Consider the following 57,671-nt stretch of genomic DNA (forward strand, 5'->3'; position numbering starts at 1 on the left):
ATGAGTTAAGTCAAATAGCATTAAAGGTATTGGACCCCAGTGCTGATATTAGTTTTTATTTCAGCTCTGTGTAATTAGTTTAAGGATAGAGATGATAAAGTCAGTCTGTATTGTAGGTTGTGGTTGGTTTGGCCTGCCATTAGCACAAGCAATGGTAACGCAAGGCATAAGGGTAAACGGTAGTAAGCGCAGTACTGAAAAGGCTGATTCGCTTACTGAGTATGGTATTAACGGCTTTACATTGGACCTATCGTTTGACGAACAGGTAGAAGAAGGTGAACTCGCCTTAGAAGCTGCACTCAATACTGATTGTTTAGTGGTTAATATCCCACCCGGTTTAAGAAACGATCCAGAGGGTTATTTAGTAAAGCTCGCAAGACTAACCAGCTTGATCCGCGATATCAGTTATCAGAAGATCATCTTTATCAGTACCACAGGGGTTTATCCTTCAGTCGAAAAACGAATGACTGAAGATGATGCTCTTGTCCATTCTGAAGTTAGCGATAAGCTGTTACAAGCGGAGGCGATGTTTGCCGGACTCACTAATAGCTGTATTGCTCGCTTTGCCGGTTTAGTCGGACCGAAGCGCCATCCTGGGCGTTTTCTTGCAGGAAAAACCGGTATGTCTCAGCCAGAAGCACCGGTTAACATCGTCCATTTAACTGATTGCATACGTGCCGTGTCTGAATTGATTTTTGAGCCAAGCTCGGAAGGGATCTATAATGTTTGCGCGCCTAAGCATCCTTCACGCCAGGATTTTTATCAACAAGCGAGTTTAGATTTGGACTTAGTCGCACCTCAATTCACTAAGGAGATGAGTGGCGGCAAGATCATTAGTAGTGATAGATTAACGAAAGAGTTAAATTTTGAATATCAGTTCAGTGATCCAATGGATATGCTGGTCGCCTGTTAAGTATTAAGGATAATTATGAAACCGTTAAAAGCATTTCTGGGTAGTGCGTTATTGGTGATATTTACGCTGTTACTACCGCTACAAAGTGCGTATGCCAAGCCATATGTAGAGGGAATCGATTACGTTAAAATCGCCGGGATCCCTGAAACACAAAAACCTGTGATCAGAGAGTTTTTTTCCTATAATTGTGGCCATTGTTATCGACAAGACCCGCTTTTTGAACAGACGGCGCATCTGCTGGAAAACAACATCCAGTTTGAAAGAACTCCAGTCGGTGCGGGACGTACTAGTTGGATACTAAGTCAAGAAGCCTATTATTTAGCGCAGAAATTTAATGTCACTAAGCAGGTTCATGGCAGTATCTTTAGCCGTATTCATGAGAAAGGGGAAGCTTTTAACCGCCCAGATCAACTAAGAGCGTTTTTTGTTAGCCAAGGCTTAGATGCTAAAGAGGTCGACAGCGCGATGAATTCGGCTGATGCAAAGCTTGCCTTGATGAACTATGACACTCAAGCCCAGTTAGCTGAAATTAGTGGTGTGCCGTCATTAGTGGTTAACGGCCAGTATTTGATTAAGGTGCAGCCTCGGTCACCAGAAGCGTTAGCAGCGATGATTAAATATCTTAGTGAGCTTAAAGACTAAGGGTTAAATAGTGATGAGAAGCCCACTTTAAGTGGGCTTTTTTGTATCTTGAATATGAAAATGGCTAATACCTTGGTCTAATTTAGCATTCGAAAGACAAGCGGCTTTACGTGCGCGTAACGCTGTAAGGTATTGTATTTAATTGGTTATTCACTTTGTTGAGTTGAAGTTTCCCTAAGCGTTAGACTAAGGTCGTGATTGTTGTTCGGCCCATGGTTGTTAGATTAAACCCTGACTTAATATAAAAATCAGCACAGGGGAGTCGCTATGAGTTTTGAAAGCAACGAGAAGGCAGAAGGTTATTGGCGTGAAAATTTACGCCTAGTACTCGGATTGTTAGCCGTGTGGGCTACAGTATCATTCGGGTGCGGTATTTTATTAGTAGATGTACTCAATGAGATCCATTTCATGGGGTTTAAGTTGGGATTCTGGTTTGCACAACAGGGTGCTATGTATGTGTTTGTTGCGCTTATTTTTGTCTATGTCGCAAAAGCGAATGCGTTAGACAAAAAATATGATGTGCATGAAGACTAATTACAAAGAACTTATTTAAGGAGCCATGAAATGGACGTACAAACACTAACTTATCTGATTGTAGGGGTTACTTTTGCCCTTTATATCGGTATTGCGATCTATTCGCGAGCCGGTTCGACTAAAGAATTTTATGTTGCTGGTGGCGGTGTTCACCCTGTGATGAACGGTATGGCAACGGCAGCTGACTGGATGTCGGCTGCATCATTTATCTCGCTTGCCGGTATCGTGTCGTTTACCGGTTATGACGGTTCAGTATACTTAATGGGTTGGACGGGGGGTTATGTTCTGCTAGCGCTTTGTATGGCTCCTTACCTACGTAAGTTTGGTAAGTTTACCGTGCCTGACTTTATTGGTGACCGTTATTACTCACAAGCCGCACGTACAGTTGCGGTTGTCTGTGCCATCTTTATCTGTTTCACCTATATCGCCGGACAAATGCGTGGTGTAGGCGTTGTATTCTCAAGGTTCCTAGAGGTTGAAGTAGAAACTGGCGTTTATATCGGTATGGCAGTGGTGTTCTTCTATGCTGTTTTAGGCGGTATGAAGGGTATTACCTACACTCAAGTTGCACAGTATTGCGTACTTATCTTTGCTTTCATGGTGCCTGCAATTTTCATCTCGGTGATGATGACGGGTCATGTTCTTCCTCAAATTGGCTTTGGTGCTGAACTAATCGATGCTGCGGGTAATGGTACTGGAGTTTATCTTCTTGATAAGTTAGATGGTTTGTCAGCTGAACTTGGGTTCTCGCAATACACTGAAGGTTCAAAGAGCATGATTGATGTGTTCTTTATTACCGGTGCTTTGATGTTCGGTACCGCGGGTCTCCCGCACGTTATCGTACGTTTCTTTACCGTACCTAGAGTAAAGGATGCACGTGTATCAGCAGGTTGGGCATTAGTCTTTATTGCTATTATGTACACCACCATCCCAGCATTAGCTGCTTTCTCTCGTGTAAACATGATTGAAACCATCAATGGACCTGAGTCAACGGGTGTTGCCTATGAAACAGCTCCTGAATGGATTAAGAACTGGGAGAAAACAGGTCTAATTGAATGGGATGATAAAAACCAAGACGGCAAGATTTATTACGCTAAAGGTGCTGAAAGTGAAATGAAGATTGACCGTGATATCATGGTGCTTGCGACCCCTGAAATTGCTAATCTTCCAGCTTGGGTTATCGCGCTCGTTGCTGCGGGTGGTTTGGCTGCTGCGCTATCGACATCAGCGGGTCTGCTACTTGTGATCTCGACTTCGGTATCACATGACTTACTGAAGAAAAACTTAATGCCCGATATCTCCGATAAGAAAGAGTTGATGTATGCGCGGATAGCAGCAGCATTGGGTATTGTGATGGCAGGTTACTTTGGTATTAATCCACCAGGGTTTGTTGCTGCGGTTGTTGCGATAGCTTTTGGTCTGGCTGCATCGTCACTGTTCCCTGCAATCATCATGGGGATCTTCTCTAAGACGGTTAACAAGGAGGGCGCAATCTCTGGCATGATAGTTGGTCTATTATTCACCGCGTCTTATATTGTTTACTTCAAGTTTGTTAACCCTAGTGCGAACAGCAGTGATAACTGGTTCCTTGGGATTTCACCTGAAGGTATTGGCATGCTCGGTATGATGGTTAACTTTGCCGTCGCCTTCGGTGTCAGCAAGGTGACATCAGCTGTACCACAAGATGTAGTGGACATGGTTGAATCTATTCGTTTCCCTAAAGGTTCAGGTGGAGCACAAGATCACTAGTTCCGATGACTAAAGTGATTAGAAAGAGCGCATTAAGCGCTCTTTTTTTATGGGTAATTTATTGTCACTGGCCTTTAGTCGAATAGTCCAAGTGATGGTGTAACCGCTATAGTGGTCTTTGAAAATAGAGGATGTGAGCAAGGGAGTCGTTAAATGGATGCAAGTGAATTACAACCCATCGTGCAGTTTTTACAACAAAGCGTACCCTTTGAGTCACTTGATGAGGCCACGTTAGCAACTTGCTGTCGTTCCTTAACCGTAGGTTACTACAGTAAAGCGTCAAGTTTTGTTCCTTTGGACCCGTCACATCCGCAGCTATATATTGTTAGAAGCGGCGCCTTCGAAGTTAGAGACATTAGTGGAGAACTATTAGATAGACTTGGTGAAGGTGACTATTTCGGCTTTCCGTCTTTGTTGTCTGGTGAGCAAGCGAGTAACCGAGTTGCTATTTTGGAAGATGGCTTGGTATACCATTTACCACCTGACATATTTAACTTACTGCGAACTAAAAGCCGTCAGTTTGATCGATTCTTTAATAAGGCGTTTGCCAAGCGTTTAAGGCATCAAGGTCGATTTAAAGCAAGAGAGTTGACAACCACGAGCCGTATAACCACATTAATGTCTCATTCTCCATTAATGATCGATATGAAATCCTCCGTTGCAGATGCTGCAAAATTGATGAGAAAATCACGCGTATCTTCCGTGCTGGTGATTGATAACAGTAAACTTGTTGGTATTTTGACCGACAAAGATTTACGTAACCGTGTCTTGGCTGAAAACCTAGATGGCAAGCTGCCTGTACATCAAGCCATGACAACAACCCCTATCTCAATTGAATCAAACTCCCTGGTATTTGAAGCGATGCTGTTGATGAGTGAGCATAATATTCATCACCTGCCCGTAGTCGACAATGGCGAGACCAAAGGGGTTATTACCAGTACCGACATTTTACGCGGTCAGAGTTCGCAGCCCTTATTGTTAATTGGAGAAATAGAGCGGCAAAAAGATCTTCCTAGTTTGATTCTCGTCAGCAAGCAAATACCACTTCTCCTGCAAAACCTTATCAGCGCTGATGCACGAGCTGAGGAGATAGGACGAGTGTTAACTTCTGTAACCGATGCATTAACAAGGCGCCTCATTGTACTTAATCAGCGGATATTGGGCGAAGCTCCTATGGCATTTTGTTGGCTAGCCTTTGGCTCTCAAGGCCGGCAAGACCAAGCTGCGTGTTCAGACCAAGATAATGGCCTGCTACTTGCGCACGAACCGGATGAGGCTGCGCAAGGCTATTTTGAAGCTTTATCGAAGGCAGTTTGTGCTGGGCTTGATGAGTGTGGTTATGTTTATTGCCCTGGCGATATAATGGCGCAAAACCCAAAATGGAGAATGTCCCTCAATCGTTGGCGCGCTGTATTTGATAAGTGGGTTAATACACCCGATCCAAAAGCCTTGATGCACTGCAGTATATTTTTCGACATGCGAGCAGTGTTTGGGCCACAATCTCTGTTTGATGGTTTGCAAGATGAGGTCCTTAAAAACACCAAAAGCAATGATATTTTCCTCGCGGGTCTGACAGGTAATTCTTTAACGAGCACGCCACCGCTAGGCTTTTTTAGACAATTTGTGTTGGAGCGCGATGGCACCGAGGTAAAAGGAATCGATCTAAAGCATAAAGGTAATGCTTTGATTAATGATATTGCGCGGGTTTATGCATTATCTGCTGGCATTAAAGAGGTTAACACTGCTAAACGAATTAGAGCCTTAATGGATCAAGATATCATAAACCGCAAAGATGCACTAAATCTTGCGGATGCCCATGAGTTCATTGCTCATATGCGGCTATCTAATCAAGGTTATCAATATACTCATGCAAAGCCCGTAACTAACTACCTGATGCCGAAGGACGTATCGTCTTTAGTACGGCATCAATTAAGAGATGCCTTTAAAGTAGTACACGATGGGCAGGTAGGACTGAAACTGAAAATGATGCGGAGTTACTAGATTTTTGAAGAGTATCTACCTTAAGAGTAAGTTGCGATGGCGTACTCTCAAAACGAGTAATAAAAGCATTAAACACTATTACCGTGAAGTATTAAGCAACTTATCAAAACCCTTGTTGCAAATACCGTTAATGGCTATTGATTTAGAAATGACCGGTTTGGACCCTAAATTTGACCAGATTTTGAGTATTGGTTTGGTTCCAATTCACAACGGCATGTTACAACTTGGAAAAGCACAGCACAAATTGGTGAGTATAGACGGTAGCGTTGGCGACAGCGCTGCAATACATGGCATTGTCGATAGACAATTAGCAACAGCAATTTCAGCTAAAGAGGCGATGGATTGGTTCTTAAGTCAAACTCAAGGTCATGTATTAGTCGCACATCATGCGCCTCTAGATATGTGCTTTCTTAAAGCTGAGATCTACCGTAGCTTAGGTGAAAAAATGTCTTTCGTTGCGATTGATACCATGGCGTTAGAGCGAAGTCGCTTACTACGGCAACATGAAGTGCTTAAGGAAGGTTCGTTAAGATTAGATGCGTGTCGGCGCCGATATGATCTGCCTATTTATGCTGCGCATAATGCGACTGTTGATGCCTTAGCATGTGGTGAGTTGCTGTTGGCACAAATGGTGGGAATAGCTGGTAAAGATGATCTGAATTTGTTTGATCTTCTTCGTTAAGAAAAGCCTCAATGGCGTATCTCTGCTCTAGTTCAGCACATTCAAACTAAGAAATGACAGCCCTTTGTTGCACTACCATTTACCACCACTTAACTAACGCTGCTGTGATATTTTGTTGTCGATACGGCTTTAATTTGAAATATTAATAATTTGAACGTAGTTTTGCTTACATATTTAAGCTTCTTCAATTAGTAACTGTTCTATAACTTATTAATATTAAGTGAATTGGATCTATAGGGACTTTTATGCCGTTACCGTTAGTTTGGTTGGGCGCTGCAGCGATTGGTGCCGCTTTGATTGCTGATGAACGAGAAAAGCAAAAAGAGATTGCCAAGAAACGTTTGCATGGCAATGCTGTAGCAGATCATACGACAGGGGCAAGTGCCGAACTGTCACCGAGCCTATGGCATACAGGCGACAAGAAAGTTCAGCTTGAACCCGGTTCGATCATCTGCTGCTTCGTGTTTGGGGTCATTGAGCATACGGGAATTTGGTTAGGGGATGACACCTTAGTGGAGCTACATGGCAGTGGTTTAATTCGCGCAGTTTCCACTCGGCGCTTTCTTGTTGGCAGAAGTGGCAGTCGGGTCTTTCAAGCCTGTAATCATCTTCACCAGCCGTTAGTGGGAGAGCAGATCTTAGCACGAGCAAAACAAGCGATATTCACTTATAGAGAATACGATCTGTTAGACAATAACTGTCATCGATTCGTTTGGCATTGCTTAAGTGGAGAAGAGAAGGCCTTATCGAGTTTTAGTAAACTGAATAATGAGATTGGAATGTACTTTAAAGAGGCTATTTATTGGGATGAAGCGATTGTTTAATACAAAAACACCGACGGGTTAGGTCGGTGTTATTAAGCAATCTTTTAAGGCTAAGCTATTTACAGAAGTGCTTTACCGCTTTGCTAACCAATTCAATACCCGTTTTATCACAAGGTGGTAGCTCAGCATCACTAATATTGATAGGAGTCACTCTGTCACCCCATTTGATTAACGCTGCAGCTGAGGTTAAGCCAGCACCAAATGCACAAGACAGTATTGTTTGATGTGGTTGAATTTTACCTTGCTCAAGAGCATCACAAATAGCAATCGGAATCGTAGCAGCTGAGGTATTGCCATAATTAGCAATATTTTTAAATGCTTTTTCTTTGGGAATCTTCATACGACTAATCAGCGTATCGATAATACGTTCATTAGCCTGATGAGGGATCACCCAATCGATATCTTCCTTATCGATACCACATTTCTCAATGACCTTGGTACTTAACTTGCCCATGCCAGCAATTGCACGTTTGAAAATCTCTTGACCGTTAAATTCGATATAAAAATCGAGTGAAGAGGCTTCAAACCTGTCCATTGCTGTACCAAAGCCAGCTTTAAGAATATCGCGACCAGCAGGGTCATTATTAAGCTCGTAGCCCAAGACACCAATCGCTTCGTCAGTTGCTTCAAGCACGACAGCTCCAGCACCATCACCAAATAAAACCGCTGTTTCACGACGTGACCAATCTAAGAAGAACGATAGTCTTTCAGCACCAATGACAAGGACTTTTTTACATTGGCCGCTTTTGATCTGCGAACTACCTAGGCCTAGCCCATAAAGAAAACCACTGCATGCTGCATTGATATCAAACGCAGCGCAGGTTGCACCCACATTGGCTTGAACCGTTGAAGCGATATTCGGGATCAATGTGTCTGGTGTAGCTGTTGCTAGAATAATCATGTCTAGGTCGCTGCCTTCAATACCTGCGGCAGCAAGTGCTCTTTGAGCGGCAACAGAGGCAAGCTCAGAGGTATTTACATGACTAATATGACGTTGGCTAATACCTGTGCGAGGTTTTATCCATTCATCAGAAGTTTCAATAAATGTTGAAAGGTCATGGTTTGTTAGGGTAGCGGGCGGAACACACTTTCCCCAACCTGTAATCGTAGCGTACTGCATTAGGATATCTCTCAAAAAATAAAAAGGCAGAACCTGAGGTCTGCCTTGTCAATCAGTATTAGTAAAGCTTAACAAGTCTTTTAGCACTCAACAGTGAGCTAGCCCTCTTGTTGAGCAACCAAAATTCTAATTGCTTCTGCAGCATGCAGGATGTGACTGCGTAACAACGCTACCGCATTATCAACGTCACCTTGCCTACAATAGTCTAGCAATTCTCTATGATCTTGTTGTGCTTTAGGAATACCGCTCGCTAAAAAAAGCTGCAAGCGGACGTATCGGTCGCAGTTGGTATTAAGCCCATTGACGACTTCAATTGTATGGGGTTTGTCTGCAGCGCGGTATAGACAAGTATGGAATTGGGAATTTAACCCACTCCAGCTTTCAATTTGGTCTTTATCTTGAAAAGCAACATCAAGCGAGTCCAAAATACTCTCAGCTTCTGCGAGGTCATCTTCAGTCATATTGGGGATAGCTTTTGCCAATAGATCTGTCTCTATTAATGCTCTTAAGTCAAATAGTTCAGTGACTTGGACAGCCGACAAAGTAGTCGCAGTCGCGCCTTTATGAGCTTCAAACTTAACTAACCCTTCAGCTTCTAATTGCAGTAATGCCTCTCGAACTGGGATCCTGCTTACATTCATTTCATCGGCTAAGGCACTTTGGCGTAATGGCATACCCGCAGCGATTTCACCTGAGAGGATTTTCTCCCTTAATACTTCAACAACAACTTGGGTGCGTGTTTTATGAACGATAGGCGTTATTCTGCTCATATATCCTGTTTTTATGTTAGTTATTCAAGATGATTTTCTTAGATTACCGCTTAAATAAGCATAATGAAAGGGAAACAACTTGTTTCCCTGTACATATGTTGAAATATTTAGAATGTAATGATATTTTCTTGCTCTTGCCTTAACTTCTGTGGCATGAGCGCTATTGGCATGTTTTGTATACATAACGGTCGTTCGAAGCGAGACATTGCCTGGGTGCCAACCGATGTCGTACGGCTATCGGTACTGGCCGGATATGGCCCGCCATGGTTCATCGAGTGACATACTTCAACACCTGTAGGCATTTGGTTGAATATTAAACGGCCTACATTGTATGAGACTGATTCAATTAACTGAGTTTGCTCTGCCAACTCAGGGTCTAGTCCATGAATAGATGCCGTTAACTGACCTTCCATCTGCTCAGCTATTAACTCCATCTGTGCTTGGTTATCACAAACAACAACGACCGCGAATGGTCCAAATACTTCTTGTTGAAGCTCATTTAAAGCTAAATAATCTTCAGCGGTGACTTTAATCGCAGCCGGGCGCGTAAAGTGGCTTGCCGGTGATGATTTACCCTGTGAAATCAGCTCCACTGCATCATTATTAATAAGCGCTTCAACTTGTGATTGGTAGGTAGCTGCAATGCCTGCTGTTAGCATGCTAGCCGCTGATTCAAGTGAGATTTTCTCGGCTACTGTGGCAAGGTAGCGATTTAGTGCCTCGCCTTTTATTGCCACCACTACCCCAGGACTTGTACAAAACTGGCCATGGCCCATCAACATAGATTGCACCTGAGTCGTAGCAAGGCTTTCCGCTTGTTGTGTCAGCAGTTCACTAAGTAAGAACTGTGGGTTCGTTGAACCCAGTTCACCATAGAATGGGATCGGTTCAGCTCTTGCCGCGCAAAGATCAGCTAAAATGCGACCCACTTTCAGTGATCCGGTAAAGCCGACTGCTTTAATAGCGCTATGGCTAACTAGTAGCGTAGAAGACTGAGGCTCTGTTGACTGTACCAGGTTAAATACCCCCGCAGGGATTTGAGTTTTTTCACTTGCTCGTGCAATTGCCTTACTTACAAGTTCGCTAGTAGCCGCGTGAGCAGGGTGTCCTTTTACAACAACACTGCAACCTGCTGCAAGTGCTGCAGCGGTATCACCACCGGCTGTTGAAAAAGCCAAAGGAAAGTTTGATGCGCCGAAAACCGCAACGGGTCCAATAGGTAGAGTTCCTAGTCTAGTGTCGGGTTTTGGAAGAGGTTGTCTGTCAGGGTTAGCAAGGTCGATCAGTACATTCTCGATAGGGGTTCTTAATGTACTTGCAAATAACTTTAATTGTCCGCAAGTCCTGCCTGTTTCGCCTTGTAGACGAGCCATTGGCAAACCTGTTTCTACATGAGCTGTTTGTGTAATTGCAGCGATATCAGCTTGGATCTCATCAGCAATTGCATCTAAAAAGTCTGCACGATTTTCATTAGTTGTGCGTCTATATGTAATGAAAGCTTGCTGCGCTGCGTTAACGGCATCATTGATATTTTTTGATGTCGCCGATGCGAATTGCCATTCAGTGGCTTCGTTTTGGACAGGGTTCATACTGTTAAATTGCAGTGGTTCGTCAGTCCAAACACCATCGATTAAATGCTGACCACTAATTGCTACTGTTACTAAATCTGTCATATTCACTCCTGAACTTAGGTACTCAATAAATTAATTGTTGATCACACGACCTGAAAACCGAAAGCATAAGGGTCACTATCATCAATGGTAATGGTGTTGTTGCCAGTCATTCTGGCCCAGCCTTTAATGCTTGGCATAATGCCCTGGTAGTCACCGACTTGCGTTGCTGATTCAATTTTTCCAACAAACTGGCTGCCGATAATGCTCTCGTGGGTATACTCTTCGCCGATTTGCAGATGCCCTTTTGCATATAATTGGGCAAGCCTAGCACTTGTTCCGGTGCCACAGGGCGAACGGTCAATGGCTTTGTCACCATAAAAGACCGCATTTGCACCATCGGAACCTGAAGAGATGGTATCACCAGTCCAAAGCACATGTGTTACGCCACTTACCGTAGGATCATTTGGGTGGATACAAGTAAGTTGTTCTTGCGCAATGGCTCTGACAATGGGGCTCCAGCGAAGAATGTCAGCTGCGCTCCAGTGGCGCAATCCAGGAAAGTTTTCTTGCGGGTCAACAATAACGTAGTAGTTGCCGCCATAGGACACATCTACCTTTAGTGTCCCTAAGCCTGGAATATCTAAAATTTGGTCCCTATGTGCAAGATATGCTGCAACGTTATATATCTTGACCCAATCAACTTTTTCATCAGTTTTTTGATAATCAATTTTTATCTGGCCAGCGGGGACATCGATGATGAGTTTCCCCGGTGTTTTTGCCGTCAATAATCCAGATTCAATTGCTGACGTAACGGTGCCAATAGTGCCGTGCCCACACATGGGCAAGCAGCCACTGGTTTCTATAAATAAAATAGACGCATCAGCGTCGTTAGAGCACGGAGGATAAAGAAAGGCACCAGACATCATGTCGTGGCCGCGAGGCTCAAACATAAGCCCTTTGCGGATCCAATCATACTCGCGAAGAAAGTGTTGTCTTTTCTCGCTCATATTCTTGCCAAGAAGATGGGGGTGACCACTGGTCACAAGCCTTACAGGGTTACCGCCTGTGTGTCCATCAATACAAAAAAACGTGCCTTTCAGCATAAATATAGCTCCACTATTATTGTTAGTGTGCTGAGCCGATATTAATCAAAGGCTCAGCGCTTGGAGATATGACTTAGGTTTAGTCGATGTTGTACTTGTCTAGATTAATACGTGTTTTGAGTGCTAGTGCGATAACTTCTTCTACATAAGCGCGTTCTTCACCTATTAATGGTAAACGTGGCATACGTACATTTTCACTACCACGACCTAAAATTTGCTCCGCAAATTTAATACACTGAACTAGCGTTGGAATGGTATCGAGTCTTAGCAGCGGCATGAACCAACGATAGATTTCACGTGCTTCTTCGATGCGCCCTGCACGTGCAAGTTTGTACAGTGTTACCGATTCCCGTGGGAATACGTTTGTTAGACCAGAGATCCAACCTGTTGCACCAAGCAGTAAACTTTCTAGAGCGATATCGTCCACACCGCATAGAATACTGAATCGCTCACCAAAACGACTTTGCAACTCAGTTAAGCGACGGGTATCAGTGGTCGATTCTTTGATGGCTACAATGTTATCTTCTTCTGCAAGAATTGCAGTCATCTCAAGATTAATGTCTACGCCATAACTCACAGGGTTGTTGTAGATCATGATTGGCAGTTTAGTTGAGCGAGCAACAGTCTGGTAATGTGCAACGACTTCACGATCTGTGCCACGGTAAACCATAGCAGGCAGTAGCATTAGACCATCAACACCAAGTTTCTCTACATCTTGTGCATAAAGAGATGCTAGTTCAGCAGTATTTTCAGTACATCCAGTTAGCACTAAAATACGGCCTTTAACGGTTTCTACGGTATGTTTGATGAACTCACGTTTTTCTTCTGGGCTTAGAGAAGCATTCTCTCCGATTGTGCCTAAAGCAATAATTCCGTCAATTCCATCTCTAATAAGATCTTCGAGCATACGAGCATTTGACTCGTAATTGATCGAACCATCTTCATTAAATTGAGTTGAGATAGCGGGGAAAACACCTTGCCAATTTACATTCATATTAAGCCTCTATTACTACGTTTTACATTTGAAATTATGGTTTGTTATGGGATATTGTATACGTGAAATTACAAATTAAAAGACCCCATTACGCGATTGGGAGTAACTAAATCACCCTTGCATTATTGTATACAATATGCAAAAAGATCAAGAGAAAACCTAAAAATGAGAAAAATTGAGATCAGTCCAGAGCTGGCAAGCACTTATACAGAATTCAAAACGATAGATGCACATACAGAAGGTGAACCTCTGCGTATTATTGTCTCAGGCTACCCTGAAATAAAAGGCAAAACTATTTTAGAAAAACGCAAATATGTTACCGAAAATTGCGATGTATACCGAAAATTGCTGATGCATGAGCCTCGAGGGCATGCAGATATGTATGGCGCGTTGATTACTGAAGCCGTAACACCGAACGCTGATTTTGGTGTGCTTTTTTTGCATAACGAGGGTTACAGCTCTATGTGTGGCCATGGCATTCTTGCTTTAGTTAAAGTGATGTGTACAACGGGTGCGATTGAGTTAAATGATAGCGAAAGAGTGATAAAAATTGATGCGCCAGCGGGGTTAATAACTGCAAAAGCTTACCGTGACCAACAAGGTAAGATTCATGCAAGCTTTAAAAATGTTGATTCATGGGCTGAGTCGTTAGATTGCACTGTGATGGTGGATGGTTTTGGTGACGTGACCTATGATATTAGCTTTGGTGGCGCATACTATGCGTATGTTGATGCAGACGCCCATGGTATTTCATGTGGCCAAGAAAACGTGGCTCAATTAATCGATATAGGCAGGCGTATCAAGCTTGCAGTGATGGCTTCACACCCTTTAGCACATCCTATCGAAGAAGATTTAAGCTTTCTTTACGGCACCATATTTACCTCAAAAAAGGTGACTGATCCTGAAGCGCACTCTCGCCACGTATGTATTTTTGCCGATGGTGAAGTGGATCGCTCACCAACAGGAACCGGTGTTGCTGGCCGAATTGCGCTGCTGTACGCAAAGGGGGAGGTTGCGTTAAATAGTCCATTAATGATTGAGAGTATTGTCGATGGCCGAATGATTGTAAGCGCAACGGCGACAACGCAGTTTCATGACAAACAAGCGGTGATCCCTGAAGTGTCTGGTCGCTCATATATTACTGGGAAACATCAGTTTTTTATTGATCCTGATGATGTGTTCCAAGATGGCTTTATGCTGCGTTAATGGTTACGACTACAATAGAGTAGATAAACGATATGAATAATCAAACACTTAACAGTCCCAGAAAAGTCACTATTATTGGTGCTGGCATTGTTGGTCTAGCAGCGGCTATTGAACTACAACGTGTGGGCTTCAATGTTACCATTCTTGATAAAGAAGGGACGGCCGCAGGTGCCTCAAAAGGCAATGCTGGTCATTTTGCAACCGAACAAGTTTTTCCCCTAGCTGACCCTGCTTTGTTACCTAAACTGCCTGGAATGTTAATGGATCCGATAGGGCCGTTTCGCATTCAACCACAATACTTGCTTAAAGCCCTACCTTGGTTTTTTCGGTTTTTGCATAACATGCTACCGTCTCGTAGAACAAAAAATGGCCAAGCGATTAAACTACTCAATCAAAATGCTATAGCAGCAATGAAATCATTAACTGCATTCTGCGACTGTGAAGATTTGCTAACCCTGAATGGCAGCTTATTAGTATTTGAAAGTACGCCCTTAGCCTTGGTTGAAAAAGAGTATCGGGCCTACGCCGATGCCGACGTGGATGTAAAGTTACTCAATGGCGATGAGGTTAGGGCACTTGAACCGTCATTAAGCAGTAGCATTACCAATGGGCTGTATTTTACTCATGTTGGACATACAGCTGATCCATATCGCTTATGCAAAGCATTAGAGGCTAAATTTAAGGAGTTAGGTGGTAAGCTTATCACCGAAGAACTTGTTCAGATCCACGCTGTCAAAACTAGCTCAAGCATACAACTTGATATGCATTCTGGACGTAGTGAGCAATCAGATGCTGTCGTTATAGCTTCTGGTGCATGGTCAAAACCGTTCGTTAAGCAACTCGGTCATTCAGTGCCGCTAGAAACCGAGCGTGGCTACCACCTTATGATGCCCCAAAAGAGTAATCTCTCTCGTCCCGTGGCTTCTTACAATCGTAAGTTTATAATCACACCCATGTTAGCGGGAACGAGGCTTGCTGGTACCGTTGAGTTTGGCGGCTTGAAAGCACCGCTAGTGGCAGCTAGAGCAGATAGTTTGTTCCCACACGGAAAAGCGCTATTGCCAGATCTATTTGCCGATGCTGTAGCGAGTGATGGTGAACGCTGGATGGGATTTAGACCATCTATGCCTGATAGTTTGCCGGTACTGGGACGAAGTAATAAACAAGCAAATGTATATTTCTCATTTGGTCATCAGCATCTTGGCTTAACGTGGGCGGCAGTGACAGCAAAGCTGCTGGCGGAGGAGATATTAGGAGAGCAAGCAAGTATAGAACTGAGCCCTTATCGTATCGACAGATTTGATTAGAGCTATTAGTACTCAATGAAAAGACCTATTGATAATACCTCAAACAAAGACCAAAAATTTGCTCCTTGTTTGAGGTATGAGTAAAGAATATAAATTTTAAAGTCGTTCTATGAGCAAACCGCATTCATTAAATTACATACTCAGTATTATGTATGTGCCATACAGTGCTCTATCTCTTCAACTGTTCTAGGCACATCGGCTGATAGGTTCTCAAAACCGTTTGCGGTTACCAGAATATCGTCTTCAATGCGGATCCCCATGCCTCGGTATGCTTCAGGTACATCGGTTGCATCTTCTGGAATGTAGATCCCAGGCTCAATCGTAAACACCATTCCTGTCTCTAATGTACGCCATTTGCCATTGTTGTCATGGTAGGGACCAACATCGTGTACATCCATGCCAAGCCAGTGACCAGTTTTGTGCACGGTAAAGCGTTTATAACTTTCAGTTGCCATGATTTGCTCAATCGAGCCGGACAATAATCCAAGTTGTTTGAGACCCTCTGCCATTACCTGCATACAGGTATTATAGAGGCTATTCCACATCGCGCCCGGCCGTACTTTATTTATGGCTTGATCTAATGCACTTAACACCAGTTGGTAAATGGCTTTTTGCTCAGGGGTAAAACGGCCATTGACTGGATAACTACGGGTGATGTCAGAAGCATAGTGCTCCAATTCGCCGCCGGCATCGATAAGTAGCATCTGGCCGTCCTGCAGTTGGCTGCTATTTTCTTCATAATGTAGGCAACAGGCATTATTGCCGCTGGCTACAATATTTGGATAAGCGACATCGTTACAGCCATATTTAGCGATAGTGAAGTCAAACAGTGAAGATAACTGACGCTCATTGATACCAGGATGGCAGGCCTGCATCACCGCAAGGTGTCCAGCGGTCGATGCAGTAACTGCGTTGCGGATTTTAGCTATTTCAGCTTGATTTTTAACTACTCGTCTTGGATGTAACAGCTCGGCAAGCGGTTTGATTGAGGTGAAATATTTTGGAGTGTCAAATGACGAATTGAATCTGTGATGATTTGACCAGTTGACTAATGATGATGAAAATCGGCCTAGCTCATCACTTATGTAGAGTGTTTTAATGTTTTGCAGCAGTGGTAATAAGGTTTGTTCAAACAGCGTATTCGAAAAGGCTCTGTCTGCACCATAATGCTCTACAGCGCCTTCAACCCCTGCACGGGATCCGAAGCTGACTTCTTGAGCTGGATCTTTAGGGCGACTGAACAATAGATACTCACTTACTTCGCGTTTGACCAATATAGCAATAGCGTCTGGCTCATCGAACCCTGTTAAATAGAGGAAGTCATTATCTTGTCTGAAGTGATACTTGATATTTTTACTACGGACTTTTTGCTGATAGCCAGCAAGGATCACTAAACTGTCATCAGGTAGCTGTTTAAGTAGCTCTGCTCGTCTGTGGCGATAGATATTGTCCATATTGTATTTTTCTTTGTATAGGTATGTATATTATATTCATTACACGATATTAGACAGTTTATAGCAAGTTCACGGTGCATTTTTGTTTAATGAATGAAATAATAACGTCATTAATGATTAGAGAGACGGCATTTTGAAACGAGCAGTATTTTTAGACAGAGATGGTGTCATCAATATAGATCATGGCTATGTACATAAGGTCGATGATTTTGAATATGTTGAAGGCGTGTTTGAAGCCTGTGTAGCGCTAAAAGATGCAGGCTTTCTTCTTGCGGTCGTGACTAATCAGTCTGGTATTGCGCGTGGCTTATATACTGAAGATCAGTTTCACACATTAACAGAGTGGATGGATTGGAACTTTGTTGACAAAGGTGTTGAACTGGATGGTATCTACTATTGCCCCCATCATTTCGAAAAAGGGCTTGGTGAGTATAAAGTTGACTGTGACTGCCGTAAACCGAAACCTGGAATGCTAAACACTGCAGCACAGTTCCTAAAGATTGATTTAGGCCAATCTGTGATGGTGGGTGATAAAAGAGATGACATGCTAGCAGCTAAAGCTGCAGGAGTTCCGACTCGTATATTAGTGCGCACTGGGAAATCCGTCACTGATGAAGCTATAGCAGCAGCCACAGTGGTGTTGGATTCAATTGCAGATGTACCCGCTTATTTGGCGGATAATTAATTCGAGAATGCGAGTTAGTATTGAATCGTCAGTCCTTTAAGAGCGTTAAGTTAAAATTAGGCTGCGGAAAGGGGCTTTTAGCCCCTTTTTTGTGCGTATTGCTTGAGAAATATCCGTTTGGTCGTGTTATTCCATTTTTATTAAGAAACCCTCTTGTGCTCTCTCTGGATTTCCCTATAATGCGCATCCACTGACACGGCACAGCAGGCCAACAGCTTAGGTTGTACGGGACTTGCAGCAGTGTTAGAGAGTTAAACTTCTTCGGAGATTTGATTCAGGTGACAAGCGCTTTAAGGGCTTCGGGTAATGATTGATTTCACGAGAGTGATTAAGAAATCATCGCTTGAAAAACTTCTTAAAATAAGCCCTTGACGCCGACACTGGAGAGTGTAGAATACGCCTCCTCAAGCCAACGACCTAGCGTCTTCGGCGACATCTGAAAGATTGATGTCACGCTCTTTAACAATATGACAAGCAAATCTGTGTGGGCACTCACAGGTGTTGAGTTATTCGAAATTGCCTTCTGTTCTTCGGAATGTCGGCAATCAAAAATATTAACTCAATGAACCACTGAGTGACCATAGCAATATGTAAACTTCGAATATCTTCGGGTATTTGAAAAACAGTATAATTCATTGAGCCGCTTTGCTCTTAACGGGGTAAAGCAAAAAACTTTAATTGAAGAGTTTGATCATGGCTCAGATTGAACGCTGGCGGCAGGCCTAACACATGCAAGTCGAGCGGAAACACAAGGGAGCTTGCTCCTGAGGTGTCGAGCGGCGGACGGGTGAGTAATACCTAGGTATCTGCCCAATCGAGGGGGATAACAGTTGGAAACGACTGCTAATACCGCATACGCCCTACGGGGGAAAGGAGGGGACCTTCGGGCCTTCCGCGATTGGATGAACCTAGGCGGGATTAGCTAGTTGGTGAGGTAATGGCTCACCAAGGCGACGATCCCTAGCTGGTCTGAGAGGATGATCAGCCACACTGGAACTGAGACACGGTCCAGACTCCTACGGGAGGCAGCAGTGGGGAATATTGCACAATGGGCGAAAGCCTGATGCAGCCATGCCGCGTGTATGAAGAAGGCCTTCGGGTTGTAAAGTACTTTCAGCGAGGAGGAAAGGTTAGTAGTTAATAACTGCTAGCTGTGACGTTACTCGCAGAAGAAGCACCGGCTAACTTCGTGCCAGCAGCCGCGGTAATACGAGGGGTGCAAGCGTTAATCGGAATTACTGGGCGTAAAGCGTACGCAGGCGGTTTGTTAAGCGAGATGTGAAAGCCCCGGGCTCAACCTGGGAACTGCATTTCGAACTGGCAAACTAGAGTCTTGTAGAGGGGGGTAGAATTTCAGGTGTAGCGGTGAAATGCGTAGAGATCTGAAGGAATACCGGTGGCGAAGGCGGCCCCCTGGACAAAGACTGACGCTCATGTACGAAAGCGTGGGGAGCAAACAGGATTAGATACCCTGGTAGTCCACGCCGTAAACGATGTCTACTCGGAATTTGGTGTCTTGAACACTGGGTTCTCAAGCTAACGCATTAAGTAGACCGCCTGGGGAGTACGGCCGCAAGGTTAAAACTCAAATGAATTGACGGGGGCCCGCACAAGCGGTGGAGCATGTGGTTTAATTCGATGCAACGCGAAGAACCTTACCTACTCTTGACATCCATAGAAGCCGAAAGAGATTTTGGTGTGCCTTCGGGAACTATGAGACAGGTGCTGCATGGCTGTCGTCAGCTCGTGTTGTGAAATGTTGGGTTAAGTCCCGCAACGAGCGCAACCCTTATCCTTATTTGCCAGCACGTAATGGTGGGAACTTTAGGGAGACTGCCGGTGATAAACCGGAGGAAGGTGGGGACGACGTCAAGTCATCATGGCCCTTACGAGTAGGGCTACACACGTGCTACAATGGCCGGTACAGAGGGTTGCAAAGCCGCGAGGTGGAGCTAATCTCACAAAGCCGGTCGTAGTCCGGATCGGAGTCTGCAACTCGACTCCGTGAAGTCGGAATCGCTAGTAATCGTAGATCAGAATGCTACGGTGAATACGTTCCCGGGCCTTGTACACACCGCCCGTCACACCATGGGAGTGGGCTGCACCAGAAGTAGATAGCTTAACCTTCGGGAGGGCGTTTACCACGGTGTGGTTCATGACTGGGGTGAAGTCGTAACAAGGTAGCCCTAGGGGAACCTGGGGCTGGATCACCTCCTTACCTATACGACTAACTCACATCTGAAGTATGCAAATACGTTTGAGTGTTCACACAGATATGCTTGTTATAAAGAAAGAGCAAATAATCGAAAGGTTATTTTTGAGGATTTTGATTCTTAATCAAGGCACTTGAAGAGTCTCGCAGGGAGTGTGCTTTAGCACATGACTGAGAAACGATGATAGTAACGCAGAGAAAGGATTAAAAGACCAAAAAGAATGGGTCTGTAGCTCAGCTGGTTAGAGCGCACCCCTGATAAGGGTGAGGTCGGTGGTTCAAGTCCACTCTGACCCACCAAATCTTCGCTTACTCATCGTTAGGTTAATACTCGTTTAGAACAACACTAAACGTCGCATCAACCTGCCTTGATTAATCTCGATTTGGTGTTACCAATTGATTAATTTGTTTGACTGCATGTAAATGGGGCTATAGCTCAGCTGGGAGAGCGCCTGCCTTGCACGCAGGAGGTCTGCGGTTCGATCCCGCATAGCTCCACCATTTACTTTGCTAATTATCATTTGATGATTTAGTAGACTTACTTTTCTAGCTGATAAGTGAGGCATGCATTGGATAGAGATGCCAAAGATAAACGAAAACTTTATCTTTGGCTTTTTTAAGCCCGTTCTTTAAAAATTTGGAAAGCTGATAGTGTTAATCTGAAAGGGATAGCAGTTACGATTTATCGTATTGTTATTTATAGGATTAGCGCGAAATTAAAAAATTGAGTTCTAAACACTTAAACATTAAGTGTCTTGGCTTGTGACTTAACGGTTACGAGTTAAAAATTCTAATTTTGGCGAAAGTAGAAACCATTAGTTACGATACGACTGTTTTAAGCTTACCCGCTTGAAACAACGATTATTTCTCATAGAGACTTATTTGGGTTGTATGGTTAAGTGACTAAGCGTATATGGTGGATGCCTTGGCAGTCAGAGGCGATGAAGGACGTAGTAACTTGCGAAAAGCGTTGGCGAGCTAGTAACAAGCATTTGAGCTAACGATGTCCGAATGGGGAAACCCACTCACATAAGTGAGTATCACAACATGAATACATAGTGTTGTGAGGCAAACCCGGGGAACTGAAACATCTAAGTACCCGGAGGAAAAGAAATCAACCGAGATTCCCCTAGTAGCGGCGAGCGAACGGGGATTAGCCCTTAAGCGTAGAGGGTGTTAGTGGAATGTGTTGGAAAGCACAGCGGCACAGGGTGATAGCCCCGTACATGAAAACTAACTTTACGTGAAAACGAGTAGGACGGGACACGTGACATCTTGTCTGAACATGGGGGGACCATCCTCCAAGGCTAAATACTCCTGACTGACCGATAGTGAACCAGTACCGTGAGGGAAAGGCGAAAAGAACCCCTGTGAGGGGAGTGAAATAGAACCTGAAACCGTATACGTACAAGCAGTGGGAGCGGTTCTTGAGACCGTGACTGCGTACCTTTTGTATAATGGGTCAGCGACTTACATTTTGTAGCGAGGTTAAGCGAATAGCGGAGCCGTAGGGAAACCGAGTGTTAACTGCGCGTTTAGTTGCAAGGTGTAGACCCGAAACCCGGTGATCTAGCCATGGGCAGGTTGAAGGTTGAGTAACATCAACTGGAGGACCGAACCGACTTATGTTGAAAAATGAGCGGATGACTTGTGGCTGGGGGTGAAAGGCCAATCAAACCGGGAGATATCTGGTTCTCCTCGAAAGCTATTTAGGTAGCGCCTCGTACGAATACCATTGGGGGTAGAGCACTGTTAAGGCTAGGGGGTCATCCCGACTTACCAACCCTTTGCAAACTCCGAATACCAATGAGTACTATACGGGAGACACACGGCGGGTGCTAACGTCCGTCGTGAAAAGGGAAACAACCCAGACCATCAGCTAAGGTCCCAAAGTTATTGCTAAGTGGGAAACGATGTGGGAAGGCTTAGACAGCTAGGATGTTGGCTTAGAAGCAGCCATCATTTAAAGAAAGCGTAATAGCTCACTAGTCGAGTCGGCCTGCGCGGAAGATTTAACGGGGCTAAGCAATACACCGAAGCTATGGGTTTGCTAGTTTACTAGCAAGCGGTAGAGGAGCGTTCTGTAAGCGGTTGAAGGTGAAGGGGTAACCCACACTGGACGTATCAGAAGTGCGAATGCTGACATGAGTAACGATAAAGGGAGTGAAAAACTCCCTCGCCGAAAGACCAAGGGTTCCTGTCCAATGTTAATCAGGGCAGGGTGAGTCGACCCCTAAGGCGAGGCCGAAAGGCGTAGTCGATGGGAAACAGGTTAATATTCCTGTACTTCTGCTAACTGCGATGGAGAGACGGAGAAGGCTAGGCTAGCGCGGCGTTGGTTGTCCGCGTTTAAGGCTGTAGGCAGTATTCTTAGGCAAATCCGGGAATACGCATTAAATTGCAATGCTGAGAGTTGATGACGAGGTCCTAAGGGACTGAAGTAGTTGATGCCATGCTTCCAGGAAAATCTTCTAAGCTTCAGGTTAGTAGGAATCGTACCCCAAACCGACACAGGTGGTTGGGTAGAGAATACCAAGGCGCTTGAGAGAACTCGGCTGAAGGAACTAGGCAAAATGGTACCGTAACTTCGGGAGAAGGTACGCTGCCGACGGTGATGGGACTTGCTCCCTAAGCTGTTGGCAGTCGCAGATACCAGGTGGCTGCAACTGTTTATCAAAAACACAGTACTGTGCAAACTCGCAAGAGGAAGTATACGGTATGACGCCTGCCCGGTGCCGGAAGGTTAATTGATTGGGTTATCTTCGGAGAAGCTCATGATCGAAGCCCCGGTAAACGGCGGCCGTAACTATAACGGTCCTAAGGTAGCGAAATTCCTTGTCGGGTAAGTTCCGACCTGCACGAATGGCGTAATGATGGCCACGCTGTCTCCAGCCGAGACTCAGTGAAGTTGAAATTGCGGTGAAGATGCCGTATACCCGCGGCTAGACGGAAAGACCCCGTGCACCTTTACTATAGCTTGGCACTGAACATTGAACCTACATGTGTAGGATAGGTGGGAGACTTTGAAGCTTTGTCGCTAGATGAAGTGGAGTCAACCTTGAAATACCACCCTTGTAGTTTTGATGTTCTAACCGCGGCCCCTGAATCGGGGTTCGGGACAGTGCCTGGTGGGTAGTTTGACTGGGGCGGTCTCCTCCCAAAGAGTAACGGAGGAGCACGAAGGTTGGCTAAGTACGGTCGGACATCGTACGGTTAGTGCAATGGCATAAGCCAGCTTAACTGCGAGACATACACGTCGAGCAGGTACGAAAGTAGGTCATAGTGATCCGGTGGTTCTGTATGGAAGGGCCATCGCTCAACGGATAAAAGGTACGCCGGGGATAACAGGCTGATACCGCCCAAGAGTTCATATCGACGGCGGTGTTTGGCACCTCGATGTCGGCTCATCACATCCTGGGGCTGAAGTCGGTCCCAAGGGTATGGCTGTTCGCCATTTAAAGTGGTACGCGAGCTGGGTTCAGAACGTCGTGAGACAGTTCGGTCCCTATCTGCCGTGGGCGTTGGATGATTGAAGGAAGCTGCTCCTAGTACGAGAGGACCGGAGTGGACGAACCGCTGGTGTTCGGGTTGTTATGCCAATAGCATTGCCCGGTAGCTACGTTCGGAATCGATAACCGCTGAAAGCATCTAAGCGGGAAGCGAGTCCTAAGATGAGTCATCCCTAGGAATTTAATTCCTCTAAAGAGCCGTTCGAGACTAGGACGTTGATAGGCAGGGTGTGTAAGCGTTGTGAGGCGTTGAGCTAACCTGTACTAATGACTCGTGAGGCTTAACCATACAACCCTGATGGGTTTTGTATGAGACTGATGTTTTTACATCATCAAAGTTAGAATAAGCACTTAATGTAAGTAAAACTCAATGATTTAACTCTTTTTAATTAAAGAGCAGCTTTTCAAATTTAGTTATTTGGCTAATTACGCAGGTAATTGTTTGGCTGACAAAGCCGTGACGAACGAGCCGCGGAATGTACTTTAGTACATGAGCAGTGCAGTGAGGAAACAATACCGTCAGACGGGCAATTAACCAGTAAGAATTTGTCTGGAGACCATAGAGCTGTGGCCCCACCTGATCCCATTCCGAACTCAGAAGTGAAACACAGTATCGCCGATGGTAGTGTGGGGTTTCCCCATGTGAGAGTAGGTCATTTCCAGGCTTTAAATTAAGTGAAAAAGCCACCTTATTAAGGTGGCTTTTTTGCGTTTGGGCGTTTGTAAATTAGAAAAATGCTTTTGAGTATCGATTACCTATCTTTAAAGGTGGCTTATTCACTTAAGTAGGCATAAATACCTACCCCGATGTCACCCCGCCGCCCCCATGTGTTCGCTTCGCGAACGACGAGAATAGGTCATTTCCAGGTGCCTAATTTCTCGAAAGAGAGTATTAAGCCCGTTGCTAACGCAACGGGCTTTTTTACGTCTGCGATTTGTGGTTTTGAGTCGTTATGTGTATTCCTTTACTGATCATACCATCTGTACTGACAGTAGTGTCACCAATAAGCCCTTGTGCCCCTTCGAAGAGGATAAAGATCAGGTCTTTCGCTATCCTATATTAGTTTTGTAAAAGAATGGGGTTCCCGTAGTTACTGCTGTGGACTTTTTTGGTTGTATCCTTAAGTTTGCTGTCTATTATTGCAAAGCAATACCGTAAGCGGTTAGCAGCGTAGGTCAACCCATTGATAGTAAAAATAGTAAGGTAATTTACAGATGGCATGATCGAGATATTCCATGACACTCAAACTCAGTAGCGTCATGGAGCATCTAGGTTAGTTATTTAGCATTAATCTTTAATTTAAATGCTTGTTTGGTTTCTTCATCGGCTTGCTCATACCAAAAATCGAGCATTTTACCCACATTAACCTGGTCTGATATAGCTTTGGAATCCTTCGTCGGGAGTGCCGTAACTGCTTGAGTATTAATAGGCGGGCTAGCCAAAATGACTGGCGCAGCTAATGCGACGATTGCAGCAACCTTATTGCTACTATTATAAATACTGATCTCCTCTTCGTAATCACGACCTAGCTGCAGACCCTCTTTAATCAATAATCCCTGTTGGAAATCCACACTTGTGCCTGATGAATCTTTGACGGTGATCTGAGGGTTACTGTTGAAAGCATCAGCGTCTCTAGTTGAACGTATTCTTGGAAAACCGATAGTCAATTGCTTGTCTTTGGCTGTAAACGTCACAATAATTACGTCAGAGCTAAATTGGGTTTGTGACCCTTGTTGTTGGTAACGGCCTATATACCTCAGGGCTATTTGATTCTCACCATTCTTAAGTGAAGGCTCCTTATTGCCGTCAGCCTCTTTACCATTGATAAGGAGAAGTTCAGAGTTGGATGGAAGTGTGAGTTCTACATTGGCAATTGCGATAGAGTGAACGCAAAGTAATGCAGTGGCCAAGATACACTGGTATATTTTCATAGAAAACCTCTATTTAAATTGATACCTACTTTATAGCAGAACGATTATTTTTTTGCAGGTTCATCTGAAGTAACTGAGCGGTTCAATGCGAATGCTTGGATATTATTAACAGTTTAGCTTTATGATGTTAGTTATAATGTGATTTCATTACGGTTGTGGAGAGAGCGGGTGTTAACGAAAATTCTTGTGACTTTGTTAGTCATAGCGGGTGCCATTTTTTATATTCGTCAATCTAAAGTAAGCCGAACCAAAGAGAAGACTCAAGATATGGGTAAGGGGATGATTATTCGCTTCTCTCTTTATATCACTTTAAGTATTTCAATATTGGCAAGTGCCGGCTATTGGTATTGGGATTGGCAGGATGGTAATAAGGTCGTTAGTGTAACGATTGTGTCGCCAACGAGTAATGACTCCGTTGTTTATCAAGTAAGAAAGAAGCATATTGCTAACAACGAAATAATAACTATAGATGGAATAAGAGTCAGGTTGTCCAATCAAGAGCGAATAACCATCGCAAATGCAGTTCAAGAGTAATATTTGTGGCTTTTCGTTTAGTTAGCGCTTTGCGAGCTCTATTTTTGGGTTAGAATAGCCTCGTTTTTTTACCCCTATTAGTTGATTAATTGTAAGAAGGAGGAGCTATGATAACAGCCTATGCCTACGAGAATCGTAACCTAACGATTAGCGAATTGAGCATCAAGGATACTATCCCTCCCGGCACGACTTGGTTAGATCTTTATAAGCCTGATGATCAGGAACGTGAGTGGCTAAGCCAGTTTTCTGTTGAAGATGTTCCTGAAGAGGAAGATATCAATGAGATCGAAGCTTCAGCACGTTTTTATCAGAATAAAGACGGCTTGCATATTAACTCTTTGTTTCCGCAAAGAGCAGGACAAGACGTTAAGGGTGTAAACGTTTCTTTCAATATCCGCCAAAACTTTCTTTTGACGATTAGAGAAGAAGACGTCGGCTTAATAAGACTACTTAGAAACTACCTACGTCTTGGTAGAATTGAAGCTACGTCACCACAAGCATTACTACTTGAACTCTTCAATCTAAAAGTAGATTACCTATCAGATTTAATTGAAGACGTTTACAGCGTGCTTGATAGCGTGAGTGAGGAAGTTTTTAAGAATGAAGAGCTCGATGATGTCTTTAAGCTTATAACTCGACAAGAAGACTCAAATGGTAAGATTCGATTAAGTTTACTTGATACACAGCGTTCATTACGTTACATGCAAAAGTACTATCGTGGTCAACTCTCAGACGGTGAGATAAAAGATCTTAGAGAGATGCTATTGGATATTGAATCGCTGATGCCACATAGTCAGTTCATCTTTGATAAATTGAATTTCTTACTTGATGCAGCAATGGGCTTTAGTGGACTGCAACAAAACAAGATTATTAAAATATTTTCGGTTGCGGCAGTGGTATTTTTACCGCCAACGGTGATTGCCAGTAGCTATGGTATGAACTTTGCCAACATGCCTGAATTGGATTGGCAGTTGGGTTATCCTATGGCTATTTTGATGATGTTCGGCAGCGCAGCAGGGACCTACTTCTTTTTCAAGCGTAAAGGCTGGCTATAAAACGGTAAGATATAATTAAAATACTGAAACGACTTTGAAACAGTCGTTTCAGTATTTTACGTTATTGAATTTTCCACTAGGCTCCGCTATAGCGTTCGCATTTAGCGAGTTTTTTTTGTGCCTGTTTGTGGGGTGTTGTTTGCAAAATAAAGTACCTTAGCCTTATTTTGATAAAATTCATTGGGATGATTAAGAACATTGTTAAGGCTTGAAAGTTTTTGGTACATCATGCTGCTTACTATTTGGTAGCGTTGGTAGGGTGTTTTGCATAGAGACAATTTCTTTTCGAGGTGGCTCAGCAATGAGATCAACTTTGGCTTACTTGCAGCAGAACTCTCATCAATAACTTCTTTGTTTAACTTTTTTTGCAAAGCATTTAATTTGGTGGGTTCGTTTTTTGCTAGCCAAAGTAACCTGTCAAAACCGGGAAGCTTAGTCATAAAAACTCACTCTAAAACGTTTTCTGATAGATTAAATCTAGTAACAGGAACGAAATAGAGCAAGACGTAGACCGCTATATCATGTTTTTTTAGCTATCGGTACCAAAGTAATAGCTAACTCTTTCTCTCGGGTTGAGATATTTAAAGACCTTTTCTGGCAGGGCGGCGGGGGGTAAACACCTAACAATAGTAATCTCCTCTTGTGCCAGCTCAACGATAGGGGCTTGTTCTTTTGGAACTAATGCATCGTAAACAAGGATCCTAGGTAGCAGGAGCTGACTCATGTTTACAGACATCACCATACCGTATTGGCCAGAGGATAATTCTACAATGCTACCGGGTGGATAGATCCCTAACATCTTTACCATTCTGCCGACAATTTGCGGGTTTAACTGCGTTTTATAATGCTTATAAAGGTAACCTAACGCTGAGAAGGGGGTGCGGGCTTTTCTACTTCTGTCTGAATGGCAGAGGTTATCATAGGTATTTACCGCTGCAACCAACTGGCTTAATTTATCAATTTGCGGTTCTTTCAAGCCTTTTGGAGTGCCTGTTCCATCGAGGTACTCATGATGTTTCAAGATAATTGGCAGTGCTTCAGAAGGGAAATTATCAGCAAGCTTGAGTAAATCAACGCCCATCATTGGGTGTTGATTGACAAAGTTTTGTTCAGCAGACGATAGTGGTGACGTCTTTCTCAATATCTGCGAGGGCACTTTAAGCTTACCTGTGTCATGAAACAGTGCACCAATGCCGACTAATTCTATTTCATTGCGGCTCCAGTTTAGCTCTTTTGCTATTAGCATAGATAAAATGGAGACATTGAGAGAGTGGAAATAGATCCCGTCATCATTTTTAGCATCGGTCATCAAGTGCAAAACTAACTTATCTGAGGTTAATAACTGCTCGCAGATATTATGGATAAGCTCTTTTGCATCATTCACAGCATTTAAAGGGCGATTTCGCAATTTTCCCATCAGACTGCGGATCATCGCTATAGAACGATCGAAGTGTTGTTCTGTCTTCTGCAGCTGGCGCCTGAGGCTTTTATGGGCTTCTATGCTTTCTGCTTTTTGCTGACTAAGATCCTCAGATAATTGATCTAAATTGCTATCAACAATTGGCTGATCTTTCGTTCTGGCATCTTCAAGTGTCAGCACGGCAGTATCACTACGATCCAGTATGACAAAGACATGCTCAATCCCCAGGTTCTTGATTAACTCAATCTGGGCTTGTTGTCTTATTTTAAAACTACTGAAGAGAAAAGGGTGATCTTTCCATGAAATAGGTAGTCGAATGAAATTACCTACCTGCAGTTGCTTTACTGCTACTTTACAACTATTTGGCATATGTATTTGTGTGAGTCTTCCTTAATTTGCTATTTTAACGGAACTTATATTATTTACAATTGCTTAACGCATATGTTTACAATTATGCGAAGGCAAGCAGGTTGAGAGTATCTAATGGATTTTATTGAAATATACCCGAATGCACTTCCCGACGATCTTTGTGATCAGCTCGTACATGCCTTTGAGCAACACCCTGGCGTGTTAGCGGGGAGCACTGGTGGCGGCGTAGACACTGAAAAAAAACTGAGCCGTGATTTGATGTTGGATTCTTATGATGATTTAGCATCACTTAAAAATACTTTACTGCAATATACCTTATCCCGTACTGCAGAGTACTTTAATAAGTACTCTATGGCGCTAATGGGAGCTGTATCGGTTGGGGTGTCAAATAACGAAGGTGAAACCGTAACGTTAACCCCTGACAACTATGCCGCATTAGGGGAGCCAAGAGCGGAAGCCTTAGTTAAATATCTATATCGTAGTGGCACCATTAATATACAAAAATACGACAAGAATAGAGGCGGTTACCCCCATTGGCACTCGGAACAATTTCCACAGCTCAATCATAATGAAGCCTTACACCGAGTGATGTTGTATATGTTTTACTTGAATGATGTCGAGGACGGCGGGGAGACTGAGTTTTATTATCAAGACAAGGTCGTTAAACCTAGAAAAGGCACCATGGTGATTGCACCAGCAGGTTTTACTCATTCCCATAGAGGCAACACGCCCAAGAGTAGCGACAAATATATCGCGACCTCTTGGATAATGTTTAATAGAGCGGAGCAGTTGTACGCACGTTAGATAGGGATCGATATTCTAAAACATGCGCCTTCTAATGCGGATGTCTCAATGCTGAGACGTCCGCCATAGCTAATGACGATCTCATTACATACGGCCAGCCCAATACCTTGGCCGGCTTTTTGGGTATCAGCGCGAACACCACGTTGAATAATATTTTGTCTAATACTCTCCTCTACGCCTGGGCCGTCATCTTCTACCAAAAGCTCAAACTCACCCGCATCATTGTAATAGGACGAGACCCTTACAGTGGTAATACATAGCTTAAATGCATTTTCCATTAAGTTGCCACACAGCTCCATTAAGTCGCCTTTGTCACCGGGGAAAACATGTTCTTGCTCGATAACAGCTTCAAACTGTACTTGTTTGTCGCGGTATACCTTAAATAACATTTGAGCTAGCTGGTCAACGAGTGGCAGTATTTGAGTTTGTTCCTGTTTCAAGCCTTTACGGCCTAACATTGCCCGCTTTAATTGGTATTTGACCAATTGATCCATCTGGCTTACTTGCTCCATTATTTTTTCGCTGGTTTCTTCTTTATTTAATCTGGCATCATCAGTAATTGCGTGTACGGCAGCTAAGCGTGTTTTTAAACTATGCGCTAAGTCGTTCATTGCATTTTGGTAACGCTGCTGTTGTGCACTTGATTGTACTAACAGTTGGTTGAGGGCTTGTGTTACACCTTCTAGCTCAACAGGATAGCCTTCTGAAAGGGTCTTAGATTTACCACTATTAACCGATTGAAGTTCATTTCGTAACTGCACTAATGGCCGCATTCCCCAGTATGCTGCACTAATGAGTAATACTAATGCCAATGCCAGCACAAATCCGAGTCGTATATAGGTGCGTCGACTGAACTTACTGTATTCCTCTTCTAACTTCTCGGCATCTTTTAGTACCAGCAAATTGTATTCACTGCCAGCGATATCCAGTGAGAGTAAATACACAAAGTAGCCGCGAGTATCGGCTAAGGAGAGGTAATAGGGGGGAGTGCTATTGCGGATCTCGTTAAAACGCTCGCAAGTATCGAATAACCCGCGATCAACAGCTAAAGAGGATGTCCAAACTTGGTTAAAGCTACTATCACAACTGGCAATAATATAACGTTGTGAAGCGTTATTTTCCGCAAGCCATTCATCACTCGTATCGGGTAGCAGGTCATGCTCTCTAAGCTCGGCGGCAACTTTTGGGATTTCAGCAATGAGCTGAGAGGTTTCTTCATTGTAACTATTTTGGGCGTGAAGGATATTAACCATCCACGCCAAACCAAAGCCCACGAGGGCGATGATTGATAGGGAGGTAAGAAACATCCGCGTCAGCAGACGTTTCTTGGGTATAAAGCTCAACTGCATGGCAGATTAAATTTATACCCTTGACCACGAATCGTCGCGATAGGGTTTTCAATTCCATCTTTAGTGAGTTTTTTGCGTAATCGACTTACCATGACCTCAATAGTATTTGGGTCGCCTTCTTTGTCACCATAGATAACATCGAGCAGGCGCTGTTTAGCAACAACTTCATGGCAGTGTCGCATTAAGTATTCAAGGATAAGGTATTCAAAGGCGGTGACTTCCATTGGCACTTCGTTGAGAGTGACTTGTTTGGCTGCCAAATCTATCTCAAGAGCGCCGCTGGTGATCTTGGGTTTTACAAAACCAGCACTGCGCCTGACCAAAGCATCAAGTCGAGCCACGAGCTCCTCTTTCTGGAACGGTTTAACCAGGTAGTCATCTGCACCGGCATTTAGACCTTCCACTTTATCTTGCCAGTTAACACGGGCAGTCAAAATTAAAATGGGAGCTTTAACTCCATTATCGCGCATACTTTGAATTAGGCTAATACCATCTTGGTCAGGTAAGCCCAGATCGACAATAGCGACATCAATTGGATAATTCGTCGCTTGGTAAAATCCCTCTTTCGCTGTTAATGCAACCTGAAGCTGGTTTCCTAGCTCAGTTAGCTGCACCTTAAGGTGGTGAGATAAAATAGGATCATCTTCAACAACCAATATTCTCATAGTCAAATATCCTTGAATGCGATAAAGATTAGTTTACGCAGATTTATACATACTGCCAACTAAGTGTTTCTAATTACGTAGGAGTTTACGCTTCGATTACTTAACCTTGGCTGAATTGCGTATAGGTCTGGGTTAACAAGGCGCTTAATTGGATGTTTTAACATCAGTTTGAACAGTGGTATCGCTTAATCGGTAATTATCTAGTGCTTTATAGTGTTTATTCTGGGTTTGTTGGCGGAATTTAGTTAAAATCTGGTAAATTTTTTGTCGGATAAAGTTCATTATGTTTGTAATCAAGCCACTTCTTAGCATGTTGGTACTGCTGTTCACACCGAGTCTTTTGGCGGCTACTTTTACTTTTACCGCGATTCCAGACGAGGATGAAAGCCAACTTCGAACGCGTTTCGATAAAGTCGCTGCTTACTTGGAAGAAAGGCTAGGTGTCGACGTTAAATATGTACCGGTTAAGTCATATTCGGCAGCGGTAACAGCATTTAGAAATAACCAAGTGCAACTTGCATGGTTTGGTGGCCTTTCGGGTGTACAAGCAAGGCGTTTAGTGCCAGGTTCTGACGCAATAGCACAAGGGTATGAAGATCAATTCTTTAAAAGCTATTTTATTGCCCACCATTCAACTGAGATTATTGCCAGTGATAACTTCCCTAACCTCAACGGTTACACCTTTACGTTTGGCTCAAAAGACTCTACATCTGGCCGCTTAATGCCACAGTTTTTTATCGAACGTAATTTAGGTAAACGGCCAGAAGATATATTTAAGCGTATTGGATTCTCAGGCGATCACAGTCGAACAATAGCGCAAGTTCAAGCGGGCGTTTACCAAGTTGGCGCAGTGAATTATAAAGTATGGGAGTCGGCTGTTGCGGCTGGTAAAGTTGACTTGAACAAAGTTGGCGTTATTTGGGCAAGCCCTACATATCCTGATTACCAATGGACGGTAAGAGCTGGTGTTGATGAGATTTTTGGTGAAGGTTTTAAGGCACAAGTGGAAGCAGTGTTGTTGGGTATGAATGATGCCGAACTGCTTAAGAGCTTTCCACGGAAATCATTTGTGGCAGCTGGTAATCAAGATTATCAACCGATAGAGAATGTGGCTAAAACTATAGGGTTGATCGATTAATCAATGCTAAATATCAGCGACTTATCTTTAAGCTTTGGTGATAAAAAAGCACTGGATTCAATTAGTTTTTCTATTGCTTCAGGCGAGAAAATAGCAGTTATTGGCAGTTCAGGTTCTGGCAAATCTACGCTGATCCGTCATATCTATGATCAGCTGCAAGGGAGCGCTGCCTATTGCTCCCAACAGCAGGGCTTAGTCGAGAGCTTAAGTGTATTTCATAATATCTATATGGGTGCTCTGGGCAGAAACTCTGCGGTATATAATCTTTTAAATCTAGCGTTTCCCTGTAAAAAGCCAGCTCTAGAAGTGACTGCAATTGCTAACTCACTAGAGCTCGACTGCCCAATATCTCAGGCTGTATCTCAGTTATCAGGTGGACAGCGTCAACGAACAGCCGTTGGTCGTGCGATATATCAAGATATGCCAATGTTTATTGGCGATGAGCCTTTTTCTGCTTTAGATCCAGTTATGGGTAAGCGGCTGATAAATTTAGTATTACAGCAGCACCAAACCGTCATAATGGTATTGCATGATATGGATATGGCATTGGAGCATTTTGATAGAGTCATTGGCTTGCGTGATGGGAAAAAATGCATAGATACAAAGGCATCAGCGTTAAGTGCCGAATTGTTGCAAGCGTTCTATGAAGACTCAATTCATTTTACTCCTGTCTCTATAGAGTCCGCAGAAATTGCCTGATCTTGTCAATATGAATTCAACTCCACGGCAGGCATTTTTTGGTTATTGGCAGAAAGTCACGCTGATTTTGCTTTGCGTCACGATGACATGCTTTTACTGGGCAGATACAGAAATTATTGCATTGGAACCGTGGAGCGAGTTGCAACGGATTGGTCTAGGATTTCTCTCTCCGAATTTTTTAGCGACAGAATATTTATTGGAAGCGGTGTGGCAAACCGTCAGCTTTGCTTTATTGGGGGTGGCTGCGGGATTGTTATTCGGTGCACCGGTGGCACTCTTTTATAATAGGCCTGCAGTTGCGGCAGCTTGTGCCTTTATTCGCTCTATTCACGAACTGTTTTGGGCACTACTGTTTCTGCAAGTGTTCGGTTTATCCCCTTTAACGGGTGTGCTTGCTATTGCCTTACCCTATGGCGCGACATTTGCTCGAGTCTTTAGTGATATTTTACAGCAAGCCCCGATCTACACCTTGCAAAATATACCGGCTAATACCGATAAAGTCAGTCGCTATATTTATGGCCGCTTTGCCCACGTGATGAATGAAATCAAAGCTTATGTGCGCTACCGTTTTGAGTGTGCCTTAAGAAGTAGTGCGATACTTGGCTTTGTAGGGATGCCTACACTCGGATTCTATTTAGAGTCGGCTTTTAGACAAGGGCATTATCATCAAGGCGCAGCGCTACTCATCTTGTTTATTATCATGATCGGAAGCATCCCTTTCTGGTGTCGATCAAAATTGTTACCTCTGTATTTTATTGCCGCGCTATGGTTGTTACCAGAGATAACAACCATTGATGGCTCACTTGTTTGGCGGTTTTTAAGTGACGATATTTTTCCGCCGATGTTTCAAAGCCATAGCATGGAGCTGTTACTCGATGACAGGTGGCGGTTATTTGCAAAATGGTTTTATGACATCGTCACAGAGCAAGCACTGCCAGGCATTTTGGCGACGGTATTGCTCGCCGTTGCGGCTTTAGGTTTTAGCTACCTGCTAGCGTTACTGATGACCACATTAAGTTTTAGGCCGTTAACGGGTACGATTATCGCTCGAATAAACAATTTTGTCTTACTGATTTTAAGATCGGTGCCTGAGTACATATTTGCCTATATCTTTATGCTGTTGTTGGGACCTTCGATGTTACCCGCAATCATAGCGTTAGCTATTCATAATGGTGCTCTAGTCGCCTATTTAACCGGTAGACAAAGCACTACAACCTCGTTTAGCTGCCATTTTAATGGCAAAATTGATGGCTATGCCTATGACATATTGCCGAGAATATACCCCAATATGATGGCGTTACTGTTTTATCGGTTTGAAGTTATTCTACGAGAAACGGCTATTTTGGGGATGTTAGGCGTTGCTACGTTAGGCTTTTATATCGATAGCAACTTTTCTGAGATACGTTTTAATGGCGCGCTAGTGCTGATAGGAGCGACTGCTTTACTTAATATATTAATCGATATAGCGAGTCGTAGGTTGCTAGTAAAAGGCTCGTTGTCACATAAGCCTTGTTAAATCACCGTATATTATCAATGTATATACGGTGAAATTGGATAGTGAGCGAATGTTAGCAAGTGCTCGAGATAGAGTTAGCTAAATAATCTACGTTGGCTTCTTTTATCAATAATGCCATTGCCACACCAGGCTGCAAATAACGTAAACATGACAACACTTGACATAATGATGCTCAAGCGATACCAAGGTGCTTCAGCAAGAATGCGTGTCTGTACATATTCAAACCCGCTCACACCCCAAACTAGAAAAGCAGATACGATAAGGGCTAACTGTAAAAGTCGAGTCATCCACGTTGATCGAATAAAGAGTAATGCTGGTGCTAAAGCATAGGCTATGCAGGCTTCATTTTGACCAAAACGAAGGAAATGTGCGCCGAGTAATAAATACGCAAGACTGATAAATAGAATACGCCACCACATAGAGTTTTACCTTATTGACCATAAATAGCGAACAAGGATACGGTAAAATCAAACCAGTATTCTATAGGTGGCTTCACAAATATAAGACTAATGCTCGTTGGCATCGATATCTATGGGCGGTTATGTGCGCCACGGCACAACTCCGCTTTTGTTGATGGCAGACATTTGTACGTTTTCCAGATCATTCAGCTGCTCTTTCTACCAGTTAATCAATGCTCTTTGAGATTATCTAGCGCTGCTTTAAGCTTTTGCTTATCCTCTTCACTGAGCTTTGCGTGATTAATTAAGCTAAGAATATGTTCTGCACTTGCTTCATCTTCATCAGCAAAGATAACAAAATCACCATATTCTTCACGCTCGCCAAAGCGCCTGACTTCAAGCTCGGTGATCTGTTCAGCAATAATCTCTATATCATCAGCAAGAGATTCGATATGAATTTCAAACTCACCTTCATTTTGTTCAAATAGCTTTTCAAGTTCGAGGGCTTTCGCCTCAAGCTCTCCAGATTTCATCTCGATTTTCATCACATGAGCTTCTATTTGCGCTTCTTTGCCATCAAGTTCTTTATACAGTTTCTCCAACTTAATTTTAATAGCCTTGTCATGCTTAGCATCAATCACAAACATATTGTTTTTCGGGTGCAGTTGCATACGCGACAGCATACGAGTCAGTAGCACTTGAGTCTCTTTGGGTAACTCGGTTAATTTAGCGCTAATCACACCCTTATCTTGCAATTCTTGGTCGGTAAATGCGAAGTCATGTTGCTTACCGTCAGTTTTAACGGTTATATGGGTAATGTCATTCTCATCGGTTTCTATTTGGGTGGTAAATTCTTTTTCCTTACTGTCGACGACTTCAATTTGCGTCGGTGCAGCAAATAAGCTGGTTGGTAATGCTAAACCGCAGGTTAATAGTGCGCATACTAATGTGTTATTTTTCATAATATCTTCTCTGTTGTCATCAGGCATTGATCTATTTTGAGCTAACGCAGCCACTGAGTAACACATTCGCTCATTCTCAGTAGGTATTGCGAGGATCGTGCCAACTCACAGAAGTACATTTATAGTGGGGTACTGGGTGGGAATAAACGGTTAACTCATTAAAGAACAACAAAGTAACCCTATTTGAGCATATGGTTTCCTCAAATGAGGATATTGTATGTAAACCTGCTAGGGTTAAATCATCTGTCGAGGTCAATACCGACCTTGCAGAGCAAGTTGCGTGACGGTAGCTGATGTTTGAAAGCTGGTATTAAACTTGTATAGCTAGTGAAACTAATAAAAAAATGCAATCTCAAGTATCTTGGGCTACATAAAAGAGTCGATTATGTCTATTAAACGTTATGTTTTTCTGTTGTTCGGAGCACTCATTCTTATGTTGGCTATAAGCCAGCTTTTTGTGGCTCAGTATTTTAAAACTCAACTTCAACAAGAGTTAGAGCAAAGTTCAAAATCATTGTCTAAAAGTTTAGTGAGTGTAGTTATCCAAAGGGCGTCCGATATCGAGAGTTGGGAGTTTGCGCTACCAGAAGAAAGCGAATTTCTGACAGATATCGAAGAGAATGAAGAGTTTGTATTAGAACTCGATGAAGACATTGCCGATCTAGAACAAGAGATAGATAACCTTGCCCAGTCGTTAGTAGAAATTAACGCGGATAAAGGCGCGTCAAAGCTGGAAGGTGATGACTACCAACAGCATCAAATGGCGTTACAAGAGAAAGTTCAAGCGCTACTAGAGAAAGAGCGCCGTCATATGGAAGGTGAGCGAGAGAATTTACAGCAACTCAAACAAAAGGCGGCTAAAGAGTATCAGTTGAGAGTGGAGGAGAGTCTTGAAAACTTTGAGATCCATACTGATGATTGGTTGAAGGCCGGTCGAGTTTTGATCGTAGATGGCGATGAAGAAGACGGTATGCTCATACGCGAAGAGCGAAGCATAGAGTTGCCGAGTCAAGGCGCGAATCACCTGCTTGAGCGCTTTAGCGAGTCAGTACTATTTGTGATATTGCTGACGAGTATCATGGCACTTATCCTCGCGTATTGGCTAAGCCATCATGTTACCGAGCCTTTAAGTGAATTAGCTCAGGGTCATCAAAAGTTGAGTGAGGGTAAATTTGGTACTCAGTTAAAAGAGCAAGGCGTTAAAGAGCTTAAACAGATCATGAATGGCTTTAACCGCATGAGCTTAGCATTGGAAAACTGGAATAAAAAAGAGCAACAGATGTCTCAGCAGCAACACCTTGCAGATCTCGGTCAAATTACCCGAGGTATCGCCCACAGCTTAAGAAACCCACTGCATACACTTGGATTGTTGTCAGAGCAAAGTATCTATACCGACTCCCAAAGCGAGCGTGAAGCGATAAACCAAAAGATGCAAAAGAAGATTGCTTTAATGGATAAGAGCATTCAATCGTTACTGACGCTTTCAAGTCATGAGGTATTAAGAGACAAGCAGGTGCCACTCAATGCCATTGTACAAGACATTCTGCTAGAGCTATCTATCTCTGGCCTTAAACCTGAAGTGATTTTTGATGCAAATAACCCAATAGCAGTTTACGGCGCAGAATCGGAGTTAAGAAGTATAGTGCATGCGGTACTGATCAATGCCGTTGAAGCTGGTGGTAAACAGATTCAGATAGAACTGAACCAATCTGAGAAGGAAACATCTGTAGTGATAACAGATTGGGGAAAAGGAATAGATTCAGCGATTAAAAGCCAAATGTTTAAACCGCATATCACGACAAAATCAGAAGGGTCAGGCATGGGGATTTACATCGCAAAACGCCTTATTGAGAGTCACTACAATGGCGACATCTACTATCAAGACAATCCGGAAGGGGGCACCATAGCAACCATTATCTTTGTCGAAGAACAGCCAGATCAAAAGGAAAATAATTGATGAGTCAGCAACCTTTACATATTCTAGTAGTAGAAGATGAGCCGGATCAGCGCTCGCTCATTTGCCAAATGATGACAGCAAACAACTACGTTGTTAGTGAAGCTGACAGTGTTGAACAGGCCATTGTATTGCTCAAAAAGAGTGTACCGGATCTGATATTTTCAGATTGGAAGCTTGGACAGTTAACGGGTATGGATCTGCTAACGTTTGTGAGACGCGAACATGCAGACTTAGGGTTTATTATCGCCACAGCCTACGGAACCATCACTCATGCTGTGGACGCTATGCAAGCTGGCGCAGATGATTACCTTTCCAAACCTTATCAACGTCAATCATTGTTCATGGCGATTGAGAAAGTGGCTAAGTCATTAAAGCTAAAACAACACAATAGACGCTTAGCATCGGAGCTTTCACAGCAACAGGAGTTGGTGGGCATAGTCGGTAAAGCGCCTTGCATGCAAAAGGTATATACGCGAGTGCAACGAGTTAGCGCTACAGATGCCACAGTGTTAATTGGGGGGGAAAGCGGTACAGGTAAAGAGCTTGCCGCAAGAGCCTTGTATCAACTATCGCAAAGACACCATAAACCTTTTGTCGCAATCAATTGCGGTGCTATACCGGAAAGTTTAGCGGAATCTGAGTTATTTGGAGCTGAGAGAGGGGCCTTTACGGGAGCCACAAGTCAAAAAATCGGTAAACTCGAAGCTGCCAATGGCGGCACTATCTTCTTAGATGAAATTGGTGATTTACCCTTGTTACAACAAACCAAATTACTTCGTTTTTTACAAGAAGGGGTTATCTCTCGGCTAGGACAAAATGGTGAGATCAAGCTTGATGTCAGAGTCATCGCGGCAACTCATAGGGACTTACGCACCGAAGTGGCCGAAGGGCGTTTTAGAGAAGATCTTTTCTACCGCTTAAATGTGGTTCCGATTGAGATGCCGCCACTGCGCGAGCGTAAAGAGGATATCGGTCGACTAATTGAACATTTCTTGAAAATTCATGGGGGTCAATACGGTCTTGAAGCCGCGAATTTAAGTGCAGTAACGGTAAAAGCCTTGTTAGATTATCCATGGCCAGGCAATGTCCGCGAGCTGTCAAATCGTATCGAACGTTTTGTATTACTCGGTGATGAAGATGAGTTAGTCGAAGAGCTAAGTCGTCAACCTCAACCCCTCAACACCAACCAGTTTTTGCTGCCTGAAACTGGCATAGAGTGGGAGATTTTTGAGAAAGACTGTTTAGAACAAGCGATGAGTAGACATCAAGGCAACCGTACAAAAGCCGCTAAGTTTTTAGGGCTGAGTTACAAAGCATTTTTATATCGATTAGATAAGCACCAACTAGTGTAGCAGGTGCTGCTAAAAGCTCATATGCTTTACTCTATGCAGTTGATTTATAGGGTGAAGATGTCATTTGTGGTAATCAATGCAAGCAACGAAGAGGGGAAATGTCAGTTGTGCTGGAGCAATAAAATACCTAGTTTAAAGGCGATTAACTTCCCGCTGAACCCTACACCTTCAGGTATGATGGCCATATACCCATTCATAACCATCTCCTGTTAGCTGCTTTCTTACATCGCCTGACAGCTATTTTATCCAGAGTGAGTCAGGCTATATTCTAAAAAATATAAGCTCTGCAGCCCTAGTCTTCTCTTATATCGATAGTTAACATCTTTTTAAATATTACCCAGTAATCGCAACATAACTGCGTTAATTTTGATCTCGCTCAAGTCAAACCTTTAAACATATAATTATTATGCACCTTAAGTTCTTGTGGTGCGGCATTTTGTCGCACCCCAATTATTGTCTATTTAAGGAGCTAATTGGTGCCAAAGTCATTTTCATACACCAATGTTTTCTTTGGTTTTTTATTAGGCATACTGCTTAATTTAAACTTCATTTCGCCTAGTTTTGCACTATTTGTCAGTCCTCCAAAGGAACCTGAACCTATCATCGAGGCTATTTTTCCCCAAGCGACTCATATATCAGATAAAAAAGGTGAGTTACCACTTTGGACCATCTTTAAGGATCAGCAGATCTTAGGTTATGCCTTCGAAACTAACGATATCGCGAGAATTCCTGCTTACTCGGGAGAGCCGATTAATATCTTGGTCGCCATCGATCCTCTCGGCCAATATTTAGCGGCTAAGGTGTTAGAGCATCATGAACCTATTATTCTGGCAGGGATCCCGGAAAGTAAGTTATGGAAATTTACCGAACAGTACACTGGACTGTCGGTGAGAGACCGACTCAAAGTTGGCGGTAATGAGAGTCAGGGGTATGTGGGTATCGATGGTTTATCGGGGGCTACAGTCACCGTGATGGTGATGAATGTCGCGATTACCAAAGCTGCTACCAAAGCCGCACAGTCTTTAGGGATCATCGACAAGCAATCTGCGGTCATCCAGCCCCCTTCAACCATCAAAGCCGATGTTTTCGAGCATGCTAGCTGGTTAACACTTACTGGCGATGGTTCTATTCGTCGGCTCTATCTCGATAGAGCCAGCGTCGATAAGGCGTTTGAAGGTACAGCGGCCGAGCATGTTGATGAAGCTAATCCAGAGCAGAAAAATGACAGATTTGCGGAACTTTATTTCACTTTAGTGGATATTCCCACCATAGGTAAAAACTTGCTTGGTGAAGCTGATTACCTGTGGCTGACCGAATCACTCGAGCCAGGAGAGCATTTGTTGGGCTTATTTGGTAATGGCTACTCTTTCAAGGGGTCTGGCTATGTGCGTGGAGGGATCTTCGACCGAATTCAGCTACATCAAAACGAAAATTCAATTGCCTTCAGAGACTTAGATCATGAGCGTATTACCGATCTTTATATTCAGGGAGTGCCTAGGTTTACCGAGATGTCGATCTTTAAAATCAGGGCTCAGCATGAGTTCGACCCAGGAGCTGACTGGCAACTTGAGTTGTTAGTCAGGCGGCAAACCGGTCCGGTCGATAGCCTGTTTACCAGTTTCAAGGGGAGCTATGACATGTTAGATAAATATGTTGATACTCCGCCGGCTATTGTCCCCGAACCTGAGATGGCGCTGACTCAGCAGGTGTGGCTCGAAAGACAGGTCGAAGTTATCGCCTTGCTAGTATTGTTGTTGGTGCTGTTACTCATCTTATTCTTTCAGGACATATTGGTACGCCATCCTACCTTTATGCATCGTCTTCGCCACGGCTTCTTAGTGGTGACAGTCGTTCTGATTGGTTGGAGCTGGGGCGGTCAGTTGTCAGTTGTGAATGTGTTCACCTTCCTGCAGGCTCTGATGGGTGAGTTCTCCTGGGATCTGTTCTTGCTTGATCCGATTATATTCATCCTATGGTCAGCTGCAGCGGTAACCATTTTACTGTGGGGGCGAGCCGTTTACTGTGGCTGGCTCTGTCCATTCGGCGCACTGCAAGAGCTGGCGAACGTATTTGGTCGATATATAAAGCTACCTCAGTTTGAGCTGCCCTTCGCGGTTCATGAAAGACTCTGGGCAATCAAATACCTCATTTTACTCGTGCTGTTCGGAGTGTCACTCGACTCTTTAGCGCTCGCCGAGCAATTTGCTGAAGTCGAACCCTTTAAAACCACTTTTTTGCTTAAATTTGACCGTCAGTGGCCATTCGTGGCTTGGGCTGTTTTTCTGATCCTTATCAGTTTGTTTAATCGCAAGACCTTCTGCCGTTACCTGTGCCCGTTGGGGGCTGCTCTGTCGGTGAGTAACAGCATTCGTCTGTTCGATTGGCTCAAGCGACGTCCTGAGTGCGGTAGCCCGTGTAAGACCTGCGCTAAAGAGTGCGAAATTCAAGCCATTCAACCCGATGGTGTTATTAATATGCGTGAGTGTCATTACTGTTTAGATTGCCAGATCACCTATTTTAATGATGAGAAGTGCCCACCGTTGAAAAAAATAGCGCGTAAGAAGCGCCAAAGTCGTGAACAAGAGATAGCCGTGGTAGTGACCGAATAACAGTAAAATCTATATTAAAACAGAGTGTTGTAAATATTAAGATAATAGCAAATCAACAAGATATGGAGAAGTGACTATGCAGGATAAAAGCAGTGATTCTAGCTCAGTTCAGACAGCAGAACTTGAGTTGCAAAGTATTGAAAGACGAAAGTTTATCAGTAAAACCGCAATGCTTGGCGCTGGCGCCGTCGCGGCCCCAATGACGGCTGCAATGTTTGCCTCTATGGCTAAAGCACAGGCGGCAGAAGCGTCGAACAGTCCTTTTGTTCACCCCGGGGATCTGGACGAGTACTATGGTTTTTGGAGTGGTGGTCATTCCGGTGAGGTTCGTATCATGGGGATCCCATCTATGCGCGAGCTGATGCGCATTCCAGTGTTTAATATCGACAGCGCGACAGGTTGGGGGCTGACCAATGAAAGTAAGCGCATTAAAGGGGAAAGTGCTCACTTACTCGCTGGAGATTCACACCACCCACATATGAGTATGACGGACGGTCGCTATGACGGAAAATATGTCTTTATCAACGACAAGGCTAATTCAAGGGTAGCTCGGATCCGTTGCGATGTGATGAAAACAGATAAGATGATCACAGTACCCAATGTTCAGGCGATTCATGGTTTAAGGGTGCAAAAGGTCCCCTTTACCAAGTATGTGATCTGTAATGGTGAATTTGAGATCCCGATGGACAATAACGGCAAAGAAACATTAGAAGATGTCTCTACCTATCGCTCATTGTTTAATGTTATCGATGCCGAGAAGATGGAAGTGACCTTTCAGGTGATGGTCGATGGTAACTTAGATAATACCGATGCCGACTATGATGGTAAGTATTTCGCGTCTACTTGTTATAACTCAGAGATGGGGATGAATCTGGGCGAAATGATGACAGCCGAGCGAGATCATGTGGTGGTCTTTAATCTGGCACGTTGTGAAGCTGCGCTAAAGGCTGGAAAATTTAAAACCTATAATGGTAACAAGGTGCCAGTTCTTGACGGTCGTAAAGGCTCAGAACTAACCCGCTATATTCCTGTGCCTAAGTCTCCGCATGGTATGAACACATCGCCAAACGGCAAGTATTTTGTGGCTAACGGTAAGTTATCGCCGACGGTGTCAATTATAGCTATCGCCAAGTTAGATGCGCTGTTTAGCGATAAGATTGAGCCTCGTGACACCATAGTCGCTGAGCCTGAATTGGGACTCGGTCCACTGCATACAGCATTTGATAATAAGGGTAACGCGTATACCACGCTCTTCCTCGACAGCCAGATAGCTAAGTGGAATGTTGAAGATGCCATCAAGGCCTATAACGGCGAAAAAGTTAACTACCTGCGTCAGAAGCTGGATGTTCATTATCAACCGGGCCATAACCATACCTCACAAGGAGAGACACGTGATGCGGATGGAAAATGGCTGGTGTCACTGTGTAAATTTTCAAAAGACCGCTTCTTGCCTGTTGGGCCATTGCGTCCGGAAAATGATCAGCTAATCGATATCTCTGGCGATGAGATGAAGCTAGTTCACGATGGGCCCACTTTCGCCGAGCCTCATGATTGCATGATGGTGCATCGCAGTAAGATTAAGCCTAAAAAACTCTGGACCCGTGACGATCCTATTTTTGCCGAAACTGTTGCAATGGCGAAAAGAGACGGGGTGACGTTGGAGCAGGACAATAAAGTCATTCGTAACGGCAAAAAGGTCACTGTCTATATGACCTCCATTGCACCGGCTTTTGGTATGTATGAGTTTAAGGTGAAACTAGGCGATGAGGTCACTGTGGTCGTGACTAACTTAGACAGAGTCGAAGACGTGACCCATGGATTCTGTATGACAAATCATGGAGTACAGATGGAAATTGGTCCTCAGGCGACTTCATCTATCACCTTCGTGGCGGATAAGCCCGGTGTGCAGTGGTACTACTGTAACTGGTTCTGTCATGCCCTTCATATGGAGATGCGTGGTCGCATGTTAGTAGAAGCTTAGTGTAAACCGACAGGCCCTGATATATCGGGGCCTGAATAAGCACTTATACCGATTGGTATTACTATTTTACTTATCGTTCGGAGAAGAGGAATACAAGTATCGAAATGTTAAAGCCACTATTAATTTTCTTTATCCTGATGTTCCACTGCGCTGGCAATGCTACGCAGATACGCGTCACGCCAGAGGATGATCTTCAAGTCATGCTGGATAATGCCGTTGACGGCGACACCTTAATACTCTCATCGGGTAAGTATGTGGGAAATTTCGTGGTCTCACGGGCCATTACGCTTACCGGCCAGCAAGGTGCGCTCATAGATGCTGATGGACAGGGGCATGCCTTGCAGCTGAAAAGTGCCAATATTGTGCTGGAAAAGCTGCAGATACAGAACTGGGGTCATGACTTGACTGCACAAGACTCGGGGATCTATTCAGATAAATCGGCCACAGATCTCATTATCAGGGACAACAGACTTACTGGCGATGGTTTTGGGATATGGCTGCAAAAGGGTCGTAATATTAAGGTCTTCGACAATGAAATTGTAGGCAATCCAAATTTGAGGTCGACCGATCGTGGTAACGGGATCCAATTGTCGATAGTCCAAGATGTTGAGGTGTCGGGTAATAGTATTAGTCACACCCGAGATGGACTTTACATTATTTCTAGCCAAAATAACCTGTTGCATAACAATACCATGCATGATCTGCGTTATGGCATCCATTACATGTATTCTCACAGTAACGAGGTGAAGAGTAACCTGGCCTATAATACTCGAGCAGGTTACGCGCTGATGAGTTCACGCATGCTTACCGTCACCGGCAATGTGAGTCGTGACAGCGAGGATTATGGTTTTTTACTGAATTTTATTACTTCGTCCGAGATCAGCCATAATCAGATTTTCAATGTGTGGACCAAGCCAGAACATAAGGTCCTAGGCCGGGAGGGCAAGGGACTGTTCATCTATAACTCGGCATATAACACGGTTAGCAATAACCTGATAAACACCGCCGAGATAGGCATCCACCTCACCGCAGGTTCGGAAAATACTAAAGTTTATAACAACAGTTTTATCAACAATCCATTACAAGTGAAGTACGTTGCAAATCGTGAAGAGGAGTGGAGCCATGAAGGGGTTGGAAACTTCTGGAGTAATTATCTCGGCTGGGATCTAAACAATGATGGCAAGGGTGATAGCGCGTTCGAACCTAACGATGGTATTGATAGATTAGTCTGGCAGTATCCGGAAGCTAAGGTTCTGCTGGATAGCCCGGCGATACTTATTCTGAGATGGATACAGACTCAGTTTCCTGTGCTCAAGCCCCCAGGAGTGAAAGATAGCTTTCCTCTAATGCAAGCGCCGTCGGTCATGGGCGTTGACGACGGTCCAATTATCAATTTAGTGAAGCAGGATTAGCGTATGCCTTCAGCAATAGTATCACTGCAAAATGCAGGTAAGCATTATAAAAATGTCCACGCCCTGCAAGCGATAAATTTACAACTTGAGGCGGGTGAGGTCCTAGGTTTATTCGGCCACAATGGTGCAGGTAAAACAACCATGATGAAGCTCATTCTGGGAGTGATGAGGGCCAGTCAGGGCAGTGTCGAGGTATTTGGTAGCGATCCCATGTCAAAACAGGCATTTGAGGGACGCAAGAAGATAGGCTATTTACCGGAGAATGTGAGTTTTTATGATCAACTGACGGGTAAAGAGGTACTGACCTATTTCGGTCGCTTGAAGAGGGTACCGAAAGCCCAGATAGCTCAACTCCTTGAAAGGGTCGGTTTAACACATGCTATGGATCGGCAGGTGAAAACTTATTCGAAGGGCATGCGCCAACGACTTGGTTTAGCTCAGGCATTTCTGGGTAGCCCTAAATTACTGCTATTGGATGAACCTACCGTAGGCTTAGATCCGATAGCGACGCAGGAGTTTTACCTCAGTGTCGATAAACTTAAAGAGGATGGCGCCAGTATTATCTTATGCTCACATGTATTGCCCGGTGTGGAGCAGCATATCGATAGGGCGATGATCTTATCCGGTGGAACGTCTTTAGCCATTGGCACTTTGGCACAATTAAGAGAGCAAGCTGGCTTGCCGGTTTCGATTCAAACTCAAGGACTCAATGGCGCCCTGCGTGAGGATCCCCGCTTTGACCATATGCTCGTTAGTCCCAATCAGTTACTGGTGCCAGAAAAGGAGAAGCTCAAGTTTATTAGGCTACTGGTTAATTATCAGGATATTAGTGATTTGCGCGTCGAACCCGCGGATCTCGAACAGGTATACCAACATTACTTGAGTTCGGCCTACGGGAAGCAAAAGAGAAAAATAGAGGAGGATAAACGATGAACCCAATTTTAGCGGTCGCTATTAAGGAGTTTCAAGACGGTTTGAGAAATCGCTGGTTTATCTCCATAACGGTGATTTTTGCGGTGTTATCTCTGGGGCTCAGTTATTATGGCTCAGTTGCCTCGGGACAGCTAGGCGTGGCTTCTCTGTCATCAACCATTGCCAGTTTATCCAGTCTCGCAGTGTTTATTATCCCGCTTATTGCCTTGCTGCTTGCCTATGACAGTTTTGTCGGAGAACAGGAGTCTGGCACCTTATTGTTGCTTTTGACCTATCCCATTAGCCATACCCAGCTATTACTAGGGAAATTTTGTGGACAAGGTTCAATCATTAGTCTGGCGACCTGTCTGGGCTTTGGCAGTGCAGCTGTGTTGCTATCGGTGCAATCGACAGCTGAATATGTGCTTCCAGCCTTTGGGTTATTCATTCTGACCGCCATCTTATTGGGCTTGTGCTTTATCGGTATTGCCTATGTCATCAGTCTATCTGTTACCGAGAAATCAAAGGCTGCAGGGCTTGCGCTTATGGTGTGGTTTTTCTTCGTGTTAGTTTTCGATCTGGCACTGTTAGCGACCTTGATCGGATTACAGGATGGGCTTACTCAGCAACACTTAGTGCAGATCATGATGTTTAATCCTGCGGACCTGTTTCGATTGATTAATTTGGCCAGCCTTGATACCAGCGACGTTAATGGTGTGCTTGCCGTCGCCATAAATTCAAGTCAATCGCCGTTGATTTTAGTCTCTATGATGCTGGGATGGGTCTTGGGGCCGCTGGCTCTTGCAGCATTCGTCTTCAATAAAAAATCACTGTAAATATCAATATGTCTGGGAATAATTAAGTCATGAAAAATACTAAGCTATCAACTTTTCTCACTCTGTTACTGGTCGCTTTCGCACTGTTTGGATGTAAGGAGGCACCGCAAGAGTCTATGGTGCATCAGGCTGCCGCTATCGAGTCTGGTGATGAGTGTCATCTGTGCGGAATGATTATCACCAATTTTCCTGGTCCCAAGGGAGAGTTGTATACTAAAACTTCTGATATGACGAAAAAGTTCTGTTCTACTCGGGATCTATTCAGTTTCATTCTGGATCCTGAATACCAGCATCAGGTAAAGGAGATCTATGTTCATGATATGAGTAAAACGCCCTGGACAGAGCCTAAGGACAGCTACTTCATCGACGCCAGAAAGGCCTGGTATGTACTCGAATCGAGCAGAAGTGGTGCGATGGGAAAAACGTTGGCGAGTTTCGTTAACGAGTCGGATGCGCAAGCCTTTATGCTCGAATTCGGTGGCAAAATATACCAGTTCGATGAGATCACTATGGCAATGCTATAACAGTCAATCATTCTACCGCAGTGTGATTATACCCATTAAATTTCTACTGAATCCAACGTCTTCAGATAGGAAGGGTATATGCCTCAACGCTTGGCCTGTTGAGCCAACTGATGTTTAGCACTGTGTTTCTTGATTTATGGAGCCATTGGAAAGAGGTGTACTTTCTGGTGACCTCTTAATATTCGGTTCAGAAGAGCCCTGATATGATAATTAGAGCAACGCTGAAAAATAGCATTCCGGTGAGCAAGTTGATAACTGGTGCGGCCGTGCGGATCCTCTGTTGAATAGCAGGCTTTGATAGCACTAATGCAATCAATACAAACCAGACTAATGATAAAACCAGTAAAGTGACAGCTGCCCAAACCTTTGTGATCAAGGTGACTTCTGGGGTTATCATTGCTGAAAACAGAGTAATAAAGAACACCATCGCTTTTGGGTTTAGCAGGTTAGTGTATAAGCCTTGCGTAAATCCTTGCGATGGCGTCAATTGGTTAAATATTTGAGCCTTTTCCTTCTCTATGTGTCTAACTTTAAAGTTTTGTAGCGTACTGATGATGATATTTATCCCCATCCAGCCTAAATAACTGGCCCCTGCGAGCTGTACTATTAGGAATAAAATACCAGAGCTTTTAATCAGCAGGCTGACTCCGGTCAGGCTCAACAGAGTATGCAGCAATATTCCAATTGAAATCCCAATAGCGGAGGCGATGGCGGTCACTCTTCTCTCCTGACTGGCCATTTTGACTACAAGGGCAAAGTCTGGTCCAGGACTTGCTAGTGCAACGCTGTGAATGACGGCCAGTGACACAAGTAAGGTTAAATCCATTAAATTATCCATAAAGTTATTATTGTGGGTGTCATGCCGGTGGTACTTTCTAACAGACGTAAAAAATCGGAGTTCGCTAAATCCGACAATATTGGCGAGCAGGCAAAGTTTGATCCAATGTTAAGCTGAAAATATTGTTCTCAAAATGAGTCTAACTTAGCTGTGATTGTGACAGCTAGTAAATTATTGCAAGCATATGCGCGATTATGACCGTTGAGGACAATATAGCCGTGTATTGTGATTGCAATTGAACCATAATGGTTGGGTTTTTAGTTAACAACTGATGCCATTGGAGTTTATTACGTGAAAGGACAGATTTTAAGGGAAATGAAAGTACTTAAAGCTATTGATCCTGCTTTTGAAGTACAAAGACGAGTCGCATTTATTAAAGCCAAGCTTAAGCAATCTAATACTCAATCATTGGTATTAGGCATTAGTGGCGGCGTAGACTCCTCTTTAGCTGGGCGTTTGTGCCAATTAGCTATTGAAGAACTGAATGCTGACACAGCTGTAACTCGTTATCAATTCATCGCCGTTCGTCTGCCTTACGATATACAAAAAGATGAAGATGAAGCTCAGTTAGCATGTCAATTTATTAATCCGTCTAAACAAGTTACAGTCAATGTTAAACAAGGCGTAGATGGTGTTCATGCTGAAACCATTAATGCGATTGAATCCGCCGGTATTTCGCTGCTAGATCCTGCTAAAGTTGATTTTGTAAAAGGCAATGTCAAAGCCCGTATGCGTATGGTTGCACAATATGAGATAGCAGGATTAGTGGCAGGGTTAGTGGTTGGAACCGATCACAGTGCAGAAAATATTACCGGCTTCTATACAAAGTGGGGTGACGGTGCCTGTGATTTAGCCCCATTATTTGGCCTGAATAAGCGCCAGGTAAGGCAAGTTGCTAAATTTTTAGGTGCTCCTGATATCTTGGTTTATAAGGCTCCAACGGCTGATCTTGAAGAGGGGCAGCCTCAATTAGAAGACGAAATTGCCTTAGGACTGACATATGATCAGATAGATGACTTTCTTGAGGGGAGAGAGGTTGGCGAGTACGTCAATAATAAATTAACCGGAATTTACCGCGCTACGCAGCATAAGCGTGATGCCATTCCGACTATTTACGATTAATGTTTAATCAACCCAATAAAGCGCCAATAGCGCTTTATTGGAGTCGCAAGATCCTACTAATTAAGTAACTGTAATCCCAGCTCTTCTCTTAACTGGTTTATCTGTTGGTTAGGAAATTGCCGATAATCTAAATATGGACAAAGATAAATAGCTTGCTGTGGGTGTTTCAATAGCTTGTTACATTGGCTATTTATCGAGATAAACTCATTAATGTTTAACTGCAAACCCTGTGCACTCTCTTGTCCACATATAATGTGAACTTTTGAATTAGGCTGCAAAGATGAAGCTGCAAAGCCAATTGATTCTTTATGCTTTAATAATTGAATATCACGATACTGCCGCCAATCTTGGCCATTAACCATTATTTTTGCCATGATAGTCAGGATCTTTCGCCAATGATTGCCATTTAATTCAATGAGCGACTGAGTTGCATCTATATCCCGATAGCCCCAATTCGTGGGCAACACCGGAGGGTTAGGGAGGTAAAAACAGTGACCAGCAAGTTCAGTTCCAATCATCATATTGCCTACTTGTTTCGCGTTAAAAACAGTGTAAGTTATCATTATCTTGTCTGTATTCTATGTCGATTTATTTACCAATACCAACAACTTAAATACGTGAGTAAGTTTGATGATGAAATCCATTATTATTGGTTCAACGAAGCATTTAGCTTTTGCCCTATTTTACTCTTCAATAGGCACCAGTATCGCCCTAATTGCGGCTGCCGTTTGGTATTTAAATTCACGACCCGCATTGGACCTATGGCATACCACCGAACTTGAGGCGCAATATCGGCAACAGCCGAGTGTTGTAAGCTTTAAAGACTATTTACGCTTAGAGGAGAAGCTGTTCGAAGAGGTTGAGCGCAAGGTCAGCAGTAAGACAACTTCAGATTCTCTGTCTGTGGTGAATCGTTACGTGCCAGGCAGTTATTCCGATCCTAACAAATGGCCGCAAAATTGGAATAGAAGTTTCGAATGGAAAAATGAACATGCAGAATACGGCGTTTTATTGCTGCATGGGATGTCTGATTCACCTTATGCGATGCAGTACTTTGCCAAACATTATAGAGCGTCGGCTCATGTACTAGCCCTTAGATTACCAGGCCATGGCACGTTGCCCTCAGGGCTCACCGATATAAAATGGCAAGACATGGCAGCAGCAGTTTCGATTGCTGTACAACATATGCAGCAGGTTATGCAGGATAAACCACTCTATGTGGTGGGCTTTTCAACTGGTGCTGCACTGGCACTTAATCATGAGCTTGAGAAGCTAATGCTAGGAGATACAGGTGACTTCTCAGGCTTAGTGTTTGTCTCTCCAGCAATAGGGTTACCGCCCGTCGCCGCAGGAGCAAAGTGGCAGGCACGGCTTGGCCATTTTTTAGGACTAGATAAGCTGAGCTGGAACAGTATTCAAACCGAATACGATCCTTTTAAATACAGTTCATTTGCTGTAAATGCAGGTGATGTTGTTTATCAGCTTGCTAGTCGAAACGTTGAGTTACTAAATCAACTGGATAGTCGGTCATTAGCTCAATTAGCGCCAATGTTAACGTTCCAATCTTTGACCGATGACACTGTAGATTCAATGGCAGTACTTCGTGATTTATATCTACAACTGCCTGTTAATAACCATGAATTAGTGATGTTCGATATTAATCGCACTCAAGTCAATTTAAGCCTAATGCCAACAGACCCCTTGTTACCCTATGTTGATTTAGTTGACGCGATGAAATTCGATTTTGACTTTACGTTAATTGAAAACACAGGTGAGGTAAGGGGGGAAGTACAGGCAAGAAATCTTACCAATGGAACAGATATTGAAGCTATTGCGCAGCATTGGCCTAAACAGGTTTATTCATTGTCTCATGTTGCCTTGCCATTTCCTGAAGCCGATCAACTCTATGGTCCTCATAAAGTACACAATGGCAATAGAGTTCAGATAGGAGCCGGTGCTTCCAAGGGAGAGCGAGGCGTGCTTAGCGTTTCCCCAAGTGAAGTTCTTCGACAAAAGTGGAATCCATTTTTTGGTTATATGTTGAAGAAAATGGATAGCGTTATCATTGATTAAAATCATTTTTGGCGCAGCTATCTAACAAGGTGGTAAACACTAATTTGTTTCGGCCACCATGCTTAGCGCTGTACAAGTTGATATCAGCTTGCTTTATCCAGTCTTCAAGCGCATCACTGTAAGTACCATTAGCGATAACGGCTCCAATACTTGTAGTGACATTGAAATGGGTTGTTTTATCCGTGCTTTCAATGACGGTGTTGGCGAGTCTTTGTTTGAAATTCTCAAGGTGAGATTCTATTTTTAATGCGTTACACAGAGGCATAATGATGAGGAACTCTTCACCTCCGTAACGCACGATAATATCTCCATCTCTTTTAAAATCATCTTTTAGCAGTTTAGCTACTGTCTTAAGTGTTGCATCGCCACTTAAATGCCCATAAGTATCATTAATGTGCTTAAACCTGTCGAGATCTAAAATGGCAATCGCAATGACTTCATCTGTTCTTTGGCAGCTTTCTTGGATGGCTGAAAACTTATCTTCAGCATAGCGACGGTTATAAAGCCCTGTGAGTGAGTCTTTTTCAGCAAGTGTCTTTAATTGTTCATTCGCTTGCTCTAATTCAAATGTTCTTAAGGCTACTTTTTCCTCTAACTCTAATTGGTAGCCTATGAGCTGCTTTTTACTTTGATTAAGACGCTTATAGAGAGAGTAAATCTCTTTTGGTGAACCGTCATCGATACCGTAGTTATGATTGATATTTCCATTTGAGTTACTGAATTTGTTGGCTATTTCTTCTAAAGGCCGCGTTAATCTGGCACTGATAACCCGCGTTATAAGGAAGGTAATTAACATAGAGATAATCAGTATGGCAAAGGTTGCGATATACATGTTTTCGACTAATAACACTAAAGGTCTAAAAGGGTTTAGCACGTACAGTTTCCATCTGTTATCAAGCTTGAAGGATGAAAATACATATTCAGGCGCCATGCTCTCCTGATCAAGAATGTTTAGCATCGGCAACGGAGTAGTATAATCAGTACTATTTTGTGAATAGCTAAATTCAGACAGTGGAGCGATACTCAGTTCTGGTGAAGCAAAAATAACCCTATTCTTGCTGTCAACCAGTACGATAGATTGATTCTTAAATGTTTTATTAGTTTTGTCTATCTCTTTGAACTTACTCAGATCAAGCGAACCTTCAATAATTCCGATAGGACGGTATGCATTGTCAGCAGCATAAATAGGTGCGCTTATCGCAACAATAGGGTCGTTACCAAAGCCCCGACCTAAAAAGACCGGCGATATGAAATTTCGCTGGTTTACAAAAGCTTCAATAAAGTAATCCCTGTCAATAATGCTGAGTTCAGCCTCATTATTCGTGCGCCCTCTTAATCGTGAAACTGGACTGGCTCCTTTGATATCACCTTGTTTGTTGGCTATCAGCATAGTGATGAACCCTGGGTACATCTGATGCAACTTAGAAAGCGATAGTTGCTGCTGAGGTAAGCTCGCTTCTCTTAAACTTAAGCTACTTGCAGCATTGTTTAAGGCTTGAACATGAGTATCGATATAAGCCTGAGCCAATGTTCCTAGCTGCTGTGCCGATTCTTTTATATTTTCGCTCAATAAGGCTTGGTAGCGATTAATAAACTGATTATTAAACAGCAGTGCAGCTAAAAGCAGAGCTAAGGAAATGACTAGAGTAAATGCGTAGGTTAGCTGCGCACTAAAAGTACGTCGCTGCTTGCTCTTTGATTTCGGTTGATAATTCCAAAATGAGGGGGTTAAGATTACCAGTAATGAAGCTATGCCAGCATAAAAAACTCCATTAATGCCTTGCTTAGCGATAATGAACGGCAGGTGGCTACTGGGTAAATTGGTATTGAGTATTGCATACAGATAAAACAGTGGCATCCCAATGGTGAACCAAAAAACAATACTTGCGTAGAGTGAGTAAATGTTTTTTCGCATGGCTAAACCTAAGAATAATGCTTCTATCGGAAACAGCAAATAAACATGCAAACTATCCCATGCGATAAATAACCCTGACACAGTAATCATCGCCGTATAAAGCGCATACCATGGGCCGAATAAGATGGCACAGATCACGTAACTAGCGTTGCCAAGAATAAGTTGTATGTTGGCAAATAAAGGAGATGGATAGAGGTTAATAATTAGGCCTGCGAGTCCCAATATTGATGCGATGAGGAGTTTCTTATGTTTGATACTATCCAAAATCGTAACCTTTGCTTTAACTAAACGAGTGCTGCAAGCTCGTTACTTTATGATTAGAACTGACATTTACAATCTATTAACTTTTTTCATGGATAGCAACTGTTAAGAGAGCACTTGAGATGATTTCGATGCGTTTGCTGCTCGTTCAAATACGACCTTTTAAAAATGACGATAATTTAATTGTTACTTGGTTCGCTTTTGCGCTGTCTATTGCTGAATCCCTGTATATAAGATCTAGTTCACATCATCGATATATTGTCATTCATCCATTCAGCATTTATTCATGAATAAGGTGTTTTTTAAGACTCAGTTAATGTTAATTCTTATGATATCAATATAGTTTTAGTCTTTATTTTTCAATGGGCTTTAGCTGGTGGGATTTTTAAAAATGTGTCTTAAATCGATTGTAATAAACAGATTTTAAGTGCAACAACTCCGTGATTAAGGAACCGTTATGAAATACTTATCGATGTTTGCAGTGCTGGCTTTTTCTGCTTCAGCTATGGCTGTAGATTGTACTGATTGTCATGAAACAATTGATATCACTGCTCACACTGAAATGGAAGCGACAATCAATACTTGTAATGATTGTCATGATATGGCTAGTGCGCATGAGTTAGATACTGAGATCCACACTGTTGATTTAACAATTAAAGAGTGTGCTGATTGTCACGACTAATGAGTACTTGTTGAGCACGCAATAAAAAAGCCAGCTGATAAGCTGGCTTTTTATTGGAATTTGGTCGGGATAACAGGATTTGAACCTGTGATCTCTTGTCCCCCAGACAAGCGCCCTACCGAACTAGGCCATATCCCGAATTACTCTACAGAAGCCGTTATAAACGAGGGGGAGTTCTGAAGAGCAAGCACTGTATCAAGTCATAATTGTGAGTGCAAGCGCTTCAGCTGAGTCATTGTTTTGTTTGGCTAGTTTATGCTCTCTTTACGTTTCTTAATGGATATAAAAGCGTCTTCCTTCACGCATCACTTCAATTAATTCTGGCGCGCTCATTTTCTTTTTAAGACGTTTATCATATTTACTATCGTAAATTCGATATTTACCATGACGATCAATCGTCGTTATTTCAGATTCTTGGTAGATGGCAAAAATACGGTGATCGCCAGTATAGACCCATGATGTATCACTAGGCTGCATCAGATTGCTACCAGCACTAAAGTCTGTGGCTGGGTTAGTACAACCCATCGCTTGGGTCATTAACGTTGGAACAAGGGCATTATGGGTCGTTCGGTAATTAATACGTTTAGCGACACGTTGGTTTGGCCAATGAATAACCATGGGCACTTGAACACTGTCGGGCGACATATTGACTCGGGCTTCAGTTGGATTGCTAGTAAACATTTTGCCGCTTACGCCGGTAATAACAACTAAGGTATTTTCCGGTAGGTCGCTGAAGATTTTTCCTAGCTGAGTATCGATAAAATTCAAAGATTGACGGTATTGATTGAACAATACCTTTTGAGCGGGCTTAAGTGCCTTATCAGCTTTTACCGTTTTAATCCCTAAGAAACCGATCGGGGTGTCGTAACTATCTGGCGACTTTAGGTTTAGTAACGTGAACCAAGGCTTTGTTGATGCTTGGGTCCATTCATACCAACTGTTAATTGAGCTTAGGTCTGAGCGAGCGTAGCTATCTTGATCCGGTGCGTCAATACGTTCAAAGTCATCAAAAATAGCTTGGGGGCGAGCAATAGTATCGGCTGTGGTAAATAAACCTAATTGATAACCGTCGGCGACTAGCTCTTGGGTTAATACCGGGCTTTCATAGTGCAGGTCTATCGCGTTCATATAGCTGCCTTGTAAGCCATAGAGTAGGCTAAACATACCGCTGCTAAACTGGTTGCCACCGCTAAGGTGCTGCTGAAAAAATTGATTTTGACCGGCATAGGCGGTTAATACTGGCATGGTCGTGCTATCAACTAGTTTGGCTTGCAAGCTGTCAATCGCAATAAATAAAATATTAGGTTTATCGTCTGCTACGCACTGCATTGGCGAAAGCGGATATTTTAGGCTGGCTTTAGGTCTAGTTTGTGCTTGATGGACTTGAGTGTTGTCGATGCCATAACTTTCCATAAAGCTTCTTGCCGTAGCTGGGTAGGATAACGGGTATGCGTCATCAAACTGGGTTATTTCAGTCATCTCATTTGCATCTCCCCAAATATGGATAAGATGGCTGGCAACAAAGCATAAACCTACCACCGCAACAACTTTATTGCCGTAGTTACGCTTACGAATTTTCTCGATACGCTTCCACAAATAATTAGCGAGAGTGAGCTCAAGCGCTAAAATACCGATAGGCGTAATAATATAGGAGGTGCCTTGCAGTAGTCCGTTGAGATCAGTCCACGCTAAGTCAAACACGAAAGGGCTGAGGTGCAACCCGTAATCATCATAAATAATGGTGTCGTAAAGCAGAGCACATAAGCTTAATGTCGCGACAACAGCAGCATAGCCTCTTAGGATCTTTGAATAAGGTAGTAACAAGGTGACAGGGAAAATGAGCACCAGGTAGACCATGAAAGCGAGAAAGCTAAAATGACCAATAGTACTCAATGTTAGATAAACTGAGCCGATAATCGATTCGGGAAAACCGACAGTGTCGAGATACCGATAACCAACGATAATGGCGAGTAAGCCATTAATGAAAGCAAACCAATGCCCCCAACTTACTAAGCGTGAAACTCGATCTCGTCCTATCTGTTTTTGTCGCTCAACCATGTTGACCCATTATTCTCTTAATGCGGTTAATGGGTTTAATCACTACTATTAAACCCTTACTCAATGTGGTTCTTACACTTATCTTAGCTATTTTTTACTGACTGCGATAATGCTTTGGCAAACTGCTCAGTCACAACTTTACGCGATTCAGCTGGTACTTTGTTTTGCAATAGATGTGTAACACAATTGCCTAACGCCATCAGACTTAAGTCTGTTGGTGATTGATGCTTCTCTAACACTGCTAAAAGTTCAGCAATGATAGATTCAACTTGCGTGTTTGAATATTTTGATTTGATAGCCATAATTGAAACCGTTCACTTTAAATCCTGATTAACGGCATATAATAACGGATTTTTCCAATAAGCTCTGCACTTTTTAGCGTTGAGTGAGTGCTTTTATCATTTATCACATCGATGATGTGAGTAATGTCGTGCTTGCTGGTTATCCTCAACATAACGGTTAATAGCATCATCGGTATAGTGTATTGTGCAAATTTCATTATTCAACCGACATTTTTCAGTTAAAAACTGCTGATGTAAGCCGTTTTTATAGCCTTTAATTACCGCTCTTTTTCATCGCGAACAATTCATTTTCTGCCACCATTTTCCGTATGAATTTCTGGGTTTTGTCTGCTATGATATCTGCCATTACGTTTGCAACACAGTTGATGATTTATCGACGCTGTGGTTGCAAATTATTTACCTACAGAGCTGACTACTAGGCTATGGCTCTTAAGCAACTTTCTATCGAGGCTCAATGAGTATTAACGTCGAACAAGCAATTATCCATGCCATTTCTCAAGATGGAGAAGGCCAGCTAAGCTGTCGCTTACGCCCACAGCCACTATTAAACAGCCAAGCGGTAGAGGCAATGTTGGATGAACTTCATCACACTTATACCGGTAAGGCGGGTAAAGGCTTTGGCCACTTTGGTATAAGCGGTGAAGATGGTGAAGCTAACACCAAGTTTGAAAACGCACT

Annotated in this window: 48 protein-coding genes, 3 tRNA genes and 3 rRNA genes (2 of these 54 only partly in view); 34 read left to right on the forward strand and 20 right to left on the reverse strand. The window is 43.3% G+C overall.

The window, feature by feature from the left end:
- From JK628_RS09390 to JK628_RS09425, 8 genes are all read left to right on the forward strand, one after another.
- A protein-coding gene (locus JK628_RS09390) for an HD-GYP domain-containing protein (protein WP_202289220.1) crosses the window boundary here: on the forward strand, window positions 1-74 show its end. Its footprint begins 1,120 nt before the window's first position; the window shows 74 of its 1,194 coding nt (coding positions 1,121-1,194); its start codon lies off the left edge, out of view; its stop codon occupies window positions 72-74.
- A 17-nt stretch (window positions 75-91) separates the two neighbouring features.
- Window positions 92-913: an SDR family oxidoreductase gene (locus JK628_RS09395; RefSeq protein ID WP_202289221.1), complete on the forward strand. Its 822-nt coding sequence runs from the start codon at window positions 92-94 to the stop codon at window positions 911-913.
- A gap of 15 nt (window positions 914-928) precedes the next feature.
- A complete protein-coding gene (locus JK628_RS09400; protein ID WP_202289222.1) occupies window positions 929-1,555 on the forward strand; it encodes a thiol:disulfide interchange protein DsbA/DsbL in 627 nt (208 codons plus the stop codon).
- A 267-nt stretch (window positions 1,556-1,822) separates the two neighbouring features.
- A complete protein-coding gene (locus JK628_RS09405) occupies window positions 1,823-2,089 on the forward strand; it encodes a DUF4212 domain-containing protein (RefSeq protein WP_202289223.1) in 267 nt (88 codons plus the stop codon).
- 30 nt (window positions 2,090-2,119) lie between these two features.
- The gene (locus tag JK628_RS09410) at window positions 2,120-3,838 is read left to right on the forward strand and encodes a sodium:solute symporter family protein (RefSeq protein WP_202289224.1); all 1,719 of its coding nucleotides are present in this window, start codon (window positions 2,120-2,122) and stop codon (window positions 3,836-3,838) included.
- 153 nt (window positions 3,839-3,991) lie between these two features.
- On the forward strand, window positions 3,992-5,839 hold the full coding sequence (locus JK628_RS09415) for a DUF294 nucleotidyltransferase-like domain-containing protein (protein ID WP_202289225.1): 1,848 nt from the start codon (window positions 3,992-3,994) through the stop codon (window positions 5,837-5,839).
- A 4-nt stretch (window positions 5,840-5,843) separates the two neighbouring features.
- Window positions 5,844-6,521 (forward strand): exonuclease domain-containing protein, encoded by a 678-nt coding sequence (locus tag JK628_RS09420; RefSeq protein ID WP_202289226.1) that lies wholly within the window; start codon window positions 5,844-5,846, stop codon window positions 6,519-6,521.
- Window positions 6,522-6,766: 245 nt separating this feature from the next.
- Complete coding sequence (locus tag JK628_RS09425; protein WP_202289227.1) at window positions 6,767-7,345, forward strand: lecithin retinol acyltransferase family protein; 579 nt, start codon at window positions 6,767-6,769, stop codon at window positions 7,343-7,345.
- A gap of 55 nt (window positions 7,346-7,400) precedes the next feature.
- On the opposite strand, the gene JK628_RS09430 is transcribed toward JK628_RS09425, so the two are convergent.
- The 5 genes from JK628_RS09430 to JK628_RS09450 all read right to left on the reverse strand — a co-directional run bounded on the left by JK628_RS09430 (window position 7,401) and on the right by JK628_RS09450 (window position 12,945).
- On the reverse strand, window positions 7,401-8,465 hold the full coding sequence (locus tag JK628_RS09430) for a ketoacyl-ACP synthase III (protein WP_202289228.1): 1,065 nt from the start codon (window positions 8,463-8,465) through the stop codon (window positions 7,401-7,403).
- Between the two features lie 98 nt (window positions 8,466-8,563).
- Window positions 8,564-9,235, reverse strand: coding sequence for a GntR family transcriptional regulator (locus JK628_RS09435; RefSeq protein WP_202289229.1), 672 nt, complete (start codon window positions 9,233-9,235; stop codon window positions 8,564-8,566).
- Window positions 9,236-9,342: 107 nt separating this feature from the next.
- Window positions 9,343-10,908 carry an aldehyde dehydrogenase (NADP(+)) gene (locus JK628_RS09440; protein ID WP_202289230.1) on the reverse strand — a complete coding sequence of 522 codons (1,566 nt, stop codon included), beginning with the start codon at window positions 10,906-10,908 and terminating at the stop codon, window positions 9,343-9,345.
- A 41-nt stretch (window positions 10,909-10,949) separates the two neighbouring features.
- Window positions 10,950-11,951, reverse strand: a complete 1,002-nt coding sequence (locus JK628_RS09445) for a 4-hydroxyproline epimerase (protein WP_202289231.1) — start codon at window positions 11,949-11,951, stop codon at window positions 10,950-10,952.
- A gap of 79 nt (window positions 11,952-12,030) precedes the next feature.
- On the reverse strand, window positions 12,031-12,945 hold the full coding sequence (locus tag JK628_RS09450; RefSeq protein WP_202289232.1) for a dihydrodipicolinate synthase family protein: 915 nt from the start codon (window positions 12,943-12,945) through the stop codon (window positions 12,031-12,033).
- A 165-nt stretch (window positions 12,946-13,110) separates the two neighbouring features.
- Here JK628_RS09450 and JK628_RS09455 point away from each other — a divergent pair, with 165 nt between their 5' ends.
- Together JK628_RS09455 and JK628_RS09460 are read left to right on the forward strand one after the other, a co-directional pair.
- A complete protein-coding gene (locus JK628_RS09455) occupies window positions 13,111-14,151 on the forward strand; it encodes a proline racemase family protein (protein WP_202289233.1) in 1,041 nt (346 codons plus the stop codon).
- Window positions 14,152-14,183: 32 nt separating this feature from the next.
- Entirely contained in the window at window positions 14,184-15,458 is a 1,275-nt protein-coding gene (locus JK628_RS09460; RefSeq protein ID WP_202289234.1) for an NAD(P)/FAD-dependent oxidoreductase, read from the forward strand.
- Between the two features lie 146 nt (window positions 15,459-15,604).
- Here JK628_RS09460 and JK628_RS09465 read toward each other — a convergent pair whose 3' ends face one another.
- A complete protein-coding gene (locus tag JK628_RS09465) occupies window positions 15,605-16,912 on the reverse strand; it encodes an aminopeptidase P N-terminal domain-containing protein (RefSeq protein WP_202289235.1) in 1,308 nt (435 codons plus the stop codon).
- A gap of 133 nt (window positions 16,913-17,045) precedes the next feature.
- Between JK628_RS09465 and gmhB the strand changes: the two genes are divergently transcribed.
- The 6 genes from gmhB to rrf all read left to right on the forward strand — a co-directional run bounded on the left by gmhB (window position 17,046) and on the right by rrf (window position 23,983).
- Complete coding sequence (gene gmhB, locus JK628_RS09470) at window positions 17,046-17,597, forward strand: D-glycero-beta-D-manno-heptose 1,7-bisphosphate 7-phosphatase (protein WP_202289236.1); 552 nt, start codon at window positions 17,046-17,048, stop codon at window positions 17,595-17,597.
- Between the two features lie 675 nt (window positions 17,598-18,272).
- Window positions 18,273-19,815: ribosomal RNA gene (locus JK628_RS09475) — 16S ribosomal RNA — on the forward strand.
- 217 nt (window positions 19,816-20,032) lie between these two features.
- Window positions 20,033-20,109 (forward strand) — tRNA-Ile (locus JK628_RS09480).
- A gap of 125 nt (window positions 20,110-20,234) precedes the next feature.
- Window positions 20,235-20,310 (forward strand) — tRNA-Ala (locus tag JK628_RS09485).
- Between the two features lie 392 nt (window positions 20,311-20,702).
- Window positions 20,703-23,607: ribosomal RNA gene (locus JK628_RS09490) — 23S ribosomal RNA — on the forward strand.
- A 260-nt stretch (window positions 23,608-23,867) separates the two neighbouring features.
- Window positions 23,868-23,983, forward strand: a 5S ribosomal RNA gene (gene rrf, locus JK628_RS09495).
- The 16S, 23S and 5S rRNA genes sit together here with 2 tRNA genes alongside, the layout of an rRNA operon.
- Window positions 23,984-24,596: 613 nt before the next feature.
- On the opposite strand, the gene JK628_RS09500 is transcribed toward rrf, so the two are convergent.
- Window positions 24,597-25,250, reverse strand: coding sequence for a YccT family protein (locus JK628_RS09500; protein ID WP_202289237.1), 654 nt, complete (start codon window positions 25,248-25,250; stop codon window positions 24,597-24,599).
- Between the two features lie 168 nt (window positions 25,251-25,418).
- Between JK628_RS09500 and JK628_RS09505 the strand changes: the two genes are divergently transcribed.
- Both JK628_RS09505 and corA read left to right on the forward strand, forming a co-directional pair.
- On the forward strand, window positions 25,419-25,784 hold the full coding sequence (locus JK628_RS09505; RefSeq protein ID WP_202289238.1) for a hypothetical protein: 366 nt from the start codon (window positions 25,419-25,421) through the stop codon (window positions 25,782-25,784).
- A gap of 107 nt (window positions 25,785-25,891) precedes the next feature.
- Entirely contained in the window at window positions 25,892-26,839 is a 948-nt protein-coding gene (corA, locus tag JK628_RS09510) for a magnesium/cobalt transporter CorA (protein WP_202289239.1), read from the forward strand.
- 101 nt (window positions 26,840-26,940) lie between these two features.
- Here the strand turns inward: corA and JK628_RS09515 are convergent, their stop codons facing one another.
- Both JK628_RS09515 and JK628_RS09520 read right to left on the reverse strand, forming a co-directional pair.
- Window positions 26,941-27,279, reverse strand: coding sequence for a DUF3135 domain-containing protein (locus JK628_RS09515; RefSeq protein WP_202289240.1), 339 nt, complete (start codon window positions 27,277-27,279; stop codon window positions 26,941-26,943).
- A gap of 89 nt (window positions 27,280-27,368) precedes the next feature.
- Window positions 27,369-28,628: an HD-GYP domain-containing protein gene (locus JK628_RS09520; protein WP_202289241.1), complete on the reverse strand. Its 1,260-nt coding sequence runs from the start codon at window positions 28,626-28,628 to the stop codon at window positions 27,369-27,371.
- Between the two features lie 114 nt (window positions 28,629-28,742).
- Here JK628_RS09520 and JK628_RS09525 point away from each other — a divergent pair, with 114 nt between their 5' ends.
- Window positions 28,743-29,432: a 2OG-Fe(II) oxygenase gene (locus JK628_RS09525; RefSeq protein ID WP_202289242.1), complete on the forward strand. Its 690-nt coding sequence runs from the start codon at window positions 28,743-28,745 to the stop codon at window positions 29,430-29,432.
- Here JK628_RS09525 and JK628_RS09530 read toward each other — a convergent pair.
- On the reverse strand, window positions 29,429-30,781 hold the full coding sequence (locus tag JK628_RS09530) for an ATP-binding protein (protein ID WP_202289243.1): 1,353 nt from the start codon (window positions 30,779-30,781) through the stop codon (window positions 29,429-29,431). The two genes, JK628_RS09525 and JK628_RS09530, sit on opposite strands and share 4 nt — an antisense overlap.
- Window positions 30,772-31,446, reverse strand: coding sequence for a response regulator (locus JK628_RS09535; RefSeq protein ID WP_202289244.1), 675 nt, complete (start codon window positions 31,444-31,446; stop codon window positions 30,772-30,774). Before JK628_RS09535 ends, JK628_RS09530 begins: the two co-directional genes overlap by 10 nt.
- A gap of 283 nt (window positions 31,447-31,729) precedes the next feature.
- On the opposite strand from JK628_RS09535, the gene JK628_RS09540 reads away from it, so the two are divergent.
- The 3 genes from JK628_RS09540 to JK628_RS09550 are packed head-to-tail and all read left to right on the forward strand — an operon-like array spanning window position 31,730 to window position 34,799.
- Complete coding sequence (locus JK628_RS09540; RefSeq protein WP_202289245.1) at window positions 31,730-32,584, forward strand: putative selenate ABC transporter substrate-binding protein; 855 nt, start codon at window positions 31,730-31,732, stop codon at window positions 32,582-32,584.
- A 3-nt stretch (window positions 32,585-32,587) separates the two neighbouring features.
- Entirely contained in the window at window positions 32,588-33,283 is a 696-nt protein-coding gene (locus JK628_RS09545; RefSeq protein ID WP_202289246.1) for an ATP-binding cassette domain-containing protein, read from the forward strand.
- Window positions 33,284-33,293: 10 nt separating this feature from the next.
- Window positions 33,294-34,799: a PhnE/PtxC family ABC transporter permease gene (locus JK628_RS09550; RefSeq protein ID WP_202289247.1), complete on the forward strand. Its 1,506-nt coding sequence runs from the start codon at window positions 33,294-33,296 to the stop codon at window positions 34,797-34,799.
- Between the two features lie 74 nt (window positions 34,800-34,873).
- Here the strand turns inward: JK628_RS09550 and JK628_RS09555 are convergent, their stop codons facing one another.
- Window positions 34,874-35,218: a hypothetical protein gene (locus JK628_RS09555; RefSeq protein WP_202289248.1), complete on the reverse strand. Its 345-nt coding sequence runs from the start codon at window positions 35,216-35,218 to the stop codon at window positions 34,874-34,876.
- Window positions 35,219-35,427: 209 nt separating this feature from the next.
- On the reverse strand, window positions 35,428-36,159 hold the full coding sequence (locus JK628_RS09560; protein ID WP_202289249.1) for a hypothetical protein: 732 nt from the start codon (window positions 36,157-36,159) through the stop codon (window positions 35,428-35,430).
- Between the two features lie 385 nt (window positions 36,160-36,544).
- Here JK628_RS09560 and JK628_RS09565 point away from each other — a divergent pair, with 385 nt between their 5' ends.
- The 8 genes from JK628_RS09565 (at window position 36,545) to JK628_RS09600 (ending at window position 47,742) form a co-directional block, all read left to right on the forward strand.
- Window positions 36,545-38,116: a sensor histidine kinase gene (locus JK628_RS09565; protein WP_202289250.1), complete on the forward strand. Its 1,572-nt coding sequence runs from the start codon at window positions 36,545-36,547 to the stop codon at window positions 38,114-38,116.
- Complete coding sequence (locus tag JK628_RS09570) at window positions 38,116-39,468, forward strand: sigma-54-dependent transcriptional regulator (protein ID WP_202289251.1); 1,353 nt, start codon at window positions 38,116-38,118, stop codon at window positions 39,466-39,468. The genes JK628_RS09565 and JK628_RS09570 overlap by 1 nt, the downstream gene beginning before the upstream one ends.
- 476 nt (window positions 39,469-39,944) lie before the next feature.
- Window positions 39,945-42,077 carry a transcriptional regulator NosR gene (nosR, locus tag JK628_RS09575; RefSeq protein WP_443020001.1) on the forward strand — a complete coding sequence of 711 codons (2,133 nt, stop codon included), beginning with the start codon at window positions 39,945-39,947 and terminating at the stop codon, window positions 42,075-42,077.
- A 76-nt stretch (window positions 42,078-42,153) separates the two neighbouring features.
- On the forward strand, window positions 42,154-44,058 hold the full coding sequence (gene nosZ / locus JK628_RS09580; RefSeq protein ID WP_202289253.1) for a TAT-dependent nitrous-oxide reductase: 1,905 nt from the start codon (window positions 42,154-42,156) through the stop codon (window positions 44,056-44,058).
- A gap of 137 nt (window positions 44,059-44,195) precedes the next feature.
- Window positions 44,196-45,470, forward strand: coding sequence for a nitrous oxide reductase family maturation protein NosD (locus JK628_RS09585; RefSeq protein ID WP_237524179.1), 1,275 nt, complete (start codon window positions 44,196-44,198; stop codon window positions 45,468-45,470).
- Between the two features lie 3 nt (window positions 45,471-45,473).
- Window positions 45,474-46,403, forward strand: a complete 930-nt coding sequence (locus JK628_RS09590; RefSeq protein ID WP_202289255.1) for an ABC transporter ATP-binding protein — start codon at window positions 45,474-45,476, stop codon at window positions 46,401-46,403.
- Complete coding sequence (locus JK628_RS09595) at window positions 46,400-47,218, forward strand: ABC transporter permease (protein ID WP_202289256.1); 819 nt, start codon at window positions 46,400-46,402, stop codon at window positions 47,216-47,218. The genes JK628_RS09590 and JK628_RS09595 overlap by 4 nt, the downstream gene beginning before the upstream one ends.
- A gap of 29 nt (window positions 47,219-47,247) precedes the next feature.
- Window positions 47,248-47,742 (forward strand): nitrous oxide reductase accessory protein NosL, encoded by a 495-nt coding sequence (locus tag JK628_RS09600; protein ID WP_202289257.1) that lies wholly within the window; start codon window positions 47,248-47,250, stop codon window positions 47,740-47,742.
- A gap of 187 nt (window positions 47,743-47,929) precedes the next feature.
- On the opposite strand, the gene JK628_RS09605 is transcribed toward JK628_RS09600, so the two are convergent.
- Window positions 47,930-48,568: a LysE family translocator gene (locus tag JK628_RS09605; RefSeq protein ID WP_202289258.1), complete on the reverse strand. Its 639-nt coding sequence runs from the start codon at window positions 48,566-48,568 to the stop codon at window positions 47,930-47,932.
- A gap of 303 nt (window positions 48,569-48,871) precedes the next feature.
- On the opposite strand from JK628_RS09605, the gene nadE reads away from it, so the two are divergent.
- Window positions 48,872-49,702 carry an ammonia-dependent NAD(+) synthetase gene (gene nadE, locus JK628_RS09610; protein WP_202289259.1) on the forward strand — a complete coding sequence of 277 codons (831 nt, stop codon included), beginning with the start codon at window positions 48,872-48,874 and terminating at the stop codon, window positions 49,700-49,702.
- A 56-nt stretch (window positions 49,703-49,758) separates the two neighbouring features.
- Here the strand turns inward: nadE and JK628_RS09615 are convergent, their stop codons facing one another.
- Window positions 49,759-50,223: a DUF6942 family protein gene (locus tag JK628_RS09615; protein ID WP_237524180.1), complete on the reverse strand. Its 465-nt coding sequence runs from the start codon at window positions 50,221-50,223 to the stop codon at window positions 49,759-49,761.
- 112 nt (window positions 50,224-50,335) lie between these two features.
- Between JK628_RS09615 and JK628_RS09620 the strand changes: the two genes are divergently transcribed.
- Window positions 50,336-51,775 (forward strand): alpha/beta hydrolase, encoded by a 1,440-nt coding sequence (locus JK628_RS09620; protein ID WP_202289768.1) that lies wholly within the window; start codon window positions 50,336-50,338, stop codon window positions 51,773-51,775.
- Here JK628_RS09620 and JK628_RS09625 read toward each other — a convergent pair.
- Entirely contained in the window at window positions 51,765-53,954 is a 2,190-nt protein-coding gene (locus JK628_RS09625) for a sensor domain-containing diguanylate cyclase (protein WP_202289261.1), read from the reverse strand. The genes JK628_RS09620 and JK628_RS09625 overlap by 11 nt on opposite strands.
- Window positions 53,955-54,408: 454 nt before the next feature.
- Here JK628_RS09625 and JK628_RS09630 point away from each other — a divergent pair, with 454 nt between their 5' ends.
- The gene (locus JK628_RS09630; RefSeq protein WP_202289262.1) at window positions 54,409-54,633 is read left to right on the forward strand and encodes a cytochrome c3 family protein; all 225 of its coding nucleotides are present in this window, start codon (window positions 54,409-54,411) and stop codon (window positions 54,631-54,633) included.
- A gap of 61 nt (window positions 54,634-54,694) precedes the next feature.
- Here the strand turns inward: JK628_RS09630 and JK628_RS09635 are convergent.
- The 4 genes from JK628_RS09635 to JK628_RS09650 all read right to left on the reverse strand — a co-directional run bounded on the left by JK628_RS09635 (window position 54,695) and on the right by JK628_RS09650 (window position 57,190).
- A tRNA-Pro gene (locus JK628_RS09635) sits at window positions 54,695-54,771 on the reverse strand.
- A gap of 135 nt (window positions 54,772-54,906) precedes the next feature.
- The gene (locus tag JK628_RS09640; protein WP_202289263.1) at window positions 54,907-56,691 is read right to left on the reverse strand and encodes a DUF3413 domain-containing protein; all 1,785 of its coding nucleotides are present in this window, start codon (window positions 56,689-56,691) and stop codon (window positions 54,907-54,909) included.
- Window positions 56,692-56,774: 83 nt separating this feature from the next.
- Entirely contained in the window at window positions 56,775-56,993 is a 219-nt protein-coding gene (locus tag JK628_RS09645) for a YejL family protein (RefSeq protein ID WP_202289264.1), read from the reverse strand.
- Between the two features lie 17 nt (window positions 56,994-57,010).
- Complete coding sequence (locus tag JK628_RS09650) at window positions 57,011-57,190, reverse strand: hypothetical protein (protein WP_202289265.1); 180 nt, start codon at window positions 57,188-57,190, stop codon at window positions 57,011-57,013.
- Window positions 57,191-57,447: 257 nt separating this feature from the next.
- Here JK628_RS09650 and yejK point away from each other — a divergent pair, with 257 nt between their 5' ends.
- On the forward strand, window positions 57,448-57,671 hold the 5' portion of the coding sequence (gene yejK, locus JK628_RS09655; protein ID WP_202289266.1) for a nucleoid-associated protein YejK. It continues 805 nt past the right edge of the window; only the first 224 of its 1,029 coding nucleotides appear in the window; the start codon lies at window positions 57,448-57,450; its stop codon lies off the right edge, out of view.

Source organism: Shewanella sp. KX20019, assembly GCF_016757755.1.
GTDB lineage: Bacteria > Pseudomonadota > Gammaproteobacteria > Enterobacterales > Shewanellaceae > Shewanella.

Coding starts and splice junctions, on each gene's coding strand:
- JK628_RS09560 (WP_202289249.1), bottom strand. CDS start 36,159: ATGAAAAATAACACATTAGTATGCGCACTATTAACCTGCGGTTTAGCA.
- JK628_RS09650 (WP_202289265.1), bottom strand. CDS start 57,190: ATGAAATTTGCACAATACACTATACCGATGATGCTATTAACCGTTATG.
- JK628_RS09595 (WP_202289256.1), top strand. CDS start 46,400: ATGAACCCAATTTTAGCGGTCGCTATTAAGGAGTTTCAAGACGGTTTG.
- JK628_RS09405 (WP_202289223.1), top strand. CDS start 1,823: ATGAGTTTTGAAAGCAACGAGAAGGCAGAAGGTTATTGGCGTGAAAAT.
- JK628_RS09640 (WP_202289263.1), bottom strand. CDS start 56,691: ATGGTTGAGCGACAAAAACAGATAGGACGAGATCGAGTTTCACGCTTA.
- JK628_RS09410 (WP_202289224.1), top strand. CDS start 2,120: ATGGACGTACAAACACTAACTTATCTGATTGTAGGGGTTACTTTTGCC.
- JK628_RS09465 (WP_202289235.1), bottom strand. CDS start 16,912: ATGGACAATATCTATCGCCACAGACGAGCAGAGCTACTTAAACAGCTA.
- JK628_RS09565 (WP_202289250.1), top strand. CDS start 36,545: ATGTCTATTAAACGTTATGTTTTTCTGTTGTTCGGAGCACTCATTCTT.
- JK628_RS09415 (WP_202289225.1), top strand. CDS start 3,992: ATGGATGCAAGTGAATTACAACCCATCGTGCAGTTTTTACAACAAAGC.
- JK628_RS09460 (WP_202289234.1), top strand. CDS start 14,184: ATGAATAATCAAACACTTAACAGTCCCAGAAAAGTCACTATTATTGGT.
- corA (WP_202289239.1), top strand. CDS start 25,892: ATGATAACAGCCTATGCCTACGAGAATCGTAACCTAACGATTAGCGAA.
- JK628_RS09425 (WP_202289227.1), top strand. CDS start 6,767: ATGCCGTTACCGTTAGTTTGGTTGGGCGCTGCAGCGATTGGTGCCGCT.
- JK628_RS09545 (WP_202289246.1), top strand. CDS start 32,588: ATGCTAAATATCAGCGACTTATCTTTAAGCTTTGGTGATAAAAAAGCA.
- JK628_RS09430 (WP_202289228.1), bottom strand. CDS start 8,465: ATGCAGTACGCTACGATTACAGGTTGGGGAAAGTGTGTTCCGCCCGCT.
- JK628_RS09630 (WP_202289262.1), top strand. CDS start 54,409: ATGAAATACTTATCGATGTTTGCAGTGCTGGCTTTTTCTGCTTCAGCT.
- JK628_RS09500 (WP_202289237.1), bottom strand. CDS start 25,250: ATGAAAATATACCAGTGTATCTTGGCCACTGCATTACTTTGCGTTCAC.
- JK628_RS09605 (WP_202289258.1), bottom strand. CDS start 48,568: ATGGATTTAACCTTACTTGTGTCACTGGCCGTCATTCACAGCGTTGCA.
- JK628_RS09535 (WP_202289244.1), bottom strand. CDS start 31,446: ATGAGAATATTGGTTGTTGAAGATGATCCTATTTTATCTCACCACCTT.
- JK628_RS09450 (WP_202289232.1), bottom strand. CDS start 12,945: ATGAATGTAAATTGGCAAGGTGTTTTCCCCGCTATCTCAACTCAATTT.
- JK628_RS09600 (WP_202289257.1), top strand. CDS start 47,248: ATGAAAAATACTAAGCTATCAACTTTTCTCACTCTGTTACTGGTCGCT.
- JK628_RS09555 (WP_202289248.1), bottom strand. CDS start 35,218: ATGTGGTGGCGTATTCTATTTATCAGTCTTGCGTATTTATTACTCGGC.
- JK628_RS09615 (WP_237524180.1), bottom strand. CDS start 50,223: ATGATGATTGGAACTGAACTTGCTGGTCACTGTTTTTACCTCCCTAAC.
- JK628_RS09550 (WP_202289247.1), top strand. CDS start 33,294: ATGAATTCAACTCCACGGCAGGCATTTTTTGGTTATTGGCAGAAAGTC.
- JK628_RS09645 (WP_202289264.1), bottom strand. CDS start 56,993: ATGGCTATCAAATCAAAATATTCAAACACGCAAGTTGAATCTATCATT.
- JK628_RS09525 (WP_202289242.1), top strand. CDS start 28,743: ATGGATTTTATTGAAATATACCCGAATGCACTTCCCGACGATCTTTGT.
- JK628_RS09455 (WP_202289233.1), top strand. CDS start 13,111: ATGAGAAAAATTGAGATCAGTCCAGAGCTGGCAAGCACTTATACAGAA.
- JK628_RS09515 (WP_202289240.1), bottom strand. CDS start 27,279: ATGACTAAGCTTCCCGGTTTTGACAGGTTACTTTGGCTAGCAAAAAAC.
- JK628_RS09570 (WP_202289251.1), top strand. CDS start 38,116: ATGAGTCAGCAACCTTTACATATTCTAGTAGTAGAAGATGAGCCGGAT.
- JK628_RS09540 (WP_202289245.1), top strand. CDS start 31,730: ATGTTTGTAATCAAGCCACTTCTTAGCATGTTGGTACTGCTGTTCACA.
- JK628_RS09585 (WP_237524179.1), top strand. CDS start 44,196: ATGTTCCACTGCGCTGGCAATGCTACGCAGATACGCGTCACGCCAGAG.
- JK628_RS09395 (WP_202289221.1), top strand. CDS start 92: ATGATAAAGTCAGTCTGTATTGTAGGTTGTGGTTGGTTTGGCCTGCCA.
- JK628_RS09445 (WP_202289231.1), bottom strand. CDS start 11,951: ATGCTGAAAGGCACGTTTTTTTGTATTGATGGACACACAGGCGGTAAC.
- JK628_RS09620 (WP_202289768.1), top strand. CDS start 50,336: ATGAAATCCATTATTATTGGTTCAACGAAGCATTTAGCTTTTGCCCTA.
- JK628_RS09400 (WP_202289222.1), top strand. CDS start 929: ATGAAACCGTTAAAAGCATTTCTGGGTAGTGCGTTATTGGTGATATTT.
- JK628_RS09530 (WP_202289243.1), bottom strand. CDS start 30,781: ATGCAGTTGAGCTTTATACCCAAGAAACGTCTGCTGACGCGGATGTTT.
- JK628_RS09590 (WP_202289255.1), top strand. CDS start 45,474: ATGCCTTCAGCAATAGTATCACTGCAAAATGCAGGTAAGCATTATAAA.
- JK628_RS09435 (WP_202289229.1), bottom strand. CDS start 9,235: ATGAGCAGAATAACGCCTATCGTTCATAAAACACGCACCCAAGTTGTT.
- JK628_RS09520 (WP_202289241.1), bottom strand. CDS start 28,628: ATGCCAAATAGTTGTAAAGTAGCAGTAAAGCAACTGCAGGTAGGTAAT.
- nosZ (WP_202289253.1), top strand. CDS start 42,154: ATGCAGGATAAAAGCAGTGATTCTAGCTCAGTTCAGACAGCAGAACTT.
- JK628_RS09440 (WP_202289230.1), bottom strand. CDS start 10,908: ATGACAGATTTAGTAACAGTAGCAATTAGTGGTCAGCATTTAATCGAT.